Raw genomic sequence first — 57,671 nt, forward strand, 5'->3', positions numbered from 1 at the left:
ACCACCTGATCCCTTCCCGAACTCAGAAGTGAAACCTCTTAGCGCTGATGGTAGTGTGGCACTTGCCATGTGAGAGTAAGTCATCGCCAGCTTTTAAATCTAAACACCCCTAACCTTACGGTTAGGGGTGTTTTTTATTGCCTAGAAAAAATAAGATTGGAAGCTTTATTCTTGATTCAGTTCTTTCAAAATAGCTTCATTAAACTGCGGGATATCATCTGGACACCGTGAGGTGATAAGAGGCCAGTCATTGGTATTACAACGATGTACGGCTTCATTTACCCAGTGTGCACCTGCATTTTCTAGATCTAAACGAATACTTTTATAGGACGTCAGATTTTTATCCTTAATCCGTTCTGCATTTATCAGCGCCCAAGGCGCATGGCAGATTGCAGCAATAGGTTTCTTCTGATCAGTGAAATATTGAATGATGGCATGCGCATTTTCATTTAGGCGCAATGTATCGGCATTTACTGTACCACCAGGAATAATCAAAATATCGTAGTCTTCTACAGAAACCTGATCTAAAGAGGCTTGTGGGGAGTAACTTGGCCCTAATGCCTTATCACTTTTCACCGTTTGCACAGCGTCAAATGTTTCTGCGGCATGGATGACTTCAATGCCTTTTCCTTTTAAAAACTCAAGTGGTTGAATCAGTTCATCATGTTCGACACCTACATTTGATGTGATGATCAATGCTTTTTTAACCATTGTTACGACCTCAAAATCATTTTTATTTTAGGTTAACAAGCTAAAAACATGAAAAATGTAGGGCTTTCTGGGGCAGATTGTATCTTGTGGGATACGATGTCAAGTTCTGTTACATGCTTTAAATAGGCAAAAAAGAAGCCCCATCATCCTGACGGGGCTTCTTCGTATTCAGCTTATGTCGTTAATATCCTATTAACGACCACTTCCTGTGTGTCTTATTATTCTCAATGAGACTTCCTGTCTCTCTATGCTTTGTATATTAAAGATAAAGCAGAGTAGAGAATAGAGGTGAATGTAGCTTGTCTATGTACGCTTAGGCTTACATCTACACAACATTATATTTCTGTAATTTGCTGATAAGTGCTGCCAAGCCTTTGACCTCAAACTCATTGGCTTCAAACGTTTCTTCTTTATTACGTTTAAAAATATCACGGATTTCAAGAACAGCATTGCTGTCAACCAAGCCGATATAGGTCGCGACCTGACGGAGTTGATCAATTGAGCGAGAGCCATTGGTGGCACCGTAGCCTACGTAAGCAGCAGGCTTGCCTTGCCATTCCTTAGCCACGTAATCCAATGCATTTTTGAGTGCTGGGCTGTAGCCATGATTATATTCAGGACTAATAAAGATAAATGCATCGGCTGCCGCAATTTTATCAGCCCATTGTTGTTGCTTCGGTTGGTCATAAACACCTGTCGCTGGCGGATGAGCGCCTGCAAATATCGGTAATGCCCATTCTTTCAGATCGACGATTTCTGTTTGAATATCAGCGAATGAGAGTTCATCGATGGCTTGATTGACCCAATTGGCGATTTTAATTGCAGTTCGGCCTTCACGGATACTACCGACGATAATATAAATGAGCATATTTGTATTCCTATGTATTATTGCTTTGAATCAAAAATGAATATCTTTTAATGATCTTATACTTTTATTCAGGGTTAAAAAAAGCTCTCATTTGAGAGCTTTTGTGTTACATCAATTTAATGCCTTGCTGTCCAGCAGGGGTGACCTTAAAGATTTCCACTTCAAAGGTAATATTTTTGCCCGCCAGTGGATGGTTAAAATCGATTTCAGTGGTGTCATCATTAACCGATTTTACAATTCCAAATAAGGTTGCTTTGGCTTTATCTTCAAATTCAATCATATGACCAACGATTGGGCGTTGTTCAAACTTAACCGTATCGAAGATCTGGATATTTTCAGCATTCCAAGGCCCAAAAGCATCTTCAGGTGGTAAATGTACAGTACGACGATCGCCGGCACGTAAACCAAATAAAGCTTTTTCAAAGCCTGGTAACAGATTACCATCGCCAATGACCAGACTTACGGGCTCTTCACGACTACGCGTATTATCAATTTCAACACCATTTTCGATTGAAACTGAAAAGTGTAAGTCGACTTTTGAGCCGTCCTGAATACGAATCTCTTCGTTTGGGTGGATAATTTCGTTCATCTTATACATCCGCATTTTGGTTACGTTTCTTCTCTAAGAAGAAAGTATCGATCAGCAGCAAGATCGTTCCCAAAGTAATGGCACTATCTGCAAGGTTAAATGCTGGGAAATGGCTGTTCTGGTAATAGACATGGATAAAATCGACCACATACCCCAAGCTGACACGGTCAATCAGGTTGCCAATTGCTCCACCGAGAATCAACGCAATCGCCATAGGCAAAACGATCATTTTCTTTGGCATGCGCATGAGCCAAAACACAAAAATAACCGACACGATGCCTGCTAGAGACGTAAAAAGATAACGTTGCCAGCCACCCGCATCAGATAAAAAGCTAAATGCTGCGCCATGATTGTGAAGTAATGTCCAGTTTAAAAAAGGCAGAACTGGAACAGGATCAGCATAATTTAAATGCGAACTTGCAATCCATTTGGTCCATTGATCTAGCACAATGGCAAGGACAGAAAGTCCAAGCCACATTAAGTTGTGCGGGTAAAACTGGAATAAGCCTTTTTTTGCGGGGCTTGTTTGCACAGAATTATGCATATTTTCTCACTTCGCCACTGCCAGTGACATTGATAATACAACGAGCGCATAAACCAGCATGACCAACGTGTGTATTTACATCTGGCAGCACATGCCAGCAGCGTACACATTTTTCACCATCCGCAGCTGAAACTTGGACACGTAACCCTGCAAGGTCAGTGCTTTCACCTTGTTCAGCATAAGGATGCACAACGACTTGAGAGGTGATCAAGACAAAGCGTAATTCATCAGCCAATTGGTTCAACAATTTCTGTAATGCTTCATCTGCCCAAAGTTCAACTTTTGCAGATAAGTTACTACCAATCAGTTTAGCGTTACGTGCTGCTTCAATCTGTTTATTTACTGCTGATTTTACGCTAATCAATGTTTGCCAATCTGCTTCAGACAGTAAGTTTGCTGTTGATGCGGTTGGAATGTCATACCATTCAGCGGTAAACACATATTTTTCAGTTTGTTCTGGAATTAATGGCCATGCTTCTTGCGCGGTAAAGCTGAGAATTGGTGCCATCCAGCGGACAAAGGCTTGAACGATATGATACAGCGCTGTTTGTGCAGAATGACGTGCTTGTGAATCTGCCTTGGTGGTGTATTGACGATCTTTGATGATGTCGAGATAGAAACCACCCAAATCATTGATACAGAAGTTGGTGAGGGCATTGGTGACAATATGGAAGTTCATCTCTTCATAGGCTTGCTGAATAGTTTTTTGAACCTCAGCAGCACGTTGCAAGATGTATTGATCCAATGCAATCAACTGGTCCACTGGCAGTGCATCTGTAGAAGGTTTGAAGCCATTTAGGTTTGCCAGCAAGAAACGTAAGGTATTACGGATACGACGGTAACCATCTGAAGCACGGCTAAAGATTTCTTTACCAGCTGTCATTTCATAACGGTAGTCCGCAGAAGCGATCCAGAAGCGTAAACCATCTGCACCCATATCTTTAATAATGTCTTGTGGGGTAATGATATTACCTAATGATTTAGACATTTTACGGCCTTTCTCATCGACCACGAAACCGTGTGTGAGCAAGCCTTTATATGGCGCACGTTCATTGATTGCAATTGATGTCAGCAATGAAGACTGGAACCAGCCACGGTGTTGATCTGAACCTTCAAGGTACAAGTCAGCAGGATCTTGCAGGTCTTCACGTTCACGTAGCACAGCATAGTGTGTTGTGCCAGAGTCAAACCAGACATCAAGCGTGTCGCGGATTGCATTGTAGTTCTCGGCATCTGCACCAATGAAGTCACTTGCTTCACGGTTATACCAGCCATCGATCCCTTCTTGCTCGATCAACTTAGCCACTTCTTCAATCAGTTCAGGCGTGCGAGGATGCAATTCATTGGTATCTTTATGAACGAAGAACGGGATTGGCACACCCCATGTACGTTGACGTGAGATACACCAGTCAGGACGACCTTCAATCATGGACTGAATACGGCTTTGACCCCAATCAGGCACAAATTCGATGTCATTTTCAATCGCGTTTAATGCATTTTGGCGTAGACCATTGGCATCCATGCTGATAAACCATTGTGGTGTCGCACGGAAGATAATTGGTGTTTTGTGACGCCAGCAATGCGGATAGCTATGCTTGATTGGCTGATGCGCCCATAAACGGCCCACTGCACCCAATGCTTCGATGATTTGTGGGTTGGCTTTATAGATGTGCTCACCTGCAAAAATTGGCGCATTTGGTAAATAAACACCATTGCCGCCTACAGGATTTTCAACTTTTAATTGATAGAGCAAGCCAACTTTATAGTCGTCTACACCGTGGCCCGGTGCGGTATGTACTGCACCTGTACCACTGGTTGCAATCACGTGCTCGCCTAAAATCACAGGCACTTGACGATCAGTTAAAAGCGGATGTTGCAAAAGAAGATTTTCGATTGCAGCACCTTTGAAATCAGCAAGTACAACTGGGTTTTCAAGCTTATAACGCTCGATTGCTGATTCCACTAGATCTTTGGCAAGAATAAAGTTTTGCGTACCACGGTCAGTCGTAACCTGTACCAGTTGATAGTCGATTTCAGCATGCAATGCTACGGCTTGGTTTGCAGGCAATGTCCACGGTGTCGTGGTCCAGATCACGATATCGGTCGCATCTTTAACATCTACATTCAAACGTGTGCTGAGATCTTTCAGATCAACCACCGTGAAACCAACATCAATGGCATCTGATTTTTTATCTTCGTATTCAACTTCAGCTTCAGCCAGAGAAGAACCACAGTCCATACACCAGTTTACTGGTTTTAAACCTGGCTCAATATGACCTGCTTTGGCAATTGCACCGAGTGCACGCACGATATCTGCTTCTTGTTTGAAGTTCATGGTGAGGTATGGATTGTCCCAGTCACCAAACACGCCCATACGTACAAAGTCTTTTTTCTGTAATTCGACTTGAGTGTATGCATATTCACGGCATGCTTTACGGAAGGTAGATGCATCAACTTTGACGCCGACTTTACCAACTTTTTCTTCTACTTTAAGTTCGATTGGTAGACCGTGACAGTCCCAACCTGGCACATATGGTGCGTCAAAGCCATCTAAAACGCGGCTTTTAATAATGATGTCTTTTAAAACCTTATTAACAGCATGACCTAAATGGATTTGACCATTGGCATACGGAGGGCCGTCATGAAGTACATATTTTTTCTTGCCAATACGCGATGCACGAATCTGCTGATAAATGTTGTCGGCATACCACTCTTCTAACCATTTGGCTTCACGCACAGCCAAGTTTGCCTTCATGGCAAATTCAGTCGCTGGCAAATTGAGTGTGGCTTTATAATCCACTGCATTTTCAGGAGTTTGCTTATCGCTCATGCAAGTTTTCTTCCAGTTTGATCAGTTGGTAAACTGACATGTTTTACATTAGGATTTGTGAAGTATTAACAAACCCTACTATTTAAATTTAAAAGGAAATTCTGGTGTGCTGCTACGATAATCTCGTAACTTTTGCACATCATCATTAATTCCGGCTTTGAGGGCTTCAAGCGAAGGGTAATTCAGCTCACCATGTAAATAGTGAAGGAAGGTTACCCGCATCAATAAGCCATACAGATTAGCAGAAACATCGGGGAAATGTACCTCTAATCGCCATTCAGGTTGGACTTGTTTGATGGCTGGGCGTGTCCCCACATGACCTGCGCCAAATAAACTGTCGGCTTGATAGCCAGAGATGCCATTAAGAGCAGGATCTGCATGTTTTATTTTTGCCGTAAGAGAGGCATCTTCACACACCACATCGACTGCATAAATCCCGTTTAAGCACGGTTTATGACGGTTTAAACGGACATTAATCGTTGGAAAATCAAGGGTGCGACCAATTTGATCGCCATACTGGACACGGCCAGTGATGCTATACGGGCGACCTAGTAATTTTGCAGCTAAAGCCAGATCACCTGCTTGTAGGACCTGACGAATACGGGTTGAACTCACCCGTTCACCATTCAAGGCGATGGTATTTAAATTGGTAACATCAAAGCCATAGTTGCGTAGAAATTCGCTGTTACCTTGACGATCTTTACCAAAATGGAAGTCATCTCCAAGAACGAGACTTTGTGCATTGAGTTTTAATTTGAGTAAATCTGCAAATTCAGTGGCATTTAAGCTTCTGAAATATTGATCGAACTTCGCGACCGCAATGTAATCAACACCAAGCTCAGTTAAATATTCTACTTTTTCACGTAATGAGCTAATACGTGGCGGAGCATCATAACCTTTAAAAAATTCAAGCGGTTGCGGCTCAAAAATCATCACCAATGTTTTTAAGCCTTGAGCAGAAGCCAACGTTTTGAGTTGAGCAATCATCGCTTGATGGCCGAGATGGACACCATCAAAATTGCCGATCGTTACCGCAGTCGGAGGTAACTGAAAATCTGGCGATAATGCGTTGAGACGAAGCAACTTCATGGGCGTTAAATACAGTGATTTTTGCAAAGGCTATATATTGCCATATTCTCAGCGTTTCGTCTTGTTGTTGTGTTTTTACACAGAAAATTTTCAGGATTTAGAAGTTTTATATCAATTAAACTGATTCATTAAATAAAAATAAATCAATTTTTCTTATTTAAGAACTCAACTAAAATCGCTTTATAGTTGCTTTACATAGAGATCGAGATGAAAAAGCCGTTTTATCAGCTAGAACAGACGAAAGATGTGATTCGTCATTTTACCCCGAACTGGTTTACTGCCACCATGGGCACGGGTGTTGTGGCCATGATTTTAACACAGCTTCCTTTTGCTTCGTCTCTTATGTTCACACTTGCGACTAAATTGTGGCAATTCAATATTCTGTTATTTACCACCTTTACTGTGCTGTATACCTTGCGCTGGATCTTGTTTCCACATGAAGCGAAACAGATTTTTAGTCATCCCAATATGAGTCTGTTTTTGGGTGCGATACCCATGGGTCTAGCAACAATTGCCAATGGTTTTCTCAGTTTCGGAACACATTTATATGGTGATATTGCCATACAGATTGCGACTTACCTTTGGTACATCGATGTAATTCTTGCCGTTGTAATCGCTTGGGTAGTGCCATTTTGCATGTTTAGCTGTCAGGACCATCAATTGCAACGCATGACCGCCGTGTGGCTGCTGCCGATTGTGGCATGTGAAGTTGCTGCCAGCTCAGCAGGTCTGTTGTTGCAACATTTAGCAGCCGATCAACATGCCTTGACGATTTTGATTACAGGGTATGTGTTGTGGGGAATTTCTGTGTTACCTGCATTTGCGATCTTAACCATTCTGATGTTACGTCTGGCTTTGCATCAATTGCCCGAGAAAGAAGTCGCGATTTCTAGCTGGCTATGCTTGGGCCCGATTGGGACAGGGGCGTTAGCGTTATTATTACTCGGCGAGCAGGCACCACGGATCATGCAAGCGATGGGATTCGAAGGTTTGGCTGGCTTGTTGCCTGCTTTGGGAATCGTGGCGAGCTTGGTGTTATTAGGCTTTGGTGTGTGGTGGTTCGGTATTGCGATTTTGACCACACTGCGTCATGCCCGCACAGGAATTCCCTTTAACTTGGGTTGGTGGGGACTCACTTTCCCGTTCGGTGTATTTATTCTGGCAATTTTTAATCTGGCGCATCAACTACACATCGACTTCTTACAGTATGTGGCTGTGGTTTTAAGTCTGTTGTTGGTTGGGTTATGGGCATTGGTCATGAAGAAAACAGTGGCAGGGGCGTATAGCGGCCAGTTATTTTTCTCTCCTTGTTTAGTCGCCTTGCAGCAGAAGATGCAATAATATTTAAGGTGTGCCTGAGCACACCTTTTTTTGTCTCTTTTTTATTTGAATGAGTCTTTTTATGAATGCTGATGTTGCTCTGATTATGGCCTTGCCGAATGAATCTAAAGGTTTGTTTGAACAGGCTGGTATTGATGTCCATTACAGTGGAATTGGCAAAATTAATGCAGCATTTAAAGCCTTTGAGGTCATTCAAAAAACGGGCTGTAAAACATTGATCAATTTAGGCAGTGCTGGCAGTTCACACTTCGATGCCCATAGTCTGGTTGAAGTTACGACTTTTGTGCAGCGTGATATGGATGTTTCACCACTCGGTTTTGCTGTGGGTGTGACACCAATGGATGATGATATTCCTGCTGAAATCTATACGCAGGCGCATTTTGAGTCTTTACCCAAGGGAATTTGTGGTACGGGGGATTCGTTTGAAACTGGTTTGCCCAAAGTGAGCTGTAATTTGGTGGATATGGAAGCCTACGCCTTAGCTAAAGTGTGCCAAAAGCTCGGGGTACGCTTGATTTCAGTCAAATATATTACTGATGGTGCCAATGATACGGCTCATCTGGATTGGGAAGAGAATCTATTACTGGGTGCACAAAAATTATTGGCGTTGTATCAGGCACATTTTTAAATGCAAAGATCTAACGCTGTAGTGTGCATGGGTTGAATTTTGTGTTGGTAGATTATTGAAATTAAATTGTTATTTTGTGTGGAATTCACATAACGGTCATTATATTAAATGGACGGTGATTTTATGGAAAGCAAATGCCTAAGATCATTAATGAATGAAGGCCATACATCTTCTGGTACTGAGTTATAAATACCATCTAAAATTAAATAAAGTTCATCGTCATAATGATCTATCAAGCCATATAAATCTTCATCTTCAGCAATTTTTGAGAGCTCAAGCAACATCCTAAAGATACTTCTGATTAATTCTTCTGAATATTCAATAGTTGGCGGTGGTTCAATATATTTTCTTAACGCTTCTCTAAAAAAAATTTTCTTTAAAGTAGAGGGTAAGTTCAACCATTCAAATTTAATGTTATAAAAATAATCTAAAACTTGTTTTTCTTTAGAAAAAAAACAGATTTCCAAAGCTTCCGAATCTGTAATATTTTGCTCTATTCTATTTGTAGCCCAATCTTGAATATCTTTAGCCGATTTTAGATTTAATATTAATTCTAATTTGAACTGAAACTTTTCTATGTCATTCATTTTTTGTTCACTTTTCCTAAAATTAACATAATACGCCTTATACGAAATACTTGATCTTTTCCTTTTTATCTCAATATTTAAAAGTAAGTCATTCTAGGGTTTAGTGTACTAGAATGGCTTTTTCGTGACTATACATATTCCACGTATGTTTTTTAATCAATATTCCACATTTTTGATTAGCTCAGTTGAATAACCACCTTAACCATTTGGCAAGAAAAAAAGCGACTAACAAAGTCGCTTTTTAGTGTATTTCAATCGCTAAAACAAAGCATATAAAGAAAATTTAACGTGGCAATACGCCGTATAACATTACATGTACAGTATGTTCGATTGTACGTTGGAACATGCTACGGTTACGTAAGGTTTTCCCTGTCACCATTTCAATCTGGGTTGAGAAGTCCGCATAATTCTGTGTAATGGCCCAGATATTCAGAATTAAAAGTTCTGGATCAATATCTGCAGATAATTTGCCTTGTTCTTGCCATGTTTGAATGACTTTGGCTTTACGTTTAAACAGCTTTTTCAAAGGGCCTTTTAAGATTGGCAAAATATGTGGTGCGCCTTGAATGATCTCAAGTGCAAATAAACGTGAAGCCTTAGGCTGGTCACGTGAGCTTTCGATTTTTTGAATTAAATAATGCGTGAGTGCTTCTGTGGGTTCAAGTTCTGACTCCAACGTCTGTAAAGGCGCTAGCCATTTTTGTAGAACGGTGGTGAGCACTTCGACATACAATGACTCTTTATTTTCATAGTAGTAGAAAATATTGGATTTATGCATATTTGCGAGCTGTGCAATCTCATCCAGACTTGCGCCACTAAACCCATAGACGGAAAAAACATCTAGGGCAGCATTCAGCAGTTGATTGCGCTTTTGTGTACTTTTTTTCTGTTCCATCTGCGAGCTTGATTCAAAAAATGTCATTGACATTGTAAGATAAATTGTCGGATTTGTGCACAGTAACACAATTTTTTTATCGAAAAAAATATACTTTTCAGGCCAATGCTAGGGATGTATTTGATAATTATTGAAATCTAAAAATGGTCATACATATTTTGTAAATAATTCATCTGTTGGTCATCAATCGGAAGCGGTATTTTTGTTGATTTGAAGCATTTTTTAGAAAAAATAATGCGGTTTTAGGTCGCTAAAACCGCATCAAGGACTTGCTGTTCGAGTTGTGCAAAAGCAATACTCTTTTTACGTGGACGTGGTAAATTCACCTGAAAACTATGTGCGATATGACCTTGATCTAAAAGAATAATTCGATCAGCCAACTGTACTGCTTCACTGACATCATGCGTGACCAGAATTGTGGTAAAGCCTTGTTCTTTCCAAAGACGTTCAATCAGGTTTTGCATTTCCAAACGGGTCAGGGCATCTAAGGCACCTAAAGGCTCATCCAAGAGCAAAATACGTGGTGAATGCGAGAGGGCGCGTGCCAGAGCTGCACGTTGCCGTTGCCCGCCTGAAAGCTGTGCAGGCCATTGCGTTGCCTTTTCTTTTAAACCGACTTTCTCCAGTAAGGTCGCTGCGAGTTGGTGCTGGTCTTTTGGTAAACCCAGTTGAACATTTTGCAGAACACTTTTCCACGGCAACAGGCGAGGATCCTGAAACATTACCCGAATGTCTGCATTGGTGATGCCTTCACGAAAATGACGTGCAGACTGGAATTTGATTTCACCATAACTGGCTTTTTCAAGTTGGGCAATGAGACGGAGCAGGGTACTTTTACCACAGCCACTGCGTCCGACAACGGCAACGAATTCACCTGCCTGAATATGCAGATCAAGATCTTCGAGAACCTTGACCTCACCATAAAACTTATACAGTTGCTCAATCAGAATATCTGCGCCATTGGCAGGTGCCTGAGCTGTTTCTGGTTCAGTCACAGGTTGAACCAGATTATTATCATAGAAATTTAGATTTAAATTACTCATCTTTATCTCCCTTTTATTTTTGGTAGCCTGCATGCCAGCGTAATAAATAACGTTCTAAACCTTGAGCCAATACATCTGCTAATTTGCCCAGCAGTGCGTAGAGTAAAATACCGACCAGAACAATATCGGTCTGTAAAAATTCGCGTGCATTCATGGTCATATAACCAATTCCTGATTGTGCAGAGATCGTTTCAGCCACAATCAAAAGTACCCAGACCAGCCCTAAAGAGAAACGTAGGCCGACTAAAATGGAAGGCATTGCACCTGGTAAAATAATTTCTTTATACAGTTGCCAACGGTTTAGTCCGTAGCTTTTACCCATTTCAATCAGTTGAGGATCGACAGAACGGATGCCGTGATAGGTATTGATATAGATCGGGAAAAACACACCCACAGCAACCAGAAATAGTTTGGCCGTTTCATCAATACCGAACCATAAAATGACTAATGGAATCAGCGCCAATGCAGGGATATTACGGATCATCTGCAAGGTGGTATCGAGCAGGGTTGAAGCAATCCGTGATGAGCCATTTAAGAGGCCTAAAATGAGTCCCAGACCCCCACCAATGAGTAAACCAAGTAGGGCACGACCAGCACTGACTTTAACATGCAGCCAAAGTTCACCACTGAGCAGTAAGTGCCAGAAAGCACTCACCACCGCAGTTGGGGCTGGTAACACCCGATTTTGTAGCAAACCTGCGCTTGATGCTGCTTGCCAAAGCAGAATCAGTAAAATTGGAAATAGCCAAGGCAATAAACTTCTGCCTATTTTTTGTGTTCCACGTGAAACATTATTGACGGAAACTTTGGTGCTCATGCAGTCTCCTTAGCCAAGGTCTTAGGTTCCTTGACTTCAGGCACATAGTTATTGGCAATGATTTCACCAAATGGGCCTGTTAAATGTGGCTGTGCCAGTTTCTCTCGGGTTTTAAGTGGTAATAATGGGAACACCAGTTCAGCAAAACGAATAGATTCTTCCAGATGCGGATAGCCTGAGAAGATAAAGGTATCAATGCCTAAATCGGCATATTCCTGAATACGTGCCGCAACAGTTTCAGGATCGCCGACCAAGGCGGTTCCTGCGCCGCCGCGCACAAGCCCAATGCCTGCCCAGAGGTTAGGTGAAACTTCAAGTTGGTCTTTACGTCCGCCGTGAAGTGCAGCCATACGTTGCTGACCGACGGAATCCATTTGAGCAAATTTTTTCTGCGCCGCGGCAATGGTTGCATCATCTAGGTATTGAATCAGCTCATCCGCAGCTGCCCAAGCCTGCTCGTTGGTTTCACGGACAATCACATGTAAGCGGATACCATAATTGAGCGTACGACCTTTGGCCGCTGCTTTGGCACGTAAATGTTCAACTTTTTCTTTTACCGCAGCAGGGGGCTCGCCCCAAGTCAAATAAGTATCGACCTGTTCTGCCGCGAGTTCGGTTGCCGCTTCTGATGAGCCACCAAACCACAGCGGTGGATAAGGCTGCTGTACAGGTGGGTAGAGCAGTTTGGCGTCATCGACACTGAGGCGTTCGCCGTGGAATGTAAATGATTCACCTGTATGTGAGCGAGTCAGGATTTCACGCCAGATTTTGACGTATTCAGAGGCTGTCTGGTATCGGGTACTGTGATCTTCATATAAACCATCACCCTTTAATTCCTGTTCATCACCACCCGTTACCAGATTGAGCAAAATACGGCCATTGGAAAGACGGTCAAAGGTAGCAGCCATGCGTGCAGCAAGTGCTGGAGTGGTAATGCCGGGACGCAATGCGACCAGAAATTTAAGCTGTTTGGTGGCATCAATCAGACTGGCAGCAGTAATCCACGGATCTTCACAAGAGCGACCTGTCGGAATCAGAACCCCTGCATAACCGAGATTATCCACGGCAACGGCAATTTGTTTCATATAAGCATGATCGACCTGACGAGCACCCTTGCTGGTGCCTAGATAACGACTGTCACCATGAGTGGGAATAAACCAGAAAATATTCATGTCGATGTTCCTTATGAAAATGAAATCAATGTTTATTGGGCAGACCAGACACTATGCTGAATATCAATCTGCACAGGGATAAGCTGCTCTTGTTTAAATAAATCGGCGATTTGTTGCTGACTCTGTACGACCTTTGGTGTGAGGATGTGTACAGGTGATGGTTTTGGACGTTTGTCTAAAACACGTTGCGCTACGGGAAGGCTCAAGCCAGTACTTTGTGCGTAAATCTGTAGCGCCTGATCTTGATGTTGCACGATCCATTGATCAGCAAGGTTGATGCTTTTGATGAGCTTTGGCGCAGAATCAGGATGCTTTTTAATATAGTCAGGATTACCAATATAAAAAGAATACGTGGTTGGAAAAGCAGAGCCATCTACCAAGGTTTTGGTATGACCTTGAAGTTCGGCTGTACCCAAGTAGGGCTCCCAAATGGCCCATGCATCAACAGCCTGTTTATCAAATGCTGCGCGTGCATCGGCAGGCGGTAACCAGATGGGCTGAATGTCTTGCCAGGATAGACCCGCTTTCTGAAGGGTTTTAGCCAACAATTCGTGTGCACTTGAGCCTTTTTGTACCGCGATACGTTTGCCCTTTAAATCTTGTAAAGTGCTGATTTTATCGTTGGCATGTACCAAAACAGCCTGTCCCGTCGGCGCAACCACTTCATAAGCCACATAGCTCAATGGTTTAGACGCGGCCTGAGCAAAGATCGGTGGCGTATTGCCGACATAACTAAAATCAACGGCCCCGACTGCAAGTGCTTCAAGCATCTGTGGGCCAGCAGGGAATTCACGCCATTCAATTTTGGCATTTGGAAATTCTTGCTCAAATAGCTTTTGTTGTTTGGCAACCAACAAATTGAGTGAAGATTTCTGGAAACCGATCGAGAGTGTTTTTACGGCTGTATTTTCAGTTGTTGAAGTTGCTTTCTCCGTATGCTGTTCGGGTTTCTGGCAACCACTCAGCGAAAATGTAGAGATCAGCACACCCAGAACAGAAACTTTAGATAACAACTTCATGGTGATCCTCAATTATTTAACTTGGTTCTTCAATAAGGCATCTTGGATCACAAGCTGCTTTGGAATCAGTTTCTGGGCAAAAAACGCATCAGCCACATATTGCTGTTCTTTGGCAACCTTTTCAGAAATAGGTTGCACCCCAAAACCCATACGTGAAATTGACGTTTTTAAAATGTCGAACTCAAGTGCGGTCGGTTTTTCTAACAGTTTTGCAGCATCATCAGGATGGGCCTTCACCCAGTCCGTTGTTTGATTGAGTGTCGTTACTACGGTATTTAACACCTGCGGATGACTTTCAGCGAACTGGCGATCAGATAGATAGAATTGATGGTTACTTACAAGATGCTCACCATTGGCAATGACACGTGCATGAATCTGATGTTCAGCCGCAGCCAAGAATGGATCCCAGATTACCCATGCATCGACAGCACCTTTTTCAAATGCCGCACGTGCATCTGAAGGCGGCAGATAAACAGGTTGGATATCATTCAAGGTGAGATTATTTTCTTCTAGCAACTTGAGTAACAGGTAGTGCACGTTGGAGCCTTTATTCAGGGCAATACGTTTACCTTTTAAATCTTGAACGGATTGAATCGGAGAGTCTTTTTGTACAATCAAGGCCTCTGCGCTTGGTGCAGGTGGCTGGTTGGCAACATAGATCAGATTCGGATTGGCGGCTTGTGCAAAGATAGGTGGGGCTTCACCAGCCTCACCCAATACGACGCTGCCAACATTCAAGCCTTCTAATAATTGTGGGCCAGCGGGAAATTCGACCCATTTGACTTGTATACCTTGAGCAGCAAGGGTTTTTTCTAATTCACCTTTTGCTTTGACGATCGGCAAGATGCCATACTTTTGAAAGCCGATATTTAATGTTGTGGTTTCTTGTTTTGTTGTACCTTGCTGCTCAGGTTTTTTTGCACAGCCTGTCACACCCATTAGACTGGCAAGACTTGCCGCAATGAGAGTAGATGTTGCCCATGAGCGATTGATTGAAACAGCCATGTTGGTTGTGCTCCCCGAAAAATCAAAAGATTTAAATAAGATGAGCAACTAAGCTAAAACTTTTTTTATTGCATAAAAAATAACTAATCAGGCTTTGCTTATGATGAAAAGTGCAAAATAGAAGATCGAATAATCTTATCTGTAGATTGAATAAGAGAAAGTGATTTATTTTTAACTAAGATTATGTTTTTTAATTAAATTTTAGATATTTTAATGTTTGTTCAAATTTTTATCGAAATTGTCTTAAGCAGAGATCATGATTATAAGGAGATATTCTTATCAAAAATAAAAATATCTCCAATGACCTTATTTTGCAGGCAAGGTTTTCTTAAAGACCAGTGAATTACGCTGATAGTTATATAACTCTTGGCGAGCATTGGGTAAATCATCCACACTGGCAGGGCTAAAGCCTTGTTCCAGAAACCAGTGAGCGGTTCGGGTGGTGAGTACGAAGAGCTGTTGAATTCCTTGTTGCTTGGCTTTGCTTTCAAGGAATTGCAAAATCTGGCTACCGCGATTTGATTTACGATAACTGGCATCGACAGCCACACAGGCAATTTCAGCAGAACGGATTTCATTAGTTTCCGCAGGAATTGGGTACAGTGCTGCACAAGCCAGAATCATACCGTCACGCTCAATCACCGCAAAATGTTCAATTTCACTTTCAAGGCGTTCGCGTGAGCGATAAACCAGAATGCCTTCCTGTTCGAGCGGGCGTAACAGATTAATCAAGCCACCAACATCATTGATATTGGCAATACGGACTTCTTCATAGTGGGCATCGGTAATCAAGGTGCCGACACCATCACGGGTGAACAGTTCTTCAATCAGTGCGCCGTCATAGGCATAGGAAATCAGATGTACGCGATGTACACCTGACAAGGACGCTTGTTGAGCCTGTTTGAGATGTAAGGCGAATTCTGGATATTGTTGTTGGTTCTGTTGGATATACGGTTCTAGTTGATGCGGATTTAATTCACGTAATAACTGTTGCTGCTTATTCATCAGACCTTGCTTTTCGCCTAGGAAAATCAGCTTATCTGCCTTTAATGCAATAGCGGTCTTGGTCGCAACTTCTTCTGCCAGTAAATTAAAGACTTCCCCAGTGGTTGAATAGCCCGTGGGCCCGAGTAAGACAATATTGTGATTATCGAGATGGCGTTGAATGGCATCGGTATCTACAGAACGGACTTCACCAGTGAGCTGGAAGTCGATCCCATCACGAATACCATAAGGTTTGGCCGTCACAAAATTACCAGACACCACATCAATGCGAGCGCCATACATAGGTGAATTCGCCAATCCCATAGACAACAAGGCTTCAATTTCTAAACGGATCGAACCCACAGCATTCATAACGCCACGTAAAGACTCACGTGTGGTAATGCGATGGTTTTGGTGAAACGGAGTCTCAATATGACGTTCAAGCAAATTCTGATTGATTTGCGGACGTGCGCCGTAAACGAGAATCAAGCGGATGCCCAGCGAGTGCAACAGGGCAATATCATGAATAATATGCTGGAAATTTTCGTGCTGAACTGCTTCGCCCGCAAACATCAGGATAAAGGTTTTATCACGATGGGCATTAATATAAGGTGCGGAATGGCGAAACCAATGTACATAATCTTGTGTTGTACTATGTAATGTTTCAGTCATTTGGGTCGCCATGTGAATCTCAGAGATGTACCAATTGATCTGATTTTAACGAAAAAAATGAAAAGATAAATCTATTCTGAAAACAACAGCCCAACTTTAATATCATTCGCCTTTTAAAAAGTGCTTAGAAGCCCATAATACGAATAATACTGTTATCCTCTGAGTTGACTAAAATATAGTCGTTGTTGATCTTGTACCATTGTTCGTTACGGCTCGGTCGAGGAAGATTATTGTCTTTGTAATCAACTTTATAACCATTACCACGATAATGTTGTGGCATGACATAACCTGCCTGCCAGCGATGTTGCTTTAGGCGCTCTACACCACGTTCTTCGCGCATACGGCGTTCACGTTGACGATTTTCACCATCTGGACGATCAAAGCCACGACCATTTTGCCAGCCGCCACCACGCGAGTCTTCGTCACGATCATGCGGACCTGCAAAACTCCCCATGCTACTGAACAGGGTCGTCGAACCTAAAACCAAGATAATGAAAAATTTTTTCATGATGCACCTTATTGACTTCGGATGTCTCTCATGTGAACTACTGTACGTTAAAAATGCAGAGAAACTGTGAAGATCAATTCATTGTTCCATTAAAAAGATGAAGATTCTTCGCCCATTTCTCTGAAAAAAGCAGTTTTAACGTCAGTGTCCAATGTTATTTAGAATTATTTTAATGTGTGAATTAAGCTTGAGCATCAATACTTTGGCCATTCATCTCCAGACTATCGTCACCCATCAGGTACAGGTAGGCTGGCATAATGCTATCTGGTGTTGGAAGTACTTTTGGATCTTCCTCCGGATAGGCCTTGGCACGCATCGCTGTACGTGTGCCACCTGGATTGATGCAGTTAAAACGAATATTTGGATAAGTATTTTCTGCGGCAAAGATTTTGCTCATGGCTTCAGTTGCAACTTTAGACACTGAATAAGCGCCCCACAATGCACGTGCTTCGCGACCGACACTCGAGCTGGTAAATACCACAGAGGCGTGTTCAGATTTCTCTAACAACGGCAATAGAGCTTGAGTAAGAGCAAAAGGCGCACGTAAATTGACAGCCATGACATCATCCCAAACATCGACTGGATATTCTGCCAGTTCAACACGATCACCCAGCATGCCTGCGTTATGCAAGATGCCATCAAGACGACCGAATTGCTGTTCAAGCGTATTGACCAGAAGCTCGTAATCATGCGTTGACGCTGTTGAAAGCTGCAAAGGTAAAATTGCAGGTTGAGGCGCACCCAAACCTTCAATTTCGTCATAAATCACTTCAAGTTTATTCAAGGTACGACCGTGTAGCACAACGGTTGCACCATGAAGGGCATAACTCATAGCAGCAGCACGTCCAATACCGTCACCAGCACCGGTGATCAGGATAATACGGTCTTTCAGCAAATCTGGACGAGGTTGATATTCTGAATATTTCATTGTTATGCCTCCTGTTTTTATCATCAATATTTAACCCATCATACCCTGATTTTCTGACAAAACAGTGATTTTCTGTTTGAGCAGTTGGTGTAATTCGGGGATGGTGTGAATAATGGCATCTGCCTGCCATGCCGCCAGATCATCACGTGATTCTACGGGTAAATAGCCATAAGCTGCCAGAATGGTATACATATCTGCATTGCGACCTGCATCGATATCACGTGGATGATCGCCCACATAAATGATGTCTTTGGCATCAAGATTGAGCTTTTGTGCAGCGAGATACATCGGTTCTGGATCGGGTTTGGTTTTGCTGACATCTTCCGGGCAAACCAAGACCGCACAACGCTCTGCCAGGTTTAATGCTGCGAGCAGCAGTTCACTTAAACCACGAGGTTTATTGGTCACAATACCCCACGGAATCTGATGTGCTTCGAGTTCTTCCAGTAAAGGGTACATGCCTTCAAACAGTTCGGTATCGACAACAATATTGGCACCATAGGTATCTAAAAAGCGCTGACGATGTGCGAGGAAAACCTCATCGGTGATCTCTAATTCTGGATAAACCAGTTTCACCATGGCACGTGCGCCTTCAGACACCTGAGTGCGAATTGCCGCAGCATCTATGACAGGACGTTGTTCATCACGGCACATTTGTTGAATGATACGGATAAAGTCTGCAGCGGTATCGATCAGCGTACCATCAAGATCAAATAAAACAGCTTTCATCATGCACCTGTATTTGTTGTATGAACCATATAATTCACATCAACATTTGGCGCTAACCAGTAATGTTTGGTGATCGGGTTGTAATGTAAACCTGTCATTTCTTTCAGGCTAAGTCCTGCATTGCGGATATCGTGTGCCATTTCTGAAGGACGAATGAATTTATGATAGTCATGCGTTCCTTTTGGTAGTAAACGAAGGACGTATTCAGCACCGATAATGGCAAATAAATAAGATTTTGTATTACGGTTAATCGTTGAGAAGAACACATGACCGCCTGGCTTAACCAAAGCCTGACAGGCTTTGACGATTGAAGCAGGATCAGGTACATGTTCCATCATTTCCATACAGGTCACGACATCATATTGACCTGCCTGTTCTTGTGCCAGTTGCTCAACTGGAATCTGACGGTATTCAATATTTTCAACATTGTCCTGCTGCGCATGCAAACGTGCCACAGCAAGTGGTGCTTCGCCCATATCAATGCCCAGTACATCCGCACCACGACGCGCCATGCTTTCTGCCAGAATTCCGCCACCACAGCCAACATCAAGTACTTTCTTGCCAGCCAGACCGCCAACACGTTCATCTACCCAGTTTAAGCGTAAAGGGTTGATTTGATGCAACGGGCGGAATTCAGAATGTTGATCCCACCATTTGGCAGCCAATGCTTCAAATTTTGCGATTTCTTGCGGGTCAACATTCAATTGCGACATGGAAGAGCCTCTATCAATATTTTATGGAGTTGTAATGATGATCGAATCCTTAGTTAAAACATTAAACCAAGCAGAGTCTTGCCGAGTTTTCATCTTATTTCAGGATAGACCTTCGGTTCGACCTACCTTACGAAACGTTGTTTCTCATTTCGGGAAAAGTAGGCAAAACCATTGTCATCTGCAAAACCTGAGGGACGAATAGCAAAGATTAATAATCTTTGCCGTACCGTAAGGTGAAAGCTATGCTTGAGCAACAAACTACGCACTTTGTTTGTCTTGCGCTAACCCAAAGCTTTAAACGCTTTGGTTCGCTCAGGTTGCAGATGACGATATCGAGTATCTAATTTCAGATAATATTTTGAGTCTGAATTTAGCCTAGTGTAGCGATTCTGGCAAAAAAAGCGATAAATCCAATAAAAAACTTCACAGAAGCAAAACGAATTGCTCGTGTTTGTTTTATATTAAGCATATAAACTTACGAAAAATGCTTAGAGGAAAAGCAAAGTCAATGAAAAAGTTAGTATTAAGTGGTTTGAGTGTAGCTGCATTGGCATTTTCAATGAATGCGATGGCAGCAGATTTTGTGGCTGGTAAAGACTATACCGTTATTGCAAATCCAGGCAAAACGGTTGCGCCAGCAGGCCAGCTCGAAGTGCGTGAGTTCTTCTGGTACGGCTGCCCGCACTGCTTTAAGCTTGAACCACATATGCAAGCATGGTTGAAGCAGATTCCAAAAGACGTTTATTTCCTTCGTACACCAGCAGCAATGAATAAAGTATGGGAACAAGGTGCCCGTGGTTATTACGTTTCTGAAGCATTAGGTGTGCGTAAAAAGACCCATATTCCACTTTTCCATGCGATTCATGAAGGTGGTCAGCAAATCTTTGATCAGGCTTCTCAAGCAAAATTCTTTGCGCGTTACGGCGTACCTGAGCAAAAATTTAACAGCATGTTTAACTCTTTCCCAATCACTGCAAAAATTGCCGAGTCAAATAAACTGGCGCAGCAGTACCAGTTGACGGGTGTTCCTGCTGTGGTGGTGAATGGTAAATATGTGGTTCAGGGTGAAGATGGTAAAGTCACTCAAGTGGTGAATTACTTGTTGGAAAAAGAGCGTAAAGCAAAATAATTGATGCATTTTCAAATAAAAAAAGGACTGCCGTGACAGTCCTTTTTTATTTAGTCTTGATCTAGCTGGAAGTCTTTTAAATCAATCTGAACTTTCTGCGTCGGAAGAGATAAGGCCTGATTGACATACAGGTTAATTAACTTTTCACGTGAACCAATCGAGCGCTGGTAATAGCTTGAATTCAACAATAATGCCGCGCCGTAGGTCAGCGACCAGATATAAGAAAGATAATCACGAATCGACATATCGTAATTCTGTGATTTTAAATATTTTTCAGTCATGTCTTTTAACGACACGATACGTTGTTGACGGATCGAGTAAAGCTCATCAAATAGATGCTTTAACTTGGATTCAGTCATGGTCAGATGTTCTTCTAACTGATGCAGCAGAATGGTACGGCTTGGTGAGGTGAGATGATAGAGCATGTAACGTGGTGCATATTCTTTGACATCTGTATTGTATTTGTCTGAAATTTTTAAGATTTCTTTTTCATTCTGGATAATCAGCTCCAGCAATAATTCATTTTTGCTACGGAAATGTTTATATAAAGTGCCTTTGGCAATATCCAGTTCAGCAACCAGTTCATCTAAGGTCATTTCTTGGTTGTTTTCTAATAACAGCTTTTCTGCAACCTGCAAGATTTTTTCTTTACGAATTAAGAACTGAGTATGACGATCTGGATTCATGATGCTTATAAGCTCCTCATAGTGTTCCACACTGCATTTGCATTAGTGTCCAATGCATCATAACGCGAAGCAATGCTTTTATATATCAAACTTTGGTTTGGATATGGTCAAGCGTTTTCTGGTTCCCAGTTGGAAATCCCACTGAATAATAAGCGCACTTGGGTCGCTGCATTGTCAATAAACAGGTTTTGTTGTTCGAGTAAATGATCAATCGTGAACTGTTTTGGCAAATTGATCCAAGTCATGGCCCACGTAAATGACATATTAATCAAAATCGTAGAAAGGACCTGTAAATGCTTGGCTTCCTTAATGTGTTTGAAGGTTTCGAGCTTGCACAGATCAATGGCTAGATCTTCGATCAGAAACTCAATTTCCCGTGCAATCGCAATACGTACGGTTTCAGATCCACCCCAGCGTTCTGCAATCATAAATTGCCATTGCTGCGGGCTGTGATTAACCGCCTGTACGAATAACTCAATGCTGGTGCGGGTTTTGGCCGAACCACTGTGTAACAGGTAGCTTTGCCCCAATTGATGAATCAGGCTTTTTAAATGCAAAGAAACCTGATCGACCAGCTCTTGTCCGAGCGCATCCATATCTTGAAAATGACGATAAAACGCCGTTGGTACCAAACCAACTTCACGTGCAACTTCACGCAAGCTAATGCTACTAAATGAGCGTCCTGCGGTACTCAGGTGGAGGGCTGCATCCAGTAAAGCCTGTCGACTCTGTTGTTTTCGTTCATCTCTAATCGACATGAATAAGATCCATTAAAACCATACCAAAGAGTCTAGCAAAAAAAACAGAAACTTTTTAGTCTTCGTACATTGCTAAATACAGATGTTTTTGATCTTTATACGCGCAACAGATGTGCAAATGATAAGCAAAATCTAAGAGAGGTGTTTTATTTTCCCCGTATTTTGAGTGGCTTATAACGAGTATAAAAAATATTCAAAAAATTAGTGAACAAGTGTTGACTCAGTGAACACAAATAAATATAGTGTACACATGTTCACTACATGAACATTTGTTCACTCAAAATAAATAGCCAGATACAAAACGAGGAACGTATGAACGCAGAGTTAAGTTATCAGCCACATTGGATTCGAGAAGATTTCGTTGATTTTATCTTGCAAAAGATCAAGCCAACCTTCGCCTGGAAACGTATTCTTGCGCAAGTCACTGCTGTGCAGCCACTGAGCGAAGATATGGTTTCACTCAGCTTAAAGCCAAATCATAATTTTGATATTCGCCAAGTTAAAGCAGGTCAAAGCGTTTTAATTACCCTCATGATTAACGGGGTATATCAACAACGTAGCTATTCCATTATTGAGGTCACGCCACAAGGTGACATCCGTCTAGGCATTAAAGTTCAAGGTTTGGTGTCTAAAGCAGCACAACAATTGCGTGTTGGAGACAGCTTCGAGATTTCTCAGCCGCAAGGGGATTTCGTCTTACATCAAGGTCAGCAACCTGCATTACTGATTGCTTCAGGTTCTGGTATTACTGCAATTTATTCTTTATTAAAACAAGCATTACAACAGCAGGTTGAACAAGTGCACGTGGTGTATTTTAACCGTGCTGAAGTATTGCATCAGGATATCTTGGCCTTGGCTGAGCAATACCCACAACTGAATTATCATTTCTTTAATACGGCGCAGCAAAAACAGCATTTAGATGCAGCATTGTTAGAGAAACTCGTCCCTAATTTTAAAGATATTCAAGCCTATGCCTGTGGTCACCATAGCATGATGAAACAGGCGCAACAGATTTATACGCAGCATAGGGTCGTGGAGAACTTTCATCAAGAATTTTTCCAACCCGTACAAGTCGAGCATTCCAATGAAGCTCAACCGATTACGTTTCGTCGTGCGCAACAAAATTTTATTGCAACGACCAATCTCCTGAGTAGTGCAGAGCAAGCAGGTTTACGTCCACAACATGGTTGTCGTATGGGCGTGTGTAACCGCTGTAGCTGTACCAAAGTTAGCGGTGTGACGCAGAACGTCATTACTGGCGAAATTGATGATCAACCGAATCGTCCAATTAAGTTATGTGTGAGCCAGGCGCTGAGCCCAGTCACGATTGACCTATAAAAACAAAGATATTTGAGGATCAACACAATGAATATGGCATTAGAATTTAAAACCGTATCAAAGTCAGCCCATTTAACCCCAGAACAAGTCGAGGAGTTTGGTCGCCGTGTCGAGCAAATTCGACTAGAAGTTATGCAAAACCTTGGTGAGCAGGATTCAAAATATATTTATAAAGTGCGTAATTTCGTGCGTTATACCGAAATCGCATCCCGTGGCATGTTGATGTTCGGTGGCTGGATTCCACCCGTATGGTTGTTGGGAACCGCGATGCTGGGTGTGTCTAAAATCGTCGAGAATATGGAATTGGGCCATAACGTGATGCATGGTCAGTTTGACTGGTTGAATGATCCAAGTTTACGTGGTGAAGATTACGATTGGGACAATACCTGTTCGGGCAATGACTGGCGCTATACCCATAACTATATGCACCATACTTATACCAATATTGTCGGTAAAGATCACGATGTGGGTTATGGCATTTTACGTGTCACAGAAGACCAGAAATGGGAAGTACGTCATTTGGCAAATATCCCATTGGCACTTCAGCTCATGTTCTTTTTTCAGTGGTATGTGGGTGTACAAAACCTGCATCTGGAAGATGCGTTGGTTTATAAAACCAAAACATGGAAACAGGTTTGGGCAGATGCGGCTGAGTTCCGTAAAAAAGCCAAACGCCAAGTGTTAAAAGATTATGTGTTCTTCCCAGCGATTGCCACAGTAAACTTTATTCCAGTATTGGCGGGTAATGCAGTCGCAAACATCATGCGTAACTTATGGTCGTCAGCAGTGATTTTTAATGGTCACTTTACTGAAGATGCTGAAACCTTTGAAGCAGACAATACTGAGAATGAAACCAAGGCACAGTGGTACCTTCGTCAGATTCGTGGTTCAAGCAACTTCACAGGTGGGAAGTGGATGCATTTTATGAGTGGTAACTTGAGCCACCAGATCGAGCATCATTTATTCCCTGATATGCCTGCCAATCGTTATGAACAGGTTGCACCACAAATCAGAGCATTATGTGCCGAATATGGAGTGAACTATAACGAAGCCAACTTCATGAAGCAGTTCTGGACGGTGTGGGTGCGTTTGGCTAAATGTTCATTGCCGAATGATTTATCCGTGCAACTGGCACAAGGCTGGAGCAATCTGAAAGCGAAGTTTAGATTTGCTTAATTGGGTGAATTGTAACGAATAAGTAAAACTGAAAGCACGTGTAATTGAGCTATACTATGGCGCAATGATATTTGAGCCATAGTTTTAAGGAATCGTTATGCGTATTGACCAAAGAGCATTAGACCAATTACGTGAGGTAAAAATTACCCGTAACTATACCCGTTACGCAGAAGGCTCAGTTTTGGTTGAGTTTGGTCATACTAAAGTGTTGTGTACTGCGAGTATTGATAACTCGGTACCACGCTTCCTGAAAGGTCAGGGTCAAGGCTGGGTAACAGCTGAATATGGCATGTTGCCACGCTCAACGCATACGCGTAGCGATCGTGAAGCGGCTCGTGGTAAGCAAACGGGTCGTACTCAAGAGATCCAGCGCCTGATTGGCCGTAGCTTACGTGCAATGGTGGATTTGAAGAAGTTGGGCGAGAACACCATTACCATCGACTGTGATGTGATTCAGGCAGATGGCGGTACCCGTACTGCGGCGATTACGGGTGCAGCAGTGGCTTTGGTTGACGCAATGAATGTATTGCTCAGCAACAAAAAGATTAAACAGGATCCATTAAAGAGTTTAGTGGCAGCAATTTCGGTGGGTATGTATAAAGACGAAGTACTCCTTGATCTATGCTACGAAGAAGATTCAAATTGCCAAACGGATTTGAATGTGGTGATGACACAAGCGGGTGAATTTATTGAAATTCAGGGAACGGCAGAAGACAAACCGTTTACCCGTCAACAGTGCAATGCCATGTTAGAGCTTGCAGAAAAAGGAATCGCGGAATTGATTCAAAAGCAACAGCAGGCACTCGGTTGGTAAGTTCCAGTTGATAGTGCGGGCGGTCTGGTGTGTTTAGACCGCCTTTTTTTTATCTTGTTTTTCTGTCATCAAACTGCGATCAAATCATCATCTCACTGTCATTTATATTGTATTGACTATCTGCACTGATATTTTAACGGATAGTAAAATGCGAAATTTCTTTTTAGCGTTACTGAGTAGTAGCTGCTTTTTACTCAGTGCCTGTAATGATAGTGATCAAGGCGATAACAATAATTCTACGCCAAATCCACAGCCGCCCACCACAAGCTGCAAAATTCATTGCGCGCCCTAATCAATAACAATAAGGAAGTTAATAAGATGAATCGTCGTGACTTTGTATTAAATTCAACCAAAGCGTTGTTTGGTACGGCTGCATTGACCAGTTTTCCAATGAGTATTCAAAAAGCACTTGCGATTGATGCCAAGGTAGAAACAGGCACCATCAAAGACGTTAAGCACGTGGTGATTTTGACTCAGGAAAACCGTTCTTTTGATAATTACTTTGGCACCCTGAAAGGTGTACGTGGTTTTGGTGACCGTTTCACAATTCCACTGAGCCAAGGCCGTAAAGTATGGGAACAATACGACGCCAATAAGAATAAAGTTTATCCCTATCATCTGGACAGCAGCCGTGGCAATGCACAGCGTGTCAGTGGCACACCACATTCATGGACTGACGGGCAATACGCGTGGGATCATGGGCGCATGGGCAATTGGGTGCAATACAAGCAACCACAATCGATGGGTTATTACAAACAACAGGAAGTTGAATTCCAGTTTGCCTTAGCCAATGCTTTTACGTTGTGCGATGCCTACCACTGTGCGATGCATACCGGCACCAATTCTAACCGTATGTTTATCTGGACGGGAACCAATGGCCCAACAGGGGCGAATGTTGCCAGTGTGGTTAATGATCTGGACTCGATTGGGACATCTCTCACAGGTTATGACTGGACCACTTATCCTGAGCGCTTACAGGAAGCGGGCGTGAGCTGGAAAGTCTATCAAAACATGCCAGACAACTTTACCGATAACCCATTGGCAGGATTTAAAAAGTACCGCCGTGCCAACGAATTATCAGGCAAGCCAGTCAATAACAGTACGATTTGCCCAGCTTATGATCCAGCCATTGATGCCAGACAACCTTTGTATAAGGGCATTGCTAATACCATGCCAGATGGTGGTTTTCTCGGTTCATTTAAAGAAGATATTGCCAAAGGGCAGCTACCACAGGTGAGCTGGCTGGTGGCGCCTGCAACCTATAGCGAACATCCTGGGCCTTCAAGCCCTGTGCAAGGTGCATGGTATATTCAGGAAGTGTTGAATGCGCTGACGGAGCGTCCAGAACTGTGGAGCCAAACGGTTTTCCTGATTAACTTTGATGAAAATGATGGTTTCTTTGACCATGTGCCTTCACCAAGTGCGCCTTCGATGGATATTTCAGGTGAAGTCTATGGTAAATCGACATTAAGCAAGGAACAAATGTCTTATGAGTATGCGACGCATGCCAAAGCATCCAATGGACAACCGAATTTTACCGATCCAAAAGTCAGTAATGGGGTTGGGGTCTATGGGCCAGGGATTCGTGTGCCGATGTATATCATTTCACCATGGAGTCGCGGTGGCTGGGTCAATTCACAAGTGTTTGATCATTCTTCCGTGATTCGCTTCTTGGAACAATGTTTTGGCGTACAGGAACCAAATATCAGCCCATATCGACGTGCGGTATGTGGTGATTTAATGTCAGCGTTTAACTTTAAGACCCCGAATTTACTGCCAATGCCAGATTTGGCGGGGAAGAAGAGCAAAGCTGAAGCAGATGCCATCCGTAAAGCACAGGAGCGTTTGGGGCAGGTGAGCCGTCCAGAAAGTCAGACCTATCCTGTGCAGGACATGGGTATTCGTCCATCTCGTGCCTTACCTTATATTCTGCACACCAGTGCTAAAGTGGACGCTGCAGCGAAAACCGTCAAACTGATGTTCTCGAATACCGGTACGCATGCAGCCGTGTTCCATGTCTACGATAAATTGAATCTGGATGCGGTGCCGCGCCGTTATATGGTTGAGGCAGGCAAGCAACTGGATGACATCTGGCAGACTCATGATAATCGTTATGATCTATGGGTGTTGGGGCCGAATGGTTTCCACCGTAGTTTTACGGGCAATTTGGCTCAAGCAACACAAATTCAGGCATTGCCAGAGATTCGGGTCTGTATGGAAGAGTGTGATCCAAAGCTGTTCTTAAAAGTACGTAATGACGCAGCACAGGTTGCAAAACTGATAATTAAAGCCAATGCTTATTTACCGAACAAGCTCTGGCAGATTGAAACAGCGGCAACTGAAAAAGAACTTGGCTGGGACATGAGCGAGTTTGGTGGCTGGTATGATTTCACCGTCACCATTGAAAATGATCCGAGTTATAGCCGTCGTTTTGCTGGACGTATTGAAACCAATGAAGACTCCATTTCTGATCCATATATGGGCTTTATTGAGCTATAAATTGTAGGATTAGATGAGAAAAAGCAGTCTAGGTGGGTACTTAGGCTGCTTTTTAGATTAAATTAGTGCAATAAAAAATAAAGACACAATATTATCAGTAGCAGCAAACTGAAAAAACCAGCTACAAATACTTCTGTATTGTCAAAATCCACCCGTTGCCCAAGCCGATAACAGCGGACTACTCCATAACCGATGCAACGAATTAATCCTTCAAAAATAATTTCAAAGATTACATTAATAAATACAAAGCGGAAAAACTTAAAAAGTAAGTGGAATAAAGCCTCAAATATGCTGTCCATCGTTATTATTTTAATCAATAGTGTTGCTGAGCATTATGAGCTTACACAGATCGAAATGAAAGCAAACATATAGCTATCATCTTCAACAGAATCTCACTGAGTGTTTTCATGCTGTTACATAGCACTCAGATTTGGCTCATGTTCGTTTGATACAGTGAGCAAAAATTGAAAGTAAGAGATTCGGGGTAAGGATGTTACAAGTTTTTCTCGTGTTATTAACCGCAGTAACTTTTGTTTTAATGGCGGCAGATCCACGACCAACTGATTCGACCGAAGCCAAATCAGCGTGGCAAGTTGAAACAACAGAAGTTTCTAAGAAAACAGAACTTTTAGCTTCACAAAAGCATGAGTCTCAAGACAAAGAGACAGATCAGGCTTAAGCGTTAAAACGCATGGATAGATCAACCGCTCTTACATCTTTGGTCAATACACCCATTGAGATGTAGTCGACCCCTGTGGTCGCCACTTCACGTAAATTTTCGATGGTAATATTGCCCGATGCTTCTAGCTTACAGCGACCTGCAACATGTTTAACCGCATCAATCATTTGTTGCTGACTAAAGTTATCCAGCATTACGATATCAGCACCAGCTTCAAGTGCCTGATTTAACTCATCCCAAGTTTCAACTTCAACTTCGACAGGTTTGCCTGGCGCGATTTGGTGTGCTTTGGTAATGGCCTGGGCAATACCGCCAGCAGCCATAATATGATTTTCTTTAATCAGGAAAGCATCAAATAAACCTAAGCGGTGATTTTGCCCCCCCCCGATTGCTACGGCATATTTTTGTGCGATACGTAGTCCTGGTAAGGTTTTACGGGTATCCAGCAGTTTGGTATGTAAACCATCAAGCTGTTTGACATAGCTAGCAGTTTTAGTCGCAACCGCAGACAAGGTCTGGATAAAGTTTAAAGCTGGACGTTCTACTGTGAGTAAGCTGCGCGCTGAACCAGCGAGTTTTAAAAATGCTTCATTTGCACCAACCACGTCGCCTTCTTGCTTTAACCATGTCACTTGCACGGTATTGTCATAGGTTTGAATCAAGGCATTCACCCATGGTTGACCTGCCAGCACCATCTCTTCACGACTAATAATGGTTGCTGTAGCTTGCTCATCGACTGGTGTAAGCATGGCGGTAATATCGCCGTCCCCAATATCTTCTTGTAATGCTTGCTGAATATTGATTTGAATAGATTGTTCAAGCAAAGATTGAGGAATACTCATACCAGTTCCAGTGTATGTTTGACTAAAAAACGTGTGTCATATATTAACATCCTCCCTGTAAAAAATAAGTATTTCATCTCGATTATTCTGGATAAAGCATGGCAGAATGGCATCTATAAAGATTAAATTGTTGATTCGAGTCACAATGCAACACGCTAGATTTGCTCAAGTACAAGAGGGTGTATTGGTGGGGGCGGCCCAGATTGCATCGCCTAATTTCAATACACGTCCTGCTGGAACCGATATTCAACTGATCGTTATTCACAATATCAGTTTGCCGCCTTCCCAGTTTGGTGGGGGCTATATTCAGCAATTTTTTCAGAATCAATTAGACTGGTCGCTACATCCTTATTTCCAGACCATTGAAGGGATGCAGGTCTCGGCACACCTGTTGATTTTGCGGACAGGTGAAGTGATTCAGTTTGTGAATTTTAATGATCGTTCTTGGCATGCCGGACGTTCGAGTTATCTTGCACAGAAAGAATGTAATGATTATTCGATCGGGATCGAGCTGGAGGGTAGTGATGATTTGCCTTTTGAGCCAGCACAGTATCAAGCATTGGTTGAGGTTGTGAAAACCTTACAACAGACCTATCCAAAAATTCAAAATCATATCGCAGGCCATTCTGACATTGCGCCAAAACGTAAAACCGATCCAGGTGAACATTTTGATTGGCAATTATTTCGAAATTTGCTCGCTCAACAGAAGTTAGCCGAAAAAACATCGATAGATTTATAATTTCACAACGAAATCTGTTGGGACTTTCATTACAATAACGCTTTTTAAAAGATAAGCCGTAGGTGAATGCGATGGCATTGTGGCGATCGACTGTAATTGTCAGTGCAATGACAATGTTATCTCGGGTATTGGGTTTGGTACGTGATGTGGTACTACTCAATGTATTTGGTGCGGGTAAGGACTTCGATACCTTTGTTGTTGCCTTTCGTATTCCCAACTTTTTTAGGCGCTTATTTGCAGAAGGGGCTTTTTCTCAGGCCTTTATTCCTGTTTTAACTGAATATAAAACTAGCCGTGCCCATGCCGAAGTCCAGATTTTAATTAGTCGAGTATTTGGTTGCCTGCTTACGGCTATGTCATTACTGACCTTTGTGGCGATGGTTGCCGCACCAGCGATTATTTATCTCTACGCACCTGGTTTCCATAACGACCCAGAGAAGTTTGAGCTTGCGGTCGATATGTTCCGCCTGACCATTCCGTATCTGATGTTTATGTCTTTGACGGCTTTTGCCAGCAGTATTCTGAACAGTTACGGTTCTTTTGCCTCACCTGCATTTTCTCCAGTACTGCTCAATGTTGCGATGATTGCAGGGGCATGGTGGTTGACGCCGTATATGGCGGAGCCGATCATGGCTTTGGGTTGGGCTGTGGTTGCGGCGGGTGTTCTACAGTTGGCGATTCAGATTCCGGAATTATGGAAGAAGAATTTGCTGATTCCACCTAAAGTTGATTTTAAACATGAAGGGGTGGATCGCATCTTAAAATTGATGCTGCCTGCCTTATTTGGTGTATCCGTTACCCAGATTAACTTGTTGCTGAACACCATTTGGGCTTCCTTTATGCAGGATGGTTCGGTCTCCTGGTTATACAGTGCCGAGCGTATGACTGAGTTACCATTGGGGCTGATTGGTGTTGCGATTGGTACGGTCATCTTACCTTCGCTCTCTGCACGTCATGCAGAGCAAGACCAAGCTAAATTTAGAGGAATGATTGATTGGGCTGCGAAGATTATTATGCTGGTGGGAATTCCTGCGAGTATTGCCTTATTTATGTTGTCGACGCCGATCATTCAAGCGTTATTCCAACGTGGTGAATTTACTTTAGAAGATACCAGAATGACGGCTCTGGCATTGCAATGTATGAGTGCAGGTGTAATCTCCTTCATGCTGATTAAAGTCTTTGCACCTGGTTTCTATGCTCAGCAAGATACCAAAACACCTGTTCGAGTGGGGTTAATGGCGGTTGCTGCCAATGCCATTTTAAACGTGATTTTTATTGGCTTCTTTAAGTTGATCGACTGGCATGCAGAACATATGGCTTTAGCTTTGGCATCTTCTGGTTCTGCTTTGGTGAATGCGGGCATGCTGTATTTCTATCTGCATAAACGTAATATTTTCCGTTTTGGTGCGCATTGGAAAAAACTTGCGTTTCAATATGCCGTTGCCAATATCGCGATGATTGCTGCACTTTGGTATGGCTTAACGTGGTACCAAGGCGATATTTCACAATGGTTACGCATTGCTGAAGTGGCTGGCTTATGTGTGGTTGGCGTGGTGGCTTATGCTATTGGGTTACTGGTGACAGGTTTTAGGCCAAGACATTTAAAGGCATGATGTAATATATAGGTGTGTAGGAAAGGGCTATACACCTGATAAATAATCTAAAATAATATGAAGAAAAGATGTAAACTATTTATACAAAATACTATGGAATTTCTAGTTGTAGCTTGAGATCATAAGTAAATTTTTTGAGAATGAACTTATGAATTTCATTTCTTATGCATCATTTGTTTTTTTAATAATTATTTCTCCAATCACTTCTGCTGATAGTGGTAATTTTCAAAATAATTCAGATATTACTGATTTGATAAATAGCCAAATAAAAGAAAATACTTTGATAAAAATTCCCGCTGGAAATTTTAAAATCAATGCAGAAAAATCAATTATTCTAAAAAATAATGTCAGTATTGAGATGAGTCCTGAAACTATTTTAAATGTTATACCAAATAATAAGGGTGGTTATCAGGTTTTTAGAATTCATAACGTTAAAAATGTAAAAATTTCTGGAGGGATGATTTTAGGGGATAAATATACACATCTTGGCAATGGAGGAGAGTGGGGAACAGGTATAGAAATAAAAGATTCACAAAATATATATATATCTAATATGAGTATCAAAAGAATGTGGGGAGATGCTATTTATATTGGTAATAATGGCAAAAATTCTAATTCCAATTTGAATTTAAATAATTTGAAGTTAGATGATAATAGACGACAAGGGATCAGTGTTGTTAGTGTTAATGGGTTGTTTGCTAATAATATATTAATATCTAATACAAAAGGTAAAAGTCCAATGAGTGGTATAGATATTGAGCCTAACAATAATAGAAACATCTTAAAAAATATAAATTTTTCTGAAATAATATCGCTAAAGAATGCTGGGGATGGTTTTCAAATATCTTTAAAAAAATATAATGACTCTCCAGAAAAAATATCAATTAATTTAAAGGGCTATAAGGATTCTGGTTCACGATCTGGGATAAGGATACAGGGAGTAGAAACACCTGTTTTAGGTGAGATAAATATTGATAAAGTTGAATTAAAGAATAATAAAATATCAAACTACTGTTTTAAAAACTGGGGTAATAATAGGATTAAAGTGAAAGTAACTAATCTTATTCATGATAAGGACTATATAAAAAATCAAGACAAATGGTGTTCGCCTTATAGAAATAATGAATTTTTAGAAGTTATAAAAAAGAGATAACTAAGTAGTATCAATTATCTCTCTTTGATTTGTGAGATCAATGATTTATTTATTTTTTGAGGAAATCTCCAATAACTCAATATCAAAAATTAAAGTACTGTTTGGTCCGATGGCATCACCTGAACCAACATCGCCATAAGCGAGGTTTGCAGGAACGAAGAAGCGGGTCTTACCACCTTCTTTCATCGTTTGCACACCCTCAGTCCAGCCCGCAATAACTTGGCTGAGTTTAAATTCTACAGGATGATTACGGGCGATAGAGCTATCAAACACTGTGCCATCTAATAGTCGGCCTTCATAATTCACTTTTACCGTAGAAGAGGCTCTGGGAGATTTTCCCTGCCCTTGTTGAAGCACTTGATACTGTAATCCTGATTTCGTCGTTACGATATCTGCTTTTTTACCATTTTCAGCTAAGAACGCTTTTCCTGCCTGATCATTTTTTTGGGCCTGCTCCTGAAACTCTACCAGTTGCTTGGCTTCCAGACGCTTTTTATATTGATTCAGAACATTTGCCATTTCTTCATCAGTTAAAGAGGCTGGCTTACCTTGCATGGCTTCTTGTAAGCCTTGTACAAAAGTCTCGATATTCAAATCTTTGAGTGTTTCTGCATTCCCTCGACCCATCAGATAACCATAGCTATAGCCGAGTTGCTCTTTCTGTGGGCTTTTTGTAGAAATGGGAGCTGCTTGAACCGTTCCGATGGTCGAGGCAATTAAAATCAGGCCTAATCTTTTCATTCTATCTTCCAAAAAATAAAGGAGGACTCTAGCCCTCCTTAAATCATTTATTTTACAGCGATTAATTCTACATCAAATACTAGTGGGCTATTTGGTGGAATTGAACCAGGGACACCTTGTTCACCGTAACCTAGATTTGCAGGAATATAAAGCGTTGCCTTACCACCTTCTTTCATTAGCTGTAGACCTTCAGTCCAACCTGGAATCACTTGATTCAGTGGGAATTCAATTGGCTCGCCACGATCATAAGAGCTATCAAACACTTTGCCATCAGGGAGTTGGCCTTTGTAATGCACTTTTACAATAGAGCTTGCGGTCGGTTGCTTACCTGTACCTTCTTTGGTGATTTTATATTGCAAACCAGAAGCTGTTGTTTTCACACCTTCTTTTTTCGCATTTTCTGCCAAGAAGCTGCTATTGGTTGCTTCAACTTTTTTAGTTTCATCCATTTGCTTTTGTTGTAGTTCCTTTTGGAATTCTACATAAGCTGCCTGTAACTCTTCTTCTGTATATGCAGCAGGTTTTTGCGCATGGGCATCACGGAAACCTGTGATAAATGCACTTGTTTCTAATTCTGGTGGTGTTTGCTTAGCAACTTCATAGCCGAGTGCGTAGCTGATTTTTGCGACAGGCGCTGCATTTTTATCAGCTTTTGCCCCAAGTTCAGTCGCTGGGTGTTGAGTTGCATAGTAGACAGGAACGAGTGCTGCACCGCCTAATACGGCTGCGACAACGAAAGGTAAAGCTTTACTCATGAGATGTCCCAAAGTGAGATTGGAATAAAAAATATGGCAATGATCTTAGCATGTCTACGCTTAAGCATTGAATAACTAAGCGCAAAAATGCGTGGGTTTTTTATAAGATTTATGTGTTTAAATAACAAACCAGATCATGGGATCTGGTTTGTTAACAATCAACTACAAATATTTTTAGTCATCTTTATTTGCTTTATAAGCGTATGAATAATTATAACCATATCCGTAACCAGCACTAGAACGTTGAATGTCATTTAGAATGAAGCCATTCACTTTCACATTCGCCTGTTCAAAACGATTCAAACTTAGTTCAAGCTCTTTCATTTGTGATTTGGCATAACGCGCCACTAGTAAGTTCACACCTGCATATTGCGAAATAATAATACCATCGGTCACCGCCAGAATCGGTGGTGTATCGATAATAATATGATCATATTGCTGGCTGAGCTGTTCCATCAAGGCTTTAAATTGTTCAGAACTCAGCATTTCAGAAGGATTCGCCGGATTTTTACCACGAGCAATAACACTTAAACCACTAACATCAGTTTGATGGATGACTTGGTTTAAGTCTGCAAGATTACTTAAATATTCTGCTAAACCAGGTTTAACGTCTAAATTAAAATACTTATGCATATAGCCACGACGCATATCGGCATCAATCAGTAATACTTTTTTATTACTTTGTGCAAAAATCGTCGCTAAATTGGTCGAGATAAATGATTTACCTACTTCTGGTGACGGTCCCGCAATCATAATAATGTTGTTCTTGGCACTGCTGAGTGCAAAATGGATCGCAGTGCGGATACTGCGTAAACTTTCTACCGCAATATCATCATTATGTTTAACTGCCAAAATTGGAATGGATTTCTTTTTCTTCAAGATACTCATACGGGTTTCTTGAACAGGGGAGCGTGGTACAGTTGCATACACTGGCAAATCAAACTCATTCTCGATTTGCGCTGAATCTTTTACACCAGTACGTAACATATTACGTATTAGAGCAATCAATGTTCCGAAGAAACCACCGAGGAATATCGAAAGTATTAGTATTTGTAGTTTTTGTGGCTTAATCGGTTGGACGGGCTCAACTGCCGTATCGACAATACGCACATTACCAATTTCACCTGCTTTAGCAATACGTAGTTGCTGGTAAGAATTTAATAAAGCAGTATAAAGCTGGGTTTTTACTTCTACTTCACGATAGAGTTGTAGATATTGGCGCTGAATATCAGGTAACTGTTTTAAGGTAGTATTTAATTCTGTAATTTGTTTATTCAATGCAGCAATTTGAGCATTAATTTCGCGTATTGCTGGATGTTCAGTCGTATATTTAGCGGTAAGGTCTGCCTGTTTTTGCTGTAATTCAATCTTTTTAGTTTCGAGAGCAATACTTTGAGTTAGATATAGTTCTGACTCTTTGGTCACATCGACTGTATTATATTCTTGACGAAATTTATTGAATACACGTTCCGCATCATCTAACTGCTTTTTCAGATCAGGTAATTGTTCATCCAGAAATTTTAAGGTTTGAGCGGTTTCAGCTGAACGGCGTTCGACATTTTGGGCACTATAAGCTGCTAAAATTGCATTTAAGACCTTAGTGATATGCCCTTTATCTTGGCCTTGATAATTTAGTCCTAAAATTCCAGTCAATTTTCCTTTTTCTGCTACAGAATAATTAGCATTAATAGCTTGTACTGCAGCAGGTAATGATTTCTTTTGTATTAAATAGTGCGTATCAAACTTATCGGTTGTAAATATAGCAATTTTCCAAACGCCAAAGCTGGTACTGAGTTGATTTAATTGATTCAGTGGAGCCGTTAAAAGTACTTCATCTGTTGCTGGATTAGTCAAACTAAAATTATTATTTTTGAAACTTAAGCTAAGTTTTTTATCCAGATAGTAGGCCGGTATTTCAAATGTTTGAATATCAAATGTTTTTTCCTCATCGTGAAAAGTGACTGCTTTAGGGCCATATTCAGTGGCATAGTCGGCTTTATTGAATAGACGATGAGAGAAAGTATCTTCTGGACTGGAAATATTCAGATCTAGATGAAGCGCCTGAATTACTGAGCCAAGTACCAGACGCGATTTTAAAATTTCGATTTCAGATTGGGCCGGTGACTTTTGCTCCATCATTTGAGAGAGTTCACCAAGTAAAGCGGCGGATGCACCTTTACTATCTTCCACTTGAACCAAGGCATCCACTGAATAAGTATCAGGTGTTGCACGTAGGTAAAGCAAAGCAAGCACCAAGCTTAGAATAATACACAATGCAATGAGCTTCCATTGTGCAATCAAAGCAAAGAAAAGCTCTTTTAGGTCAATTGTATCTTCAGTATTGGTATTTTGGCTCATAATCTTAATCTAAAAAGTTAAATATAATTTTTCCAGTCAGTCACACATTGTTGAATTAACTGGCAGGTATTATCAAAAAAAGCTTGGTCATGTTGATAAGGGTCAGGTACATTTTTATTTTGCCAATGCCCTAGTCTAAAAATTTTCCCTTTTGCAAATGGCCACATCTGTTCAATATGTTTTTGCTGATTATGACTCATCACTAAAATCAGGTCTGCTTGTTTTAAGTGCTCTGCATTCAGTTTTTTTGCAACATGTAGGCTCATATCAATATCTAGACGTTGCATACACAGTTGAGCCTTATCATCTGCTGGATGGCCGATCAGTCCAGAAATACCAGCAGATTCCACTCGCAGATTTGGGTGTTGCTGTTTGATCAAGTACTCAGCCATAGGACTACGGCAAATATTACCTACACAAACGACCAAAACGCTTTTAATCTCCATTGTAATTATTGCCCCAAACGATCTATGTTATACAAGGCATTTGAGAATGGAATAATCTGGTTGACAATTCGTTGCCAGCGGGTCAGTCCCGTTGCATCCACATAAACGATATCATTACTACGTAGCTTAAACTGATTTGCAAGACCAAAATCGCCCAGACTTAATAAATTCAAATGATAAAGTTCAGTATGGCGATCATTAGGATTGGTTCGGAGGACATAAATACGACTGGCGCTAGCAGAATTTGGGTTAATACCTAAACTTTCACCAAGCGCATCACTTAAGGTCATACCTTGATCGCGTATTGGTAGAGCTTGATTTTTGCCAGACTCACCCATTACATAAATTTTCTGATTTTCTCGGCTACTTACATAAATTGTATCATTGGGTTGCACTAACAATTTATGTAAGGAGTAGCCCGCTTTCTCAAGCTCGATCGTATTTAAATCATACGTCTGTCCATTACGAACCAGTTGGACGTAGGTATTTGCTCCTTTATCATTAATGCCGCCTGCCATACCTAACGCAGTATAAATACTAGTAGGTTGATCATTTAAATAGAACTGCCCACCTTTGAGTACACTACCTTGTACTGAATAACGTTGTCCTTGGTATGACAAAACACGTACGATGACATCTGGGTTTTTAAGATATTGAGCAAATTGCTTGCGTAAGCCCACATTCAGTTGCGCTAAGCTTTTACCAGCTGCTTTATAACGTCCAACCAGTGGTAGTTGTATATAACCACTTGAATCAATTGGATACCCATTTGCTTGAACTGCCTGTTCATTATTTATTGTCGTGGTTGGGGGGGTAATTTCTGGGTAAGCCCAAAGTTGAATCGAGAGTATATCTCCTGAACTTAGGCGATAAGTTGGCCGTTGTTGTTTAAACAACGCTTCATAATTATTTCGATAGTTGATTTGGGCCGGTTGAAGAGCCATTAAGTTATCTTGAGTAATTTTTATTACATCGACATTGGTTCCTTGATCAGTCTTATATGTACCTTCACTTGGAATATCATAGGTTTGTAAGCCTGAAGTAACAGCACAAGCTGTAGCACTAAGACTAATCGCAAGAATGGAAAAAAGTTGATAATGCTTCACACTCGACCCTTAATATTTATGTCTAAAATAAGATCCGTTGCCCAAAATAGCGAGGGTTTAGACTTAGAATTTTGCCCATTCTAGCCGAAAAAAGTTAAAAAAACAGCGCAAAATCTTTTCGCTTTGTATGCTTAGTATTGCTGAAAAAATTTTCAAGAACATTTGTCTATAATTACAATATAAATTTCGTTGGTATAAGTAGCTATTAGTGAAGGTGATTGTAGTTAATTTTTTCTAATACTTTATAAGGCATATATGTTGTAAATAAGGTGCAGTATGATAAGTGCTGAATAATGAAATAATAGAGAAGAGGCGAATGAAAAAAAGAATTTTACTTATATTTGGTACGCGACCTGAAGCAATAAAAATGGCGCCTTTAGCGTTAGCTTTACAAGGGTTTATACAAGATTTTGACACTAAAGTCTGCGTAACTGGACAACATCGACAAATGTTGGATCAAGTCTTAGAACTTTTTAATTTAGTGCCTGATTTTGACCTGAATTTAATGAAACCAGGACAAACTTTGTCAGATGTCACTTCTGGCGTACTTAAAGGTTTGGAACAAGTATTTGAACAATGGAAACCGGATCTTATTTTAGTGCATGGAGATACTGCAACAACATTTGCAGCTTCATTAGCTGCTTATTATCACAAAATAAAAGTTGGACATGTAGAAGCTGGCTTGCGTACAGGAGACTTGTATTCACCTTGGCCAGAAGAAGCCAATCGACGATTAACAGGTGTGTTGGCAAATTATCATTTTGCTCCGACACTGTCCTCTTATGACAACCTTATTAAAGAAAATGTTAACCCTGCGAATATTGTAGTGACTGGTAATACTGTGATTGATGCTCTATTGCAAGTGAAACAAAAGGTTGAGCAAGACCAAATGCTTGTGAGTCAATTTCAGAAGCAGTTTCCATTTCTAGATACGAACAAAAAAATGATTCTTGTGACAGGCCATCGACGTGAGAATTTTGGGCAAGGCTTCTTAAATATTTGTTCAGCTTTGGCTAATCTTGCCAAAAAGTATCCAGATATCCAAATTGTGTATCCAGTACATTTGAACCCAAATGTACAGCAACCTGTGAATGAGCTTTTAGCTGGTATAGAGAATATTCAACTGATCGCTCCTCAGGATTATTTACCGTTTGTATATTTAATGAATCGCAGTTATTTGATCCTTACAGACTCAGGAGGTATTCAGGAAGAAGCGCCATCTTTAGGTAAACCAGTGTTAGTGATGAGAGAGACAACAGAACGGCCAGAAGCAGTCGAAGCAGGAACAGTAAGGTTAGTAGGTACGGAAGTAGAAGTCATAGAAAATGCTGTAGGTGATTTGTTAGAAAATCTAAAGACCTATACTATTATGTCGGAAGCTCACAATCCTTATGGTGATGGCACAGCTTGTCAACAAATAATTGATTTTATAAAGACTACATTAACTTAAAATATCAATTATAAGTTTGGCCTAATATGTCAAAATAGTGATGAATTTCACTGTATTTTTAGAGAATGTAAGGATGTTGAAGGCTTGTAAACACATTCATACAATTGAAATATGGAGGCTATAAAAAATCTCCTATATAGTACGCGCAATTATTTCATTGCTGTTATACGCAGTATCTACAGATAAAAAATTGTAAGGGATAAGGCTTTATTTATGCTAACACTTGCCGAGTTAAAAATAGCAATTATTGGTTTAGGATACGTTGGTTTACCACTAGCGGTTGAGTTTGGAAAAAAGGTGCCAGTTGTTGGCTTTGATATTTATCAGAAACGTGTAGATGAACTAAAGAGTGGACAAGATCACACTTTGGAGGTCTCTCCAGAAGAGCTAAAACAAGCTACTCAACTCAGCTATACTGCAAATTTAGATGATCTAAAAGACTGTAATTTTTTCATTGTTACAGTACCTACTCCTATTGATGACTACAAACAACCAGATTTAACCCCGCTTGTAAAAGCCTCAACTAGTATTGGTAAAGTGCTAAAAAAAGGCGATATCGTTGTTTATGAATCAACTGTTTATCCTGGCGCAACAGAAGAAGAATGTATTCCTGTACTTGAGCAAGTATCTGGGCTGAAATTTAATCAGGACTTTTTTGCTGGCTATAGTCCTGAACGTATTAATCCTGGTGATAAATTACATCGTGTCACTAATATTTTAAAAATTACTTCGGGATCAACACCTGAGGTGGCTGATTTTGTTGATCAAGTTTATAACTTAGTTATTGAGGCTGGTACGCATAAAGCACCAAGTATCAAAGTTGCTGAGGCGGCTAAAGTGATCGAAAATACTCAGCGCGACGTTAACATTGCATTAATTAATGAACTTGCCTTAATTTTTAATAAAATGGGTATTGATACAGAGGACGTGCTCAAGGCTGCTGGAACAAAATGGAATTTTTTACCTTTCCGTCCTGGTTTGGTTGGTGGTCATTGTATTGGTGTTGATCCGTACTATTTAACGCATAAAGCACAAGCAATTGGTTATCATCCGGAAATTATTCTTGCTGGTCGACGTTTAAATGACAATATGGGTGCTTATGTGGTAACTCAGTTAGTCAAAGGGATGATTAAGAAAAAAATTCAGGTCGAAGGTGCCAAAGTATTAGTTTTAGGTTTAAGTTTTAAAGAAAACTGTCCTGATATACGTAATACAAAGATTATAGATATTGTTACAGAGTTAAAAGAATATCAAATGCAAGTCGACGTATATGATCCATGGGTTGATACAGCAGAAGCTCAACATGAGTACGGTATTACGCCTGTACAAACGGTTGAGTCGAATAATTATGATGCTATCGTTCTAGCCGTCGCTCATAATGAATTTAAAGAAATGGGTACAGAGTCTATTCGTAATTTAGGTAAAACAAGTCACGTTTTGTATGATCTAAAATATGTACTACCTGCAGCTGATGTTGATATTCGCTTGTAATATTTAATAAAGGAATTTTAAGAGATGAGCCAATATCAAATAGTATGCGAACAATTAAAACAATCACCTAAAACATGGTTAATCACAGGGGTGGCTGGTTTCATCGGCTCTAACTTGTTAGAAACTTTGTTGAAATTGAATCAAAAAGTGATAGGTCTGGATAATTTTGCAACAGGGCATCAATACAATTTAGATGAGGTACAAAGCCTAGTCACGTCTGAACAATGGTTGAATTTTAGCTTCATTCAAGGTGATATACGTAATTTGGAAGACTGTCAAAAGGCATGTTTTGAAGTAGATTATGTATTGCATCAAGCAGCATTAGGCTCTGTACCTCGTTCCATTGCTGATCCGATTACAACAAATGCAGCAAATATTACTGGCTTTTTAAATATGCTGGTAGCAGCGCGAGATGCGCAGGTTAAAAGCTTTACATATGCTGCTAGTAGTTCTACTTATGGTGATCATCCAGCATTACCTAAAGTTGAAGAAAATATTGGTAATCCATTATCTCCATATGCAGTAACCAAGTATGTTAACGAGTTATATGCTGATGTATTTGCTCGTACATATGATTTTAAATGTATTGGATTACGCTATTTCAACGTATTTGGAAAACGCCAAGATCCGAATGGTGCATACGCTGCTGTAATTCCAAAATGGACAGCTGCAATGATCCAAGATGAAGAAGTTTTTATCAATGGTGATGGGGAGACAAGCCGAGATTTTTGTTTTATTGAAAATACAGTTCAAGCTAATATCCTCGCAGCAACAACGACAAATGATGAAGCAAAAAATCAGGTGTATAATGTTGCTGTAGGTGATCGAACTACTTTAAATGATTTGTTTAATGCAATTAAAAACGCATTGGGTGAAAATGAAATTACGTATGCTAAAAATCCTATTTATAGAGAATTTCGTAAAGGCGATGTAAGGCACTCACAAGCATCTGTTGAAAAAATTGAGACTTTGTTAGGTTATAAAGCTCAATATGTGATTTCTCAAGGTGTTGATTTAGCAATGAAGTGGTATGTAAAGAATATTTCATGAATCTTCGATTGTTGATAACCAAATACAAATCGATTGGTGTTATAACATCAAGTTTATTGGTTGGTGCGATAATAACTTTTATCGCACTTCCAATCTTGACTCGTTTATATAGTGTTAAGGATTTCGGGCAATATGGTGTTGCATTAGCTATTGTAAGTGTGATGTCAACAATTGCTAATTTACGTTTAGATCAGGCAATATTAATTGCACAAGAAAACGAAAAGAAAAGTTTGATTTCTGAAAGTATAATATTAACATTTTTGTTTTGTCTGCTTTCGTCAGTGGTGATGATATTTATATTTAGTCCGTTAATGATATTGGCAATTAATTTTGGAGTTTTTGCAAACATTATAATCCAATGTGTTTATAATTATAATTTTTCTATTGAAGAAGAAAAGTTTTGTGCGGTATTAAATATCCTTCGTAGCTTGATAGTTGTTTCTATACAAATCGCTTTCCCGTTTTTTTATGAGGCGAACTTATTGTCAAGCTATTTAATTAGTTCTTTAGTTATAATTTTTTTATTGTCAATATATATATGTAAGTATAGGCTGTATAGTTTTAATTTTTCTACTTTTAAGAATTATAAAGATTTTATTTTTTCAAATACACCGCATGCACTGTTAAACAGCTTCTCTCATAATTTACCTTATTATGTGGTTTCTCATTTTTTAAGTTACCAAGTTGCAGGTTTCTATTCAATTGTGGAGAGAACACTTAGACTGCCCATTAATTTAATGTCACAGACTGTAAGGCAGTTTTTTATTCGTAAATTCAATACAGAAGGTAATTATAAGGAAGCTTTAAAAAGTAGTTTGTTTTTAAGTGTAGTCTCTCTTCCTTTCTTTCTAATATTTTTTATTTTACCCGAATCTCTTTATACTTTGATTTTTGGTAGTGAATGGAATGGTATTTCTACATATTTTAAGATACTTACGCTGGGGTACTGGGCAGTCTTTTGTAACCCACCAATCTCAGGCTTTTTAATTGCAAAAAGAAGAAGTGATATATTATTAAAACTGCAAATTGTTGAGTTGGTTATTAAGGCATTGTTTTTTATTCTTATTTATACTTTATTGGACGATAAGAATATTATGTTGTATGCGATTCCATTGAGTTTGATTTTTTATAATTTTTCTATTTATTTTGCTGTAGGGAAGATGAAAAAATGTTAATTATGAAGATTATGAAATTATTTACGATATTTTTCACTTCATTTAGAACATACTTTTATAGTATTGCTTTTGGAAAAAAGTTAAAAAAAATTGGGAAAAATGTCAAATTTGATATAAATGGAAAGGTAGTATTTGGGAAAAACTTAACAATAGAAAATGGAGCCACCATTATTGTTGAAAAAGATGCAAAATTGGAAATAGGTGATAATGTTTTTATAGGAGAGAATACTTACATAAAATGTTATGGTGGAAATATTAAGATTGGTGATCATGTTAGTGTTAACTCTAAATCATTTTTAAATGGTGCAGGTGGATTATTGATTGGTGACAATACAAGAATAGGCACGCAAACTATTATGATATCAAGTAATCATATTTTTGAAGATAAAAATGTATTAATTAAGGATCAAGGTACAAGTAGAGCTGGAATATCAATTGGAAAGGATGTTTGGTTAGGCGCTAGAGTAACTATTTTAGATGGTGTTTTTATTAAAGATCGTATAGTTGTTGGTGCATGTAGTCTAGTAAATAAAACTATTGCTGAGAATGGAGTATATGTTGGTATCCCTGCTCGGAAAGTTAAAGACATTTAAGATTAGGTAAAAACTATGATTATAGATAAGAAGTTAATAATATATTTTATAGTTTTTCTATTTTTAAATACCTTTTCTGCTATCTATTTTGAAAACGGTAAGGTTGGTGATTTTTTAGTAACTAATTATGATGAGCTACGTTATTTGTTAGCGAGTGATTCAATAATTCAGGACACTAGAACATATGGGATTATTTTTACATTAGAGAATTTTTATAATTATTCTCAAAGTATTCATTTTTTGCATTACTTTATTTTATCTTTTTTTAGATATTATTTTAGTGATTCTATGGTTGCATGGAATATATATCAATTATCAGTTTATATGGTAGGTAGCTACTATTTTGGTAAGTTTCTTCGTTTAGAGTATGATTTTGTTTCTAGTAATGAAGAGTTGCTAGGAACTTTTTTGCTATTATTCTATCCGGTATTTTATTTTTTAACTTTCTCTTTAATGCGTGATATAGCAATCTTTTCTCTTCTAGCTGTCTGTCTTTATCATTATAAATCGAATAATTATAAGCTTTTAGTTCTTTTTCTTTTAATTATTTCTTTATATAGATTGAATATGATGCTTTGTATTTTGGTTTATATTATTGTTGATCAATTCAGAGGGAAAGGTTTTAAGTCTATATTGAAGTATATAACTTTGACATCTTTAATACTTTTTGTGGTAGATAAAATATCTATTAACTTCTTATCTAGACATGTGAATAGAATTTATGAATTTAATTTGTTAGGTTTTATAAATGAGTTTTTAGTTTTTCTACTATCTCCTTTACCAATTTCAGTTGATCCTTCATTACCACCATATCTGCGTTTATGGTTTATGCTATCCTTCTGGATATGTATATTGTTATTGTTTGTGTATATGGTTTTTCTTTTTCAAAAGAAAAATATTCAACTGGTTTTGAAATTTCCAATTTTATGTATGAGTTTATTTTATGTGGCTACATATAGTATTGAAGCTGGAATAGGGTTCAGACAGTCGGCAATACTTTTACCTTTTATTTATATTCCTATTTTTTTATATTTTATTAAACAGATTTTTCCTGTTAAAAAGTTATTATGATTTAAAAGAGGATTAATGGATGAAAAAAATACTTCGTATTTTTAGTTATGTTTATGATATTTACTATTTTCTTATGAAAGGAAGTATTGCCTATGCAAGAAAAAAAGGAGTTAAGATAGGTAATGATTGTAGGATTTATATAAAAGAGTGGGGTTCAGAACCATTTCTCATTTCTATTGGTGATAGAGTAACTATTACCTCTGGTGTACGTTTAGTAACACATGATGGAAGTACTTGGCTAGTTAGAGATGAAAATAATAACAGATATCAAAAATATGCTCCAATAAGTATAGGTTCAAATGTATTTATAGGTCTCAACACAATTATTATGCCTGGCGTAACAATTGGTGATAATGTTGTAATTGGTGCAGGTAGTGTAGTCACTAAAAATATTCCTATGAATAGTATAGCTGTAGGAAATCCTGCTCGTATTATTTCGACATATGATAAATTTCACCATAAAATTGAAACTTCTTGTGTGAATAATAAAGAAATTCAGCATATTAGTGATTATAAAGATCGCGTATATAAGGCAATTGAAATAGGTAGATCTCGAGATGGTAAATAATCACCTTTTTGTTTTTCCAACAGCAATTTTAGGAGGAGCAGAACGTGTTATGTTTAATATCATTTACCACCTTCTATTGGAGAAACAGGATGTTACTGTCGTAATCATGTCTCGTGGTAAGCAAAGCGGATGGGAGAAATTAGAAAGCTTCCCTAACTTGAATTTAATCATTTATAACTATTCCTCAGAAAAAAAAGCAATTATTCCTTTGGTTGTGAGATTAGTACGATTGAGTTTTGCCTATAAGTTTAATTATATATTTTCTTCTCATACGCACATTAACGGATTGTTAAGCTTTTTAAAGAAAATCTGTTTTTTTAGAGGTTCGGTTTTAGTCTCTAGAGAGTCAACTTTTATTTTTGATAGATTTTTTGGTGTAAAGCGTTTTATTTTTAAATTTATATATAAATATTTATATGGGCAACAAGATTTAATTATTTGCCAAACTAAGAAAATGAAAGATTCTTTAGAGAATTCTCTGGGATATATACCAGCAAAAAAAATGGAAGTTATATCAAACCCAGTAAATATTGATTATATAAATTCATCAATCTCAACTGTTATTAAAGAAAATATTATTGTAGGTTGTGGTCGTTTTATCCCTTTAAAAAAATTTGACTTTTTACTCCAAGCATTTGCACAGTTAACTTCAAAGTATGATTGTTATAAGTTAGTACTTATTGGTGATGGGCCAGAAGGTGAAAGGCTAAGAACAATGGCTGAAGACTTAGGGGTATCAAAAAAAGTTATATTTACTGGGAAAATTAATAACCCAATTCAGTGGTTTGCAAATGCAAAAATAGGTGTCATTTCTTCTGAAATTGAAGGTTTTCCAAATGTACTTATTGAAATGATGGCTTCTGGTATTAATTGTGCTATTTCTACACCCTGTACTGATGGAGTTTATCAATTACCAAATGTAATAGTAACAGCTGATTGTTCTATTGTGGAGATTGGAAAAGCCTTAGAGGAAGTGTTAGAAAGTCAATTAAATTACTCGGTAGATTATAAAAAATACATTGAACAGGAACGCTCAGTTTCTTATTTTTGGAATCAGGTTTTAGAGCTTACAAAGTCATGAAGTTTTTAATTATTGCTAGTTATCTACCCTCTGTTCTAAATTTCCGAGGCAAGCTTCTTGAGGCAATTGCGGGAAAAGATATTCAAGTTTATATCTTAAGTCCCGATTTAGACTTATTTCCTAATGAAGTGAATCAATTAAGAAATTTGGGTTATAGTGTAGATGAAATTCCAATGCAGCGTACAGGAACTAATCCGCTTTCAGATATTAAAACCTTATTGGCTATATATAAATGTATAAGAAAAATAAAACCAGATTATGTATTGTCTTATACTATCAAACCTGTCATTTACGGGACGTTGGCTGCTAAATTAGCAAAAGTCCCTCATCGTTTTGCGCTAATTACAGGATTGGGCTACGCTTTTCAAAATGTAGAACAGGGCAGTAACCGTAGTTTCTTTCAAAAACTCGTACATGGATTGTATCAATATGCGCTTTTCCATACTCATAAAGTTTTCTTTCAAAATCCAGATGATCAACAACTATTTATAGAATTAAACTTAATTGATTCTAATAAACCAACTGTAGTTGTAAATGGTTCTGGAGTGAATGTTCAGGATTTTAGTTTAGTGGCACCCCCTAAAAGTGATTCTGGCGAAATTAAGCAATCCTTCTTACTTATTGCTCGTTTATTAGCTGATAAAGGTATAAGAGAGTATGCCGAGGCTGCTAAACACATTAAGCAAATGTATCCAGAAGTTGAGTTTCATTTGGTAGGATGGATTGATGAAAATCCAGCAGCAATTGCTCAAGAAGAGTTGGATGTATGGATCGCCGATGGCAGGCTAAATTATTGGGGTAAACTTTCAGATGTTCGTCCTGCAATCGCGGCTAGCTCAATATATGTTTTACCTTCTTATCGTGAAGGAACCCCTCGGACAGTCTTAGAAGCAATGGCGATGGGCAGAGCTGTTATTACAACGAATGCACCTGGATGTAAAGAAACTGTAATTCATGGTGAGAATGGATTCTTAATTGAAGTAAAATCAAGTGAAAGTTTAATAAAAGCAATACAACAATTTATTATTGATCCAAGCTTAATTGAAAAAATGGGAAAAAGATCGCGTGAAATTGCTTTAAATAAATATGATGTTGATGCAGTGAATAAACATATGCTAAGTGAAATGGGATTATGAAAATGATTAAACGTATTTTAGATATCATTATTGCATCAACTGCCCTAATTCTGCTTTCACCTTTATATTTCTATGTTGCTTATAAAGTAAAAAAGAACTTAGGTTCGCCAGTTTTATTTCGGCAAGTTCGTCCAGGTTTACATGGTAAGCCATTTGAAATGATCAAGTTTCGCACCATGAAAGATGCAATCGATGAGCGAGGCAATCCATTACCAGATAGCGAGCGTCTAACGCCTTTTGGCAAGATGTTACGTTCAAGTAGTCTGGATGAAATGCCTGAACTCTGGAATGTGATCAAAGGTGATATGAGTATTGTAGGCCCACGTCCATTATTGATGGAATACCTGCCATTGTATAATAAAGAGCAGGCAAAACGTCATGACGTACGTCCAGGTATGACAGGACATGCTCAGGTCAATGGGCGTAATGCGATTAGTTGGGAACAAAAGTTTAAGCTTGATACTTGGTACGTTGAAAATCGATCGCTTTGGCTAGATTTTAAAATCATGCTACAGACAGTGAAAAAAGTCATTGCCAAAGATGATATTAATGAAGCTGGCGAAGCGACAATGACAAAATTTACTGGCACCCCATCGGAAGAGAAGGAATGAGCCAATCTATCTATGCAATCTATGGGGCATCAGGTTGTGGTCGCAGTCTGATGCCTGTAGCTCGACAGCAATTGCGACGTTTGAACATTACAGCTGAGATTTACTTCATTGATGATAGTTTACAAGAAGAAAAAATCATAAATGGACATAAAGCTTTAAATTATCAAACATTTAAAAAATTAGATGCGATAGATAAATACGTTTTAATCGCGATCGCGAATAGCCAGATTCGTGAGAAAATAGCAAATCAACTCGCCAGTGATGATATCCAGTTATGGACAGTTCAAGCTGATAATACGGTCATGATGGATAATATTGAGATTGGTGAAGGCGCGGCATTAAGCCCTTTTGTTTCAATTACATCAAACATAAAAATCGGCAAATGCTTTCATGCTAATTTATATAGTTATGTTGAGCATGACTGTGTGATTGGTGACTATGTTACCTTCGCCCCTGGCGTCAAATGTAACGGTAATATCCATATCGAAGACCATGCTTATATTGGGACGGGTGTTGTGATCAAGCAGGGAACACCAGATAAGCCATTAGTGATTGGTAAAGGTGCTATCGTTGGTATGGGCGCAGTTGTGACTAAAAGCGTGCCTGCAGGAGTCACTGTAGTCGGTAACCCTGCAAGAATTTTAGAAAGAAAGTAAGATATATTTTTAATAGGAAATCATAATGTTAAATACTGCATTTGAACCATGGCCAAGTTTTACCCAAGAAGAAGCAGACGCAGTTAAAAATATATTACTTTCAAATAAAGTAAATTATTGGACAGGGCAAGAATGCCGTGAGTTTGAAAAAGAATTCGCGAATTTCGCTGGTACTCAATATGCAGTGGCGCTAACCAATGGCACTGTTGCTTTAGATGTGGCTTTAAAAGCTTTAGGTATTGGTGCTGGTGATGATGTTATCGTGACCTCACGTACCTTCCTTGCATCAGCTAGTTCGATTGTTACAGCGGGTGCCAATCCTGTGTTTGCTGATGTTGAGTTAGATTCCCAGAATATTTCGCGTCGTACGATTGAAGCCGTTCTTACACCAAATACCAAAGCCATTATTTGTGTGCATCTGGCGGGCTGGATGTGTGATATGGACCCAATTATGCAGCTTGCTCAAGAAAAGGGTTTGTCTGTCATTGAGGACTGTGCACAAGCGCATGGTGCAAAATACAAAGACAAACCTGCAGGTTCAATTGGACATATTGCGGCTTGGTCTTTCTGTCAGGATAAGATTATGAGCACGGGTGGGGAAGGCGGTATGGTCACCACCAATGATGAAGTGCTGTGGAAGAAAATGTGGTCTTATAAAGATCATGGTAAAAGCTATGATAGTGTTTATAACAAGCAACATCCGCCAGGTTTCCGATGGTTGCATGATTCCTTTGGTACAAACTGGCGTATGATGGAAATGCAGGCGGTAATTGGTCGTATTCAGTTAACACGTATGACTGGGTGGACACAAAAACGTACTGAAAATGCAGAGAAAATCTTAAAGGCTTTTGAGGGTTCTCCTTACTTTACTGTTCACTTGCCTTCAAATGATTATGTACATGCGCACTATAAATGTTATGTACAGGTCAATTTAGCTGCATTACCTGAGGGCTGGTCGCGTGATCGAATTATGCAAGAGATCAATGCACAAGATGTGCCTTGCTTTAGCGGTTCCTGTTCAGAAGTCTATCTGGAGCATGCATTTGATGGAACGCCATGGCGTCCAGAACAGCGTTTGCAAAATGCACAGCAACTCGGTGAGACAAGTCTCATGTTCTTGGTGCATCCAACACTGAGCACAGAAAGCATTGATAAAACAATTAGTGCAATTGACAAGGTAATACGCGCAATTCAATAAGGTTAAAAAAGTAAGGGGAAGAGTGTAATAATCTTTCAAATGCTTCCCCTTATGATTGTGTAATCAATATGTAAAAGTCATTTCTAGTTCTGTCAGAAATGCGTATAAAGATCAAACTGTAAAATGGAATGATTAGAAGATCATTGTGAAAAAGATTATTCATCAATTCGCCTCAGCACCAAGGCTTTTTAAGCAAATTTTCCTTGTTCTTTTGGATGCTCTAGCTTTCCCTATAATTTTATGGTTGTGCTATGTGATCCGTTTATTTGACTTGGGTGCAGATGTTATTCCTGGTATTCCTCATGGAATTATGCTGGTCAGTTTTATTACGGTTTTGAGTCTGGCACTTACAGGCGTTTATCATTTTATTGTACGCACATTTAACGAAGTCTTTATTGTTAAATTGGCGATTTCCGTGGCATTGACCATGGCAACCTTGTACATCCTGAATGTGATTACGCCAGCCTATATCCCAATGTCGATTCCATTCATGTATGGATTTATGATGTTTGCCTGGGTATGGCTCAGTCGTGCAGTGATTCGTTTTATTATTAAAGCTTCTTTTTATTCTGAGATTGGTCGTAAACGAATCGCAATTTATGGAGCGGGTGACGCAGGGCAGCAAATCGCAGCGGCATTACATCGTTCAGATGACCATTTACCAGTATTCTTTATTGATGACTATACTTCTTTACAGGGTCAAACTGTTGGTGGTTTAAAAGTTTATTCGGTTGAGAAGGCATTACAGCGCTTTAAAAAAGACCGTATTGATGAAATTCTACTGGCACTTCCTTCTGTTGGACGGGTGCGTAAAGCTGAAATTATCCAGCAATTTGAAATCGCACGTTTAAAAATTACGGAATTACCTGGTCTAACCCGTTTAGTGGATGGCGAAATTCAAGTTTCTGATATTCAGGAAGTTGATATTATTGATTTATTGGGCCGTGATCCAGTTCCACCGATTTCACATCTGATTGCCAAAAATATCCAGAATAAAGTGGTCATGGTGACAGGTGCGGGCGGTTCAATTGGTTCTGAACTGTGCCGTCAAATTATTAAGAATAAGCCTAAAATGTTAGTCATTTATGAGCTAACAGAATTTGCGTTATACGATATTGATAAAGAGTTAAGACAAACAGCGACTTGTGAAATTGTTCCGATTTTGGGAACGGTACAAGATCAGCAAAAACTTGAACGTATTATTGAACAATATCATATTCAGACGGTTTATCATGCCGCAGCTTATAAGCATGTCCCTCTGGTTGAATGTAATCCAATTGCAGGCTTAAAAAACAATGCGATTGGTACTGCGAATAGTTTGAATGCAGCCGTGAAAAAAGGCGTTGAAACCTTTGTTTTGATCTCAACAGATAAGGCGGTGCGACCAACCAATGTGATGGGTGCATCAAAACGTATGGCTGAGCTCTATTGTCAGGCGGTCGCTGAAACTAAACCTGATACGCAAATCAGTATTGTTCGTTTTGGTAATGTCTTGGGATCTTCTGGTTCAGTTGTTCCACTCTTTAAGCAACAGATTGCAAAAGGTGGTCCGATTACGGTAACTCATCCTGAGGTGACCCGTTACTTCATGACCATTCCTGAAGCATCTCAGCTCGTCATTCAGGCGGGGGCATTGGGCACTGGGGGCGATGTATTCTTGCTCGATATGGGTGAGCCCGTCAGAATTCAGGATCTTGCTCGTCAAATGATCAAACTCAGTGGTTTGAAAGTGAGAGAAACTGGTTCACTAGATGGTGATATTGAAATTGCCTATAGCGGTTTGCGTCCAGGTGAAAAACTGTATGAAGAATTGCTGATTGATCAGGACAATACCGAATATACTGAACATACCCGTATCTTACGTTCGTTTGAAAAACATTTTCCATTAGAAGAAATTCAGTGTGTATTTGGTAAAATCAATCAAATGACAGCAATCGATCATGATGTTGACTGGGCTTTAACACAGCTTGAGCATTATGTTGATGGCTATAAACGTAGTGACGAAGTTCGAGTTAACTAATCTGAGAAAGCAATGATCAAAAAAGCAATTTTACCTGTGGCTGGTTTAGGTACACGTTTCTTACCTGCAAGTAAATCTATTCCAAAGGAAATGGTGACTGTTGTTGATCGCCCTGCAATTGAATATGTGGTGAGAGAAGCGGTTGAAGCAGGTATTGAGCAAATCATTTTGGTGACTCACTCTTCAAAAGCATCGATTGAAAACTATTTTGATCGTAATTTTGAGCTGGAAACGACGTTAGAGCAGAAGAAGAAATTTGATCTACTCAAAGAAATCACTGATATTTTGCCAAAGCATGTCAGTGTCGTGAGTGTACGTCAGCCCCAGCCGCTGGGGCTTGGTCATGCGGTACTCTGTGCAAAAGATATTGTAGGTGATGAAGCCTTTGCGGTGCTTTTGCCTGATGTGTTAGTAAAAAATGCAACCTCTGAAAATGATCTGTCTTTGATGATTCAGCGCTTTGAAGCATCTCAAGCTGCGCAAATTATGGTTGAAGCAGTGCCTGACCACTTAGTTGATCAATATGGGATTGTAGACGTTGCTGTATCACCGAATGAAGGTGAAAGTATCGTTATGCAAGGCATTGTTGAAAAACCTGCCGTGGGAACAGCACCTTCAAATTTATCTGTGGTTGGACGTTATATTTTACCCGCACAAATTATGGGTCTTTTGGAAAATACACCGCGTGGCGCTGGAAATGAAATTCAGCTGACGGATGCGATTGCGACTTTACAGCAAGCACAGGTCGTTGAAGCATATCGTATGAAAGGGCAGACCTTCGATTGCGGTAGCAAACTTGGTTATCTGAAAGCTGTGTTACATTATGGTGTTGAGCATCCGAAACTGGGCGCAGAATTTAAGGGCTTAATCAAGGAATTGGCCCTCTAATCATTGAGGGCAAGTATTTTATGAAAGTCGCGATCTTTGGTAATACTTTATATGCAGGTGTTATGTCTGCATTATTGTCTGAATCTGGTCACTTGGTATATTGGTGTTCACAGCTTAATAGAGAAGTAGATGATCAACAATATGCCTTCCATGATGAAAACGTCAGTCATTTATTGCAGAAACAGCTGAGCAGCGGTTTTCTGCATTATAGTGATTTAGCGGGCATACCTTTAGATATTGATGCTTATCTATTTAGTTTTAACCAAACGCAAGAGCAACAAGTCTTTCAACTGTTACACTCTTTGAAACAACGTCCAATTATTCATCCTAAATTGATGATTAATGCATCCACTTTTGGTTTGCGTGGTACTGAGAAATTTCAACAGATCCTTTGTGATGATGATTGGGCTTATTTGCCTGATACCATGCAGGAAGGAAACGCCTTACAGAGCTTAACTCAGGCAAAACAATTGATTGTGGGCTGTACACGAACCGAAGTACAGGTGAAGGTCAAAGAGTTATTAAGACCTTTCTTTCCCTTAGAGCAACAATATCTATTTATGCCAATTCTGGATGCCGAGTTTACCAAGCTGAGTATTTCGGGCATGTTGGCAACACGCATTAGTTATATCAACGATTTGGCTGTCGTGGCGGAAAAGTTGGGTATTGACATTGCCTCTGTGCGTCAGGGTATGGCTGCTGATAACCGGATTGGATCAGCTTATCTGGCACCCGGTGCTGGTTTCGGTGGTGAAAACTTTTCTCATGATATTTTAACCCTTGCCAACACGGTTGCGAATACTGGAGTGAAAAGCCAGTTACTTGCTCAGGTTTGGGATATCAATGAGCAACAGAAAGAAATTCTGTTTCGCAAGTTCTGGAATTATTACCACGGGGATTTGCAAGCCAAATCGATTGCGATCTGGGGTGCATCTTTTAAAGAAAATACCTCAAGTATTCAACAATCTCCAATTCATCAAATGCTTGCCGCTTTATGGGCTCAAGGTGTAACCGTTCATCTGCATGATCCACAGGCCTTAGATGAAATTGAAATGATGTATGGGCAGCGTAGTGATTTGATTTTGCATCATAATCAATATGATGCTGTTAAAGATGTGCATGGCTTATGCGTTTTAACAGCTTGGAAACAATACTGGAGTCCGGATTTCAAACAATTAACACAATTGATGGAACATCCCTTGATTTTAGACGGTCGAAATATTTATGACCCACACTATGTAAAAGCCCAAGGTTTTGCTTATATGGGAGTGGGACGTTAATGATGACTAAGCAGATTCATCCTTTCGCTGTTAAAGCACAGTCCTCTGTTTTGGAAGAGCTGGCTGTTTTACAAAAGCAGTTTAAGGCGCTTCATCTAAATGCTTTATTTGCAGAGGATCCTACTCGCTTCAAGCATTTTTCAGTCGAATATGATCAGATCGTTTTAGATTTTAGTAAACATCGTATTGATCAGCAGGTGTTAAATCAATTGGTGGATTTGGCTCATGCTCAGGATCTAAATGGGTGGATTAAACGACTATTCTCATGTGAGCAGATTAACTACACCGAACATCGGGCTGCGATGCACTGGGCCTTACGTCTGCCTAAATCAAGTCCAAAGCTGCCAGAGGTCAATCAAGCCGTTCAAGATCAGCTGGAGCAAATGTATGCGCTGGTTGAAAAAATTCATGCTGGCCAATGCCGCGGTGCAACGGGTGAAGTGATTCAGGATGTGGTGAACATCGGAGTCGGTGGATCTGATCTGGGCCCCCTCATGGTCACCCATGCGCTTTCAGACTTTAAAGTCAAAACGGCAAAGCCTTTAGATATTCACTTTGTTTCAACCATGGATGGCAGCCAACTCTCTGAATTGTTACATCAGCTTCGCCCTGAAACGACCTTATTTATTATTTCTTCCAAGTCGTTTGGTACCATTGATACACTTTCGAACGCCCAGACCGTACGACAATGGTTAGAAAAAGCGTTAGGAAGCAACGAAAAGATTCTGAAGAATCACTTTGTTGGTGTCTCGACTAAACCAGAAAAAATGACGGAATGGGGTATTGCACCTGATAAGCAGCTTTTGCTTTGGGATTGGGTCGGCGGTCGCTATTCACTGTGGTCATGTATTGGTTTACCGATTGCGCTAACGATTGGTGTCGAAGGGTTTAAACAACTGTTGGCAGGGGCTTATGCCATCGATCACCATTTCCAGACGGCTTCATTTGAACAGAACATTCCTGTATTGATGGGGCTGTTAGGGGCGTGGAATAATAATTTTCTCGATATCCAAACCCATGCGGTATTGCCTTATGACGGGCGACTCAAGTATTTCGCGGCTTATTTACAGCAGCTTGAAATGGAGTCGAATGGTAAGTCCATTCAACGCAATGGGGAAAAGGTCAATTCAGCCACCTGCCCAATTGTTTGGGGAGAAGTGGGACCGAATGCGCAGCATGCTTTCTATCAGCTATTACATCAAGGCACGCACTCGGTCAGCTGTGATTTTATTGCCCCAGTAAAACGTTATAACGCAAACCAGTTTACCTATGCAGAAAGTGCAGAGGCACTGGTCGAGCAACATCATTTGGCTTTGTCCAACTGTCTGGCTCAATCGCGTTTACTGGCGTTTGGAAATCAGGCTTTAGCCGCTGACGAACTTGAAGCTTTACCTGCATATAAGCAATATGAAGGTAATCAACCGAGCTCAACCATTTTACTTAAAGAGCTCAACCCTTATAGTTTAGGGATGTTGATTGCAATGTATGAGCATAAGGTGTTTGTGCAATCTGTACTTTGGAATATCAACCCCTTCGATCAATGGGGCGTTGAAAAAGGTAAAGAAATTGCCAATCAGCTGTTACCGATTTTAAATCGTGAGCAAGAAGATTTATCTTCATTTGATGCATCAACGCAAGGTTTGCTGAAAATATTGTTAGGAAAGACAGATGGCTAAGATTTTAGTCACAGGTGGTGCGGGCTATATTGGTTCGCATACCTGTTTAGAATTGCTGGATGCAGGCCATGAAGTTATCGCATTTGATAATTTGTCCAATAGTTCGGAAGAAGCTTTGCGCCGTGTCGAAAAACTGGCAAATAAAAGCCTGATTTTTGTAAAGGGTGATATTCGCCATGAGCAGGATCTAGATCAGGTCTTTCACAAATTTCAGATTGATGCGGTGATCCATTTTGCAGGCTTAAAAGCAGTGGGTGAAAGTCAGCAAATCCCCTTAGCCTATTTTGAACATAATATTGCGGGGAGTCTACAACTCTTCAAATCGATGGAAAAAGCGGGTGTTTTTAGCTTAGCATTTAGCTCATCTGCAACGGTATATGGTGAGTTAAATCCTTCACCTTATCAAGAAGATATGTCTCTAAGTTTGCCAAATAATAATTATGGTTATACCAAACTGATTATTGAACAGATGCTAGAAAAGATGGCGCTGGCTGACTCAAGATGGTCGATTGCCTTGTTACGTTATTTTAATCCAGTCGGTGCACATAAAAGTGGGCAGATTGGAGAAGATCCTCAGGGTATTCCCAATAATTTAATGCCCTATGTCACACAAGTAGCGGTAGGACGTCGTGAAAAACTGTCTATTTTTGGCAATAACTATCCAACCAAAGACGGCACTTGTGAGCGGGATTTTATTCATGTGGTTGATTTGGCGAAAGCTCATGTGTTGGCCGTTTCCAATCGTCTCAACAATAAAGGTTGCCGAGCTTGGAATATTGGAACCGGAGCTCCAATTTCAGTTCTACAAATTAAAGAAACCTTTGAGAAAGTGAATGGAATTAAGATTCCGACAGAATTTGCGGAGCGGAGAACCGGAGATTTGGCCGCATTTTATGCAGATGCTTCGCGAGTTAAAGCTGAGCTGGGCTGGCAACCCCAATATACCTTGGAAGATATGCTGGCAGATAGCTGGAACTGGCAAAAGCAAAATCCAAACGGTTTTAACTGAATCGGATGATAATAAAAAAGGAGCATGAAGCTCCTTTTTTATTGGGAGTAAATTAGCCTTGAATCAAAGCTGTTAATTCGTCGATATAATGCTGCATCGGTTGCGGATTTTTGTCTGCACGGCTTTCGATATTTAAGCGCAATAATGGCTCAGTATTTGATGCACGTACATTCAGGCGCCAAGCACCAAAATCGAGGCTAACGCCATCGGTACG

General features: G+C 40.0%; 55 protein-coding genes and 1 rRNA gene (1 of these 56 running past the window's edge). 29 read left to right on the forward strand and 27 right to left on the reverse strand.

Going from position 1 to position 57,671, the window contains the following annotated elements:
• Positions 1–92, forward strand: a 5S ribosomal RNA gene (gene rrf / locus PJ15_RS18240); the annotation flags it as partial.
• Between the two features lie 73 nt (positions 93–165).
• Here the strand turns inward: rrf and PJ15_RS17385 are convergent.
• From PJ15_RS17385 to ribF, 6 genes are all read right to left on the reverse strand, one after another.
• Positions 166–711 (reverse strand): type 1 glutamine amidotransferase domain-containing protein, encoded by a 546-nt coding sequence (locus PJ15_RS17385; RefSeq protein WP_047432973.1) that lies wholly within the window; start codon positions 709–711, stop codon positions 166–168.
• A gap of 325 nt (positions 712–1,036) precedes the next feature.
• Complete coding sequence (locus PJ15_RS17390) at positions 1,037–1,579, reverse strand: NADPH-dependent FMN reductase (RefSeq protein ID WP_047432975.1); 543 nt, start codon at positions 1,577–1,579, stop codon at positions 1,037–1,039.
• Positions 1,580–1,685: 106 nt separating this feature from the next.
• Entirely contained in the window at positions 1,686–2,168 is a 483-nt protein-coding gene (locus PJ15_RS17395; RefSeq protein WP_005228218.1) for an FKBP-type peptidyl-prolyl cis-trans isomerase, read from the reverse strand.
• A gap of 1 nt (position 2,169) precedes the next feature.
• Complete coding sequence (gene lspA / locus PJ15_RS17400) at positions 2,170–2,700, reverse strand: signal peptidase II (RefSeq protein WP_171067036.1); 531 nt, start codon at positions 2,698–2,700, stop codon at positions 2,170–2,172.
• Between the two features lie 4 nt (positions 2,701–2,704).
• On the reverse strand, positions 2,705–5,542 hold the full coding sequence (ileS, locus tag PJ15_RS17405; protein ID WP_047432978.1) for an isoleucine--tRNA ligase: 2,838 nt from the start codon (positions 5,540–5,542) through the stop codon (positions 2,705–2,707).
• 78 nt (positions 5,543–5,620) lie between these two features.
• The gene (gene ribF, locus PJ15_RS17410) at positions 5,621–6,631 is read right to left on the reverse strand and encodes a riboflavin biosynthesis protein RibF (protein WP_047432981.1); all 1,011 of its coding nucleotides are present in this window, start codon (positions 6,629–6,631) and stop codon (positions 5,621–5,623) included.
• 207 nt (positions 6,632–6,838) lie between these two features.
• On the opposite strand from ribF, the gene PJ15_RS17415 reads away from it, so the two are divergent.
• Together PJ15_RS17415 and PJ15_RS17420 are read left to right on the forward strand one after the other, a co-directional pair.
• Positions 6,839–7,972 carry a TDT family transporter gene (locus PJ15_RS17415; protein ID WP_047432983.1) on the forward strand — a complete coding sequence of 378 codons (1,134 nt, stop codon included), beginning with the start codon at positions 6,839–6,841 and terminating at the stop codon, positions 7,970–7,972.
• 61 nt (positions 7,973–8,033) lie between these two features.
• Complete coding sequence (locus PJ15_RS17420) at positions 8,034–8,600, forward strand: 5'-nucleosidase (RefSeq protein ID WP_047432986.1); 567 nt, start codon at positions 8,034–8,036, stop codon at positions 8,598–8,600.
• A gap of 104 nt (positions 8,601–8,704) precedes the next feature.
• Here PJ15_RS17420 and PJ15_RS17425 read toward each other — a convergent pair whose 3' ends face one another.
• The 12 genes from PJ15_RS17425 to ubiG form a co-directional block, all read right to left on the reverse strand.
• Positions 8,705–9,187: a hypothetical protein gene (locus tag PJ15_RS17425; RefSeq protein WP_047432989.1), complete on the reverse strand. Its 483-nt coding sequence runs from the start codon at positions 9,185–9,187 to the stop codon at positions 8,705–8,707.
• A gap of 283 nt (positions 9,188–9,470) precedes the next feature.
• Positions 9,471–10,082 (reverse strand): TetR/AcrR family transcriptional regulator, encoded by a 612-nt coding sequence (locus PJ15_RS17430; protein ID WP_004773426.1) that lies wholly within the window; start codon positions 10,080–10,082, stop codon positions 9,471–9,473.
• A gap of 242 nt (positions 10,083–10,324) precedes the next feature.
• Complete coding sequence (locus tag PJ15_RS17435; RefSeq protein ID WP_047432992.1) at positions 10,325–11,125, reverse strand: ATP-binding cassette domain-containing protein; 801 nt, start codon at positions 11,123–11,125, stop codon at positions 10,325–10,327.
• A gap of 13 nt (positions 11,126–11,138) precedes the next feature.
• Positions 11,139–11,942: an aliphatic sulfonate ABC transporter permease SsuC gene (gene ssuC / locus PJ15_RS17440; RefSeq protein ID WP_047432995.1), complete on the reverse strand. Its 804-nt coding sequence runs from the start codon at positions 11,940–11,942 to the stop codon at positions 11,139–11,141.
• Positions 11,939–13,114, reverse strand: a complete 1,176-nt coding sequence (ssuD, locus tag PJ15_RS17445; protein WP_004773423.1) for an FMNH2-dependent alkanesulfonate monooxygenase — start codon at positions 13,112–13,114, stop codon at positions 11,939–11,941. The genes ssuC and ssuD overlap by 4 nt, the downstream gene beginning before the upstream one ends.
• Positions 13,115–13,146: 32 nt before the next feature.
• Positions 13,147–14,133 (reverse strand): aliphatic sulfonate ABC transporter substrate-binding protein, encoded by a 987-nt coding sequence (locus PJ15_RS17450; protein WP_047432997.1) that lies wholly within the window; start codon positions 14,131–14,133, stop codon positions 13,147–13,149.
• Positions 14,134–14,145: 12 nt separating this feature from the next.
• Entirely contained in the window at positions 14,146–15,138 is a 993-nt protein-coding gene (locus PJ15_RS17455; RefSeq protein ID WP_047433000.1) for a sulfonate ABC transporter substrate-binding protein, read from the reverse strand.
• A 306-nt stretch (positions 15,139–15,444) separates the two neighbouring features.
• The gene (argA, locus tag PJ15_RS17460) at positions 15,445–16,806 is read right to left on the reverse strand and encodes an amino-acid N-acetyltransferase (RefSeq protein WP_004773417.1); all 1,362 of its coding nucleotides are present in this window, start codon (positions 16,804–16,806) and stop codon (positions 15,445–15,447) included.
• A gap of 112 nt (positions 16,807–16,918) precedes the next feature.
• The gene (locus PJ15_RS17465) at positions 16,919–17,302 is read right to left on the reverse strand and encodes an RcnB family protein (protein ID WP_004773416.1); all 384 of its coding nucleotides are present in this window, start codon (positions 17,300–17,302) and stop codon (positions 16,919–16,921) included.
• A gap of 181 nt (positions 17,303–17,483) precedes the next feature.
• Positions 17,484–18,230, reverse strand: a complete 747-nt coding sequence (locus tag PJ15_RS17470; protein WP_004773414.1) for a YciK family oxidoreductase — start codon at positions 18,228–18,230, stop codon at positions 17,484–17,486.
• A 30-nt stretch (positions 18,231–18,260) separates the two neighbouring features.
• A complete protein-coding gene (locus PJ15_RS17475; RefSeq protein ID WP_171248628.1) occupies positions 18,261–18,962 on the reverse strand; it encodes an HAD family hydrolase in 702 nt (233 codons plus the stop codon).
• Positions 18,959–19,672, reverse strand: coding sequence for a bifunctional 2-polyprenyl-6-hydroxyphenol methylase/3-demethylubiquinol 3-O-methyltransferase UbiG (gene ubiG, locus PJ15_RS17480; RefSeq protein WP_047433006.1), 714 nt, complete (start codon positions 19,670–19,672; stop codon positions 18,959–18,961). Before ubiG ends, PJ15_RS17475 begins: the two co-directional genes overlap by 4 nt.
• 508 nt (positions 19,673–20,180) lie before the next feature.
• On the opposite strand from ubiG, the gene PJ15_RS17485 reads away from it, so the two are divergent.
• The gene (locus PJ15_RS17485) at positions 20,181–20,801 is read left to right on the forward strand and encodes a thiol:disulfide interchange protein DsbA/DsbL (protein ID WP_004773408.1); all 621 of its coding nucleotides are present in this window, start codon (positions 20,181–20,183) and stop codon (positions 20,799–20,801) included.
• Positions 20,802–20,851: 50 nt separating this feature from the next.
• Here the strand turns inward: PJ15_RS17485 and PJ15_RS17490 are convergent, their stop codons facing one another.
• Positions 20,852–21,487 carry a TetR/AcrR family transcriptional regulator gene (locus PJ15_RS17490; RefSeq protein ID WP_004773406.1) on the reverse strand — a complete coding sequence of 212 codons (636 nt, stop codon included), beginning with the start codon at positions 21,485–21,487 and terminating at the stop codon, positions 20,852–20,854.
• Positions 21,488–21,594: 107 nt separating this feature from the next.
• Positions 21,595–22,245, reverse strand: a complete 651-nt coding sequence (locus PJ15_RS17495; protein ID WP_004773404.1) for a TetR family transcriptional regulator — start codon at positions 22,243–22,245, stop codon at positions 21,595–21,597.
• Positions 22,246–22,557: 312 nt separating this feature from the next.
• Between PJ15_RS17495 and PJ15_RS17500 the strand changes: the two genes are divergently transcribed.
• The 5 genes from PJ15_RS17500 (at position 22,558) to PJ15_RS17520 (ending at position 28,751) form a co-directional block, all read left to right on the forward strand.
• The gene (locus tag PJ15_RS17500) at positions 22,558–23,583 is read left to right on the forward strand and encodes a flavin reductase family protein (RefSeq protein ID WP_047433009.1); all 1,026 of its coding nucleotides are present in this window, start codon (positions 22,558–22,560) and stop codon (positions 23,581–23,583) included.
• A gap of 33 nt (positions 23,584–23,616) precedes the next feature.
• Complete coding sequence (locus PJ15_RS17505; RefSeq protein ID WP_171248632.1) at positions 23,617–24,759, forward strand: fatty acid desaturase family protein; 1,143 nt, start codon at positions 23,617–23,619, stop codon at positions 24,757–24,759.
• Positions 24,760–24,856: 97 nt separating this feature from the next.
• Positions 24,857–25,573: a ribonuclease PH gene (gene rph, locus PJ15_RS17510; protein WP_004773398.1), complete on the forward strand. Its 717-nt coding sequence runs from the start codon at positions 24,857–24,859 to the stop codon at positions 25,571–25,573.
• A 318-nt stretch (positions 25,574–25,891) separates the two neighbouring features.
• Positions 25,892–28,072 carry a phosphocholine-specific phospholipase C gene (locus PJ15_RS17515; RefSeq protein ID WP_047433015.1) on the forward strand — a complete coding sequence of 727 codons (2,181 nt, stop codon included), beginning with the start codon at positions 25,892–25,894 and terminating at the stop codon, positions 28,070–28,072.
• A 490-nt stretch (positions 28,073–28,562) separates the two neighbouring features.
• Complete coding sequence (locus tag PJ15_RS17520) at positions 28,563–28,751, forward strand: hypothetical protein (protein WP_004773394.1); 189 nt, start codon at positions 28,563–28,565, stop codon at positions 28,749–28,751.
• Here the strand turns inward: PJ15_RS17520 and nadC are convergent.
• Positions 28,748–29,593, reverse strand: coding sequence for a carboxylating nicotinate-nucleotide diphosphorylase (gene nadC, locus PJ15_RS17525; protein ID WP_005255828.1), 846 nt, complete (start codon positions 29,591–29,593; stop codon positions 28,748–28,750). The two genes, PJ15_RS17520 and nadC, sit on opposite strands and share 4 nt — an antisense overlap.
• A 145-nt stretch (positions 29,594–29,738) precedes the next feature.
• Here nadC and ampD point away from each other — a divergent pair, with 145 nt between their 5' ends.
• The 3 genes from ampD (at position 29,739) to PJ15_RS17540 (ending at position 33,098) form a co-directional block, all read left to right on the forward strand.
• A complete protein-coding gene (gene ampD, locus PJ15_RS17530; RefSeq protein WP_005255825.1) occupies positions 29,739–30,332 on the forward strand; it encodes a 1,6-anhydro-N-acetylmuramyl-L-alanine amidase AmpD in 594 nt (197 codons plus the stop codon).
• Between the two features lie 62 nt (positions 30,333–30,394).
• A complete protein-coding gene (gene murJ / locus PJ15_RS17535) occupies positions 30,395–31,945 on the forward strand; it encodes a murein biosynthesis integral membrane protein MurJ (protein WP_171067966.1) in 1,551 nt (516 codons plus the stop codon).
• A gap of 148 nt (positions 31,946–32,093) precedes the next feature.
• Positions 32,094–33,098 (forward strand): hypothetical protein, encoded by a 1,005-nt coding sequence (locus PJ15_RS17540; protein WP_005255820.1) that lies wholly within the window; start codon positions 32,094–32,096, stop codon positions 33,096–33,098.
• A 45-nt stretch (positions 33,099–33,143) separates the two neighbouring features.
• On the opposite strand, the gene PJ15_RS17545 is transcribed toward PJ15_RS17540, so the two are convergent.
• The 5 genes from PJ15_RS17545 to PJ15_RS17565 all read right to left on the reverse strand — a co-directional run bounded on the left by PJ15_RS17545 (position 33,144) and on the right by PJ15_RS17565 (position 38,504).
• Complete coding sequence (locus tag PJ15_RS17545; RefSeq protein ID WP_005255818.1) at positions 33,144–33,839, reverse strand: FKBP-type peptidyl-prolyl cis-trans isomerase; 696 nt, start codon at positions 33,837–33,839, stop codon at positions 33,144–33,146.
• 47 nt (positions 33,840–33,886) lie between these two features.
• Positions 33,887–34,594, reverse strand: a complete 708-nt coding sequence (locus PJ15_RS17550; protein ID WP_004773385.1) for an FKBP-type peptidyl-prolyl cis-trans isomerase — start codon at positions 34,592–34,594, stop codon at positions 33,887–33,889.
• A gap of 174 nt (positions 34,595–34,768) precedes the next feature.
• On the reverse strand, positions 34,769–36,952 hold the full coding sequence (locus PJ15_RS17555) for a polysaccharide biosynthesis tyrosine autokinase (RefSeq protein ID WP_005255817.1): 2,184 nt from the start codon (positions 36,950–36,952) through the stop codon (positions 34,769–34,771).
• A gap of 17 nt (positions 36,953–36,969) precedes the next feature.
• Positions 36,970–37,398, reverse strand: a complete 429-nt coding sequence (locus PJ15_RS17560; protein WP_005255816.1) for a low molecular weight protein-tyrosine-phosphatase — start codon at positions 37,396–37,398, stop codon at positions 36,970–36,972.
• A 5-nt stretch (positions 37,399–37,403) separates the two neighbouring features.
• The gene (locus PJ15_RS17565; RefSeq protein ID WP_047433020.1) at positions 37,404–38,504 is read right to left on the reverse strand and encodes a polysaccharide biosynthesis/export family protein; all 1,101 of its coding nucleotides are present in this window, start codon (positions 38,502–38,504) and stop codon (positions 37,404–37,406) included.
• Between the two features lie 316 nt (positions 38,505–38,820).
• Here PJ15_RS17565 and wecB point away from each other — a divergent pair, with 316 nt between their 5' ends.
• The 17 genes from wecB to galE all read left to right on the forward strand — a co-directional run bounded on the left by wecB (position 38,821) and on the right by galE (position 57,457).
• Positions 38,821–39,954 carry a non-hydrolyzing UDP-N-acetylglucosamine 2-epimerase gene (wecB, locus tag PJ15_RS17570; RefSeq protein ID WP_005255813.1) on the forward strand — a complete coding sequence of 378 codons (1,134 nt, stop codon included), beginning with the start codon at positions 38,821–38,823 and terminating at the stop codon, positions 39,952–39,954.
• A gap of 213 nt (positions 39,955–40,167) precedes the next feature.
• On the forward strand, positions 40,168–41,445 hold the full coding sequence (gene tviB, locus PJ15_RS17575) for a Vi polysaccharide biosynthesis UDP-N-acetylglucosamine C-6 dehydrogenase TviB (protein WP_005255812.1): 1,278 nt from the start codon (positions 40,168–40,170) through the stop codon (positions 41,443–41,445).
• Between the two features lie 24 nt (positions 41,446–41,469).
• Positions 41,470–42,495: an NAD-dependent epimerase/dehydratase family protein gene (locus PJ15_RS17580; protein ID WP_005255811.1), complete on the forward strand. Its 1,026-nt coding sequence runs from the start codon at positions 41,470–41,472 to the stop codon at positions 42,493–42,495.
• Positions 42,492–43,670 (forward strand): lipopolysaccharide biosynthesis protein, encoded by a 1,179-nt coding sequence (locus tag PJ15_RS17585; protein WP_005255808.1) that lies wholly within the window; start codon positions 42,492–42,494, stop codon positions 43,668–43,670. Before PJ15_RS17580 ends, PJ15_RS17585 begins: the two co-directional genes overlap by 4 nt.
• Positions 43,664–44,263, forward strand: a complete 600-nt coding sequence (locus PJ15_RS17590) for an acyltransferase (protein WP_005255806.1) — start codon at positions 43,664–43,666, stop codon at positions 44,261–44,263. Before PJ15_RS17585 ends, PJ15_RS17590 begins: the two co-directional genes overlap by 7 nt.
• Positions 44,264–44,278: 15 nt before the next feature.
• Positions 44,279–45,334, forward strand: a complete 1,056-nt coding sequence (locus PJ15_RS17595) for a hypothetical protein (protein ID WP_005255805.1) — start codon at positions 44,279–44,281, stop codon at positions 45,332–45,334.
• A 19-nt stretch (positions 45,335–45,353) separates the two neighbouring features.
• Positions 45,354–45,902 (forward strand): acyltransferase, encoded by a 549-nt coding sequence (locus PJ15_RS17600; protein WP_005255802.1) that lies wholly within the window; start codon positions 45,354–45,356, stop codon positions 45,900–45,902.
• Positions 45,892–46,983 carry a glycosyltransferase gene (locus tag PJ15_RS17605; protein ID WP_005255800.1) on the forward strand — a complete coding sequence of 364 codons (1,092 nt, stop codon included), beginning with the start codon at positions 45,892–45,894 and terminating at the stop codon, positions 46,981–46,983. The genes PJ15_RS17600 and PJ15_RS17605 overlap by 11 nt, the downstream gene beginning before the upstream one ends.
• The gene (locus PJ15_RS17610; RefSeq protein WP_005255798.1) at positions 46,980–48,119 is read left to right on the forward strand and encodes a glycosyltransferase family 4 protein; all 1,140 of its coding nucleotides are present in this window, start codon (positions 46,980–46,982) and stop codon (positions 48,117–48,119) included. Before PJ15_RS17605 ends, PJ15_RS17610 begins: the two co-directional genes overlap by 4 nt.
• 2 nt (positions 48,120–48,121) lie before the next feature.
• Positions 48,122–48,730, forward strand: a complete 609-nt coding sequence (locus PJ15_RS17615) for a sugar transferase (protein WP_005255796.1) — start codon at positions 48,122–48,124, stop codon at positions 48,728–48,730.
• Complete coding sequence (locus PJ15_RS17620) at positions 48,727–49,386, forward strand: acetyltransferase (RefSeq protein WP_005255794.1); 660 nt, start codon at positions 48,727–48,729, stop codon at positions 49,384–49,386. Before PJ15_RS17615 ends, PJ15_RS17620 begins: the two co-directional genes overlap by 4 nt.
• A 25-nt stretch (positions 49,387–49,411) precedes the next feature.
• Positions 49,412–50,584, forward strand: a complete 1,173-nt coding sequence (locus tag PJ15_RS17625) for a DegT/DnrJ/EryC1/StrS family aminotransferase (RefSeq protein WP_005255792.1) — start codon at positions 49,412–49,414, stop codon at positions 50,582–50,584.
• 145 nt (positions 50,585–50,729) lie between these two features.
• On the forward strand, positions 50,730–52,604 hold the full coding sequence (locus PJ15_RS17630; RefSeq protein WP_005255790.1) for a nucleoside-diphosphate sugar epimerase/dehydratase: 1,875 nt from the start codon (positions 50,730–50,732) through the stop codon (positions 52,602–52,604).
• Positions 52,605–52,616: 12 nt separating this feature from the next.
• On the forward strand, positions 52,617–53,492 hold the full coding sequence (gene galU, locus PJ15_RS17635) for a UTP--glucose-1-phosphate uridylyltransferase GalU (protein ID WP_005255788.1): 876 nt from the start codon (positions 52,617–52,619) through the stop codon (positions 53,490–53,492).
• Positions 53,493–53,512: 20 nt separating this feature from the next.
• Positions 53,513–54,772: a nucleotide sugar dehydrogenase gene (locus tag PJ15_RS17640; RefSeq protein WP_005255786.1), complete on the forward strand. Its 1,260-nt coding sequence runs from the start codon at positions 53,513–53,515 to the stop codon at positions 54,770–54,772.
• A 2-nt stretch (positions 54,773–54,774) separates the two neighbouring features.
• Complete coding sequence (pgi, locus tag PJ15_RS17645; RefSeq protein ID WP_171067965.1) at positions 54,775–56,448, forward strand: glucose-6-phosphate isomerase; 1,674 nt, start codon at positions 54,775–54,777, stop codon at positions 56,446–56,448.
• Entirely contained in the window at positions 56,441–57,457 is a 1,017-nt protein-coding gene (gene galE / locus PJ15_RS17650; protein ID WP_005255782.1) for a UDP-glucose 4-epimerase GalE, read from the forward strand. Before pgi ends, galE begins: the two co-directional genes overlap by 8 nt.
• A 52-nt stretch (positions 57,458–57,509) precedes the next feature.
• On the opposite strand, the gene PJ15_RS17655 is transcribed toward galE, so the two are convergent.
• Positions 57,510–57,671, reverse strand: partial view of a phosphomannomutase/phosphoglucomutase gene (locus PJ15_RS17655; RefSeq protein ID WP_047433176.1) — the end only. Its footprint extends 1,209 nt past the window's final position; only the last 162 of its 1,371 coding nucleotides appear in the window; the start codon falls outside the window, past its right edge; its stop codon occupies positions 57,510–57,512.

Origin of the sequence: Acinetobacter sp. neg1, assembly GCF_000788125.1 — a bacterium.
GTDB classification, from domain to species: Bacteria; Pseudomonadota; Gammaproteobacteria; order Pseudomonadales; family Moraxellaceae; genus Acinetobacter; species Acinetobacter vivianii.

Coding starts and splice junctions, on each gene's coding strand:
- PJ15_RS17385 (WP_047432973.1), bottom strand. CDS start 711: ATGGTTAAAAAAGCATTGATCATCACATCAAATGTAGGTGTCGAACAT.
- PJ15_RS17390 (WP_047432975.1), bottom strand. CDS start 1,579: ATGCTCATTTATATTATCGTCGGTAGTATCCGTGAAGGCCGAACTGCA.
- PJ15_RS17395 (WP_005228218.1), bottom strand. CDS start 2,168: ATGAACGAAATTATCCACCCAAACGAAGAGATTCGTATTCAGGACGGC.
- ileS (WP_047432978.1), bottom strand. CDS start 5,542: ATGAGCGATAAGCAAACTCCTGAAAATGCAGTGGATTATAAAGCCACA.
- ribF (WP_047432981.1), bottom strand. CDS start 6,631: ATGAAGTTGCTTCGTCTCAACGCATTATCGCCAGATTTTCAGTTACCT.
- PJ15_RS17415 (WP_047432983.1), top strand. CDS start 6,839: ATGAAAAAGCCGTTTTATCAGCTAGAACAGACGAAAGATGTGATTCGT.
- PJ15_RS17420 (WP_047432986.1), top strand. CDS start 8,034: ATGAATGCTGATGTTGCTCTGATTATGGCCTTGCCGAATGAATCTAAA.
- PJ15_RS17425 (WP_047432989.1), bottom strand. CDS start 9,187: ATGAATGACATAGAAAAGTTTCAGTTCAAATTAGAATTAATATTAAAT.
- PJ15_RS17430 (WP_004773426.1), bottom strand. CDS start 10,082: ATGGAACAGAAAAAAAGTACACAAAAGCGCAATCAACTGCTGAATGCT.
- PJ15_RS17435 (WP_047432992.1), bottom strand. CDS start 11,125: ATGAGTAATTTAAATCTAAATTTCTATGATAATAATCTGGTTCAACCT.
- ssuC (WP_047432995.1), bottom strand. CDS start 11,942: ATGAGCACCAAAGTTTCCGTCAATAATGTTTCACGTGGAACACAAAAA.
- ssuD (WP_004773423.1), bottom strand. CDS start 13,114: ATGAATATTTTCTGGTTTATTCCCACTCATGGTGACAGTCGTTATCTA.
- PJ15_RS17450 (WP_047432997.1), bottom strand. CDS start 14,133: ATGAAGTTGTTATCTAAAGTTTCTGTTCTGGGTGTGCTGATCTCTACA.
- PJ15_RS17455 (WP_047433000.1), bottom strand. CDS start 15,138: ATGGCTGTTTCAATCAATCGCTCATGGGCAACATCTACTCTCATTGCG.
- argA (WP_004773417.1), bottom strand. CDS start 16,806: ATGGCGACCCAAATGACTGAAACATTACATAGTACAACACAAGATTAT.
- PJ15_RS17465 (WP_004773416.1), bottom strand. CDS start 17,302: ATGAAAAAATTTTTCATTATCTTGGTTTTAGGTTCGACGACCCTGTTC.
- PJ15_RS17470 (WP_004773414.1), bottom strand. CDS start 18,230: ATGAAATATTCAGAATATCAACCTCGTCCAGATTTGCTGAAAGACCGT.
- PJ15_RS17475 (WP_171248628.1), bottom strand. CDS start 18,962: ATGATGAAAGCTGTTTTATTTGATCTTGATGGTACGCTGATCGATACC.
- ubiG (WP_047433006.1), bottom strand. CDS start 19,672: ATGTCGCAATTGAATGTTGACCCGCAAGAAATCGCAAAATTTGAAGCA.
- PJ15_RS17485 (WP_004773408.1), top strand. CDS start 20,181: ATGAAAAAGTTAGTATTAAGTGGTTTGAGTGTAGCTGCATTGGCATTT.
- PJ15_RS17490 (WP_004773406.1), bottom strand. CDS start 21,487: ATGAATCCAGATCGTCATACTCAGTTCTTAATTCGTAAAGAAAAAATC.
- PJ15_RS17495 (WP_004773404.1), bottom strand. CDS start 22,245: ATGTCGATTAGAGATGAACGAAAACAACAGAGTCGACAGGCTTTACTG.
- PJ15_RS17500 (WP_047433009.1), top strand. CDS start 22,558: ATGAACGCAGAGTTAAGTTATCAGCCACATTGGATTCGAGAAGATTTC.
- PJ15_RS17505 (WP_171248632.1), top strand. CDS start 23,617: ATGGCATTAGAATTTAAAACCGTATCAAAGTCAGCCCATTTAACCCCA.
- rph (WP_004773398.1), top strand. CDS start 24,857: ATGCGTATTGACCAAAGAGCATTAGACCAATTACGTGAGGTAAAAATT.
- PJ15_RS17515 (WP_047433015.1), top strand. CDS start 25,892: ATGAATCGTCGTGACTTTGTATTAAATTCAACCAAAGCGTTGTTTGGT.
- PJ15_RS17520 (WP_004773394.1), top strand. CDS start 28,563: ATGTTACAAGTTTTTCTCGTGTTATTAACCGCAGTAACTTTTGTTTTA.
- nadC (WP_005255828.1), bottom strand. CDS start 29,593: ATGAGTATTCCTCAATCTTTGCTTGAACAATCTATTCAAATCAATATT.
- ampD (WP_005255825.1), top strand. CDS start 29,739: ATGCAACACGCTAGATTTGCTCAAGTACAAGAGGGTGTATTGGTGGGG.
- PJ15_RS17540 (WP_005255820.1), top strand. CDS start 32,094: ATGAATTTCATTTCTTATGCATCATTTGTTTTTTTAATAATTATTTCT.
- PJ15_RS17545 (WP_005255818.1), bottom strand. CDS start 33,839: ATGAAAAGATTAGGCCTGATTTTAATTGCCTCGACCATCGGAACGGTT.
- PJ15_RS17550 (WP_004773385.1), bottom strand. CDS start 34,594: ATGAGTAAAGCTTTACCTTTCGTTGTCGCAGCCGTATTAGGCGGTGCA.
- PJ15_RS17555 (WP_005255817.1), bottom strand. CDS start 36,952: ATGAGCCAAAATACCAATACTGAAGATACAATTGACCTAAAAGAGCTT.
- PJ15_RS17560 (WP_005255816.1), bottom strand. CDS start 37,398: ATGGAGATTAAAAGCGTTTTGGTCGTTTGTGTAGGTAATATTTGCCGT.
- wecB (WP_005255813.1), top strand. CDS start 38,821: ATGAAAAAAAGAATTTTACTTATATTTGGTACGCGACCTGAAGCAATA.
- tviB (WP_005255812.1), top strand. CDS start 40,168: ATGCTAACACTTGCCGAGTTAAAAATAGCAATTATTGGTTTAGGATAC.
- PJ15_RS17580 (WP_005255811.1), top strand. CDS start 41,470: ATGAGCCAATATCAAATAGTATGCGAACAATTAAAACAATCACCTAAA.
- PJ15_RS17585 (WP_005255808.1), top strand. CDS start 42,492: ATGAATCTTCGATTGTTGATAACCAAATACAAATCGATTGGTGTTATA.
- PJ15_RS17590 (WP_005255806.1), top strand. CDS start 43,664: ATGTTAATTATGAAGATTATGAAATTATTTACGATATTTTTCACTTCA.
- PJ15_RS17595 (WP_005255805.1), top strand. CDS start 44,279: ATGATTATAGATAAGAAGTTAATAATATATTTTATAGTTTTTCTATTT.
- PJ15_RS17600 (WP_005255802.1), top strand. CDS start 45,354: ATGAAAAAAATACTTCGTATTTTTAGTTATGTTTATGATATTTACTAT.
- PJ15_RS17605 (WP_005255800.1), top strand. CDS start 45,892: ATGGTAAATAATCACCTTTTTGTTTTTCCAACAGCAATTTTAGGAGGA.
- PJ15_RS17610 (WP_005255798.1), top strand. CDS start 46,980: ATGAAGTTTTTAATTATTGCTAGTTATCTACCCTCTGTTCTAAATTTC.
- PJ15_RS17615 (WP_005255796.1), top strand. CDS start 48,122: ATGATTAAACGTATTTTAGATATCATTATTGCATCAACTGCCCTAATT.
- PJ15_RS17620 (WP_005255794.1), top strand. CDS start 48,727: ATGAGCCAATCTATCTATGCAATCTATGGGGCATCAGGTTGTGGTCGC.
- PJ15_RS17625 (WP_005255792.1), top strand. CDS start 49,412: ATGTTAAATACTGCATTTGAACCATGGCCAAGTTTTACCCAAGAAGAA.
- galU (WP_005255788.1), top strand. CDS start 52,617: ATGATCAAAAAAGCAATTTTACCTGTGGCTGGTTTAGGTACACGTTTC.
- PJ15_RS17640 (WP_005255786.1), top strand. CDS start 53,513: ATGAAAGTCGCGATCTTTGGTAATACTTTATATGCAGGTGTTATGTCT.
- pgi (WP_171067965.1), top strand. CDS start 54,775: ATGACTAAGCAGATTCATCCTTTCGCTGTTAAAGCACAGTCCTCTGTT.
- galE (WP_005255782.1), top strand. CDS start 56,441: ATGGCTAAGATTTTAGTCACAGGTGGTGCGGGCTATATTGGTTCGCAT.